The 57,498-nt window shown below is 72.5% G+C and carries 45 protein-coding genes and 1 tRNA gene (1 of these 46 only partly in view); 12 read left to right on the top strand and 34 right to left on the bottom strand.

The window, feature by feature from the left end:
- On the bottom strand, positions 1-614 hold the 5' portion of the coding sequence (locus ACFQ53_RS10505; protein WP_377859188.1) for a DivIVA domain-containing protein. 10 nt of this gene lie to the left of the window's left edge; only the first 614 of its 624 coding nucleotides appear in the window; it begins with the start codon at positions 612-614; its stop codon lies off the left edge, out of view.
- 87 nt (positions 615-701) lie between these two features.
- A complete protein-coding gene (locus ACFQ53_RS10500; RefSeq protein WP_377859185.1) occupies positions 702-1,898 on the bottom strand; it encodes an amidohydrolase family protein in 1,197 nt (398 codons plus the stop codon).
- Between the two features lie 113 nt (positions 1,899-2,011).
- Here ACFQ53_RS10500 and ACFQ53_RS10495 point away from each other — a divergent pair, with 113 nt between their 5' ends.
- Entirely contained in the window at positions 2,012-2,941 is a 930-nt protein-coding gene (locus tag ACFQ53_RS10495; protein WP_377859181.1) for an SRPBCC domain-containing protein, read from the top strand.
- A gap of 33 nt (positions 2,942-2,974) precedes the next feature.
- On the opposite strand, the gene ffh is transcribed toward ACFQ53_RS10495, so the two are convergent.
- The 9 genes from ffh to ACFQ53_RS10450 all read right to left on the bottom strand — a co-directional run bounded on the left by ffh (position 2,975) and on the right by ACFQ53_RS10450 (position 13,140).
- Positions 2,975-4,567, bottom strand: coding sequence for a signal recognition particle protein (ffh, locus tag ACFQ53_RS10490; RefSeq protein WP_249480762.1), 1,593 nt, complete (start codon positions 4,565-4,567; stop codon positions 2,975-2,977).
- A gap of 132 nt (positions 4,568-4,699) precedes the next feature.
- On the bottom strand, positions 4,700-7,048 hold the full coding sequence (locus ACFQ53_RS10485; RefSeq protein WP_377859167.1) for an HD domain-containing protein: 2,349 nt from the start codon (positions 7,046-7,048) through the stop codon (positions 4,700-4,702).
- Complete coding sequence (locus ACFQ53_RS10480) at positions 7,038-7,376, bottom strand: P-II family nitrogen regulator (protein ID WP_377859164.1); 339 nt, start codon at positions 7,374-7,376, stop codon at positions 7,038-7,040. Before ACFQ53_RS10480 ends, ACFQ53_RS10485 begins: the two co-directional genes overlap by 11 nt.
- Positions 7,373-8,809, bottom strand: coding sequence for an ammonium transporter (gene amt / locus ACFQ53_RS10475; RefSeq protein WP_377859161.1), 1,437 nt, complete (start codon positions 8,807-8,809; stop codon positions 7,373-7,375). The genes ACFQ53_RS10480 and amt overlap by 4 nt, the downstream gene beginning before the upstream one ends.
- Positions 8,810-8,987: 178 nt before the next feature.
- On the bottom strand, positions 8,988-10,460 hold the full coding sequence (gene ftsY / locus ACFQ53_RS10470; RefSeq protein ID WP_377859158.1) for a signal recognition particle-docking protein FtsY: 1,473 nt from the start codon (positions 10,458-10,460) through the stop codon (positions 8,988-8,990).
- An 83-nt stretch (positions 10,461-10,543) separates the two neighbouring features.
- The gene (locus ACFQ53_RS10465) at positions 10,544-10,693 is read right to left on the bottom strand and encodes a hypothetical protein (protein WP_193636296.1); all 150 of its coding nucleotides are present in this window, start codon (positions 10,691-10,693) and stop codon (positions 10,544-10,546) included.
- 153 nt (positions 10,694-10,846) lie between these two features.
- On the bottom strand, positions 10,847-11,269 hold the full coding sequence (gene ndk, locus ACFQ53_RS10460; protein WP_249480766.1) for a nucleoside-diphosphate kinase: 423 nt from the start codon (positions 11,267-11,269) through the stop codon (positions 10,847-10,849).
- 78 nt (positions 11,270-11,347) lie between these two features.
- A complete protein-coding gene (locus ACFQ53_RS10455) occupies positions 11,348-11,764 on the bottom strand; it encodes a DUF4233 domain-containing protein (protein WP_377859208.1) in 417 nt (138 codons plus the stop codon).
- Positions 11,765-11,766: 2 nt separating this feature from the next.
- Positions 11,767-13,140 carry a bifunctional folylpolyglutamate synthase/dihydrofolate synthase gene (locus ACFQ53_RS10450; protein WP_377859153.1) on the bottom strand — a complete coding sequence of 458 codons (1,374 nt, stop codon included), beginning with the start codon at positions 13,138-13,140 and terminating at the stop codon, positions 11,767-11,769.
- 342 nt (positions 13,141-13,482) lie between these two features.
- Between ACFQ53_RS10450 and ACFQ53_RS10445 the strand changes: the two genes are divergently transcribed.
- The gene (locus tag ACFQ53_RS10445; RefSeq protein ID WP_377859150.1) at positions 13,483-15,141 is read left to right on the top strand and encodes a WXG100 family type VII secretion target; all 1,659 of its coding nucleotides are present in this window, start codon (positions 13,483-13,485) and stop codon (positions 15,139-15,141) included.
- An 81-nt stretch (positions 15,142-15,222) separates the two neighbouring features.
- Here the strand turns inward: ACFQ53_RS10445 and ACFQ53_RS10440 are convergent, their stop codons facing one another.
- The 4 genes from ACFQ53_RS10440 to ileS form a co-directional block, all read right to left on the bottom strand.
- Positions 15,223-16,197 carry a DUF979 domain-containing protein gene (locus tag ACFQ53_RS10440; RefSeq protein WP_377859147.1) on the bottom strand — a complete coding sequence of 325 codons (975 nt, stop codon included), beginning with the start codon at positions 16,195-16,197 and terminating at the stop codon, positions 15,223-15,225.
- Entirely contained in the window at positions 16,194-16,895 is a 702-nt protein-coding gene (locus ACFQ53_RS10435; protein ID WP_249480771.1) for a DUF969 domain-containing protein, read from the bottom strand. Before ACFQ53_RS10435 ends, ACFQ53_RS10440 begins: the two co-directional genes overlap by 4 nt.
- Positions 16,896-16,906: 11 nt before the next feature.
- Positions 16,907-17,959, bottom strand: coding sequence for a DUF2891 family protein (locus ACFQ53_RS10430; RefSeq protein ID WP_377859144.1), 1,053 nt, complete (start codon positions 17,957-17,959; stop codon positions 16,907-16,909).
- A gap of 100 nt (positions 17,960-18,059) precedes the next feature.
- Positions 18,060-21,356 (bottom strand): isoleucine--tRNA ligase, encoded by a 3,297-nt coding sequence (gene ileS, locus ACFQ53_RS10425; RefSeq protein WP_377859141.1) that lies wholly within the window; start codon positions 21,354-21,356, stop codon positions 18,060-18,062.
- 751 nt (positions 21,357-22,107) lie between these two features.
- Between ileS and ACFQ53_RS10420 the strand changes: the two genes are divergently transcribed.
- Positions 22,108-23,994 carry a DUF222 domain-containing protein gene (locus ACFQ53_RS10420; RefSeq protein ID WP_377859138.1) on the top strand — a complete coding sequence of 629 codons (1,887 nt, stop codon included), beginning with the start codon at positions 22,108-22,110 and terminating at the stop codon, positions 23,992-23,994.
- Between the two features lie 182 nt (positions 23,995-24,176).
- On the opposite strand, the gene ACFQ53_RS10415 is transcribed toward ACFQ53_RS10420, so the two are convergent.
- Positions 24,177-25,865, bottom strand: a complete 1,689-nt coding sequence (locus tag ACFQ53_RS10415; protein ID WP_377859135.1) for an ATP-binding protein — start codon at positions 25,863-25,865, stop codon at positions 24,177-24,179.
- Positions 25,862-26,599 (bottom strand): response regulator transcription factor, encoded by a 738-nt coding sequence (locus ACFQ53_RS10410; protein ID WP_249480776.1) that lies wholly within the window; start codon positions 26,597-26,599, stop codon positions 25,862-25,864. Before ACFQ53_RS10410 ends, ACFQ53_RS10415 begins: the two co-directional genes overlap by 4 nt.
- 274 nt (positions 26,600-26,873) lie before the next feature.
- On the opposite strand from ACFQ53_RS10410, the gene ACFQ53_RS10405 reads away from it, so the two are divergent.
- Positions 26,874-27,146: a 2Fe-2S iron-sulfur cluster binding domain-containing protein gene (locus tag ACFQ53_RS10405; protein ID WP_249480777.1), complete on the top strand. Its 273-nt coding sequence runs from the start codon at positions 26,874-26,876 to the stop codon at positions 27,144-27,146.
- An 11-nt stretch (positions 27,147-27,157) separates the two neighbouring features.
- Here the strand turns inward: ACFQ53_RS10405 and ACFQ53_RS10400 are convergent, their stop codons facing one another.
- From ACFQ53_RS10400 to ACFQ53_RS10390, 3 genes are all read right to left on the bottom strand, one after another.
- A complete protein-coding gene (locus tag ACFQ53_RS10400) occupies positions 27,158-27,400 on the bottom strand; it encodes a hypothetical protein (protein ID WP_377859130.1) in 243 nt (80 codons plus the stop codon).
- Between the two features lie 181 nt (positions 27,401-27,581).
- Positions 27,582-29,447 (bottom strand): ABC transporter ATP-binding protein, encoded by a 1,866-nt coding sequence (locus ACFQ53_RS10395; RefSeq protein WP_377859127.1) that lies wholly within the window; start codon positions 29,445-29,447, stop codon positions 27,582-27,584.
- A 63-nt stretch (positions 29,448-29,510) separates the two neighbouring features.
- Positions 29,511-30,329: an SDR family oxidoreductase gene (locus ACFQ53_RS10390; protein WP_377859124.1), complete on the bottom strand. Its 819-nt coding sequence runs from the start codon at positions 30,327-30,329 to the stop codon at positions 29,511-29,513.
- Between the two features lie 62 nt (positions 30,330-30,391).
- Between ACFQ53_RS10390 and ACFQ53_RS10385 the strand changes: the two genes are divergently transcribed.
- A complete protein-coding gene (locus ACFQ53_RS10385) occupies positions 30,392-31,066 on the top strand; it encodes an HAD-IA family hydrolase (RefSeq protein ID WP_377859121.1) in 675 nt (224 codons plus the stop codon).
- 18 nt (positions 31,067-31,084) lie between these two features.
- Here ACFQ53_RS10385 and ACFQ53_RS10380 read toward each other — a convergent pair whose 3' ends face one another.
- The 3 genes from ACFQ53_RS10380 to ACFQ53_RS10370 form a co-directional block, all read right to left on the bottom strand.
- Entirely contained in the window at positions 31,085-32,044 is a 960-nt protein-coding gene (locus ACFQ53_RS10380) for a cation diffusion facilitator family transporter (protein ID WP_377859118.1), read from the bottom strand.
- The gene (locus tag ACFQ53_RS10375; protein ID WP_377859115.1) at positions 32,044-32,499 is read right to left on the bottom strand and encodes an ArsR/SmtB family transcription factor; all 456 of its coding nucleotides are present in this window, start codon (positions 32,497-32,499) and stop codon (positions 32,044-32,046) included. Before ACFQ53_RS10375 ends, ACFQ53_RS10380 begins: the two co-directional genes overlap by 1 nt.
- Before the next feature lie 66 nt (positions 32,500-32,565).
- Positions 32,566-33,846 (bottom strand): dicarboxylate/amino acid:cation symporter, encoded by a 1,281-nt coding sequence (locus ACFQ53_RS10370; RefSeq protein ID WP_377859112.1) that lies wholly within the window; start codon positions 33,844-33,846, stop codon positions 32,566-32,568.
- 106 nt (positions 33,847-33,952) lie between these two features.
- On the opposite strand from ACFQ53_RS10370, the gene ACFQ53_RS10365 reads away from it, so the two are divergent.
- The 5 genes from ACFQ53_RS10365 (at position 33,953) to ACFQ53_RS10345 (ending at position 39,137) form a co-directional block, all read left to right on the top strand.
- Entirely contained in the window at positions 33,953-34,747 is a 795-nt protein-coding gene (locus ACFQ53_RS10365; RefSeq protein WP_249480785.1) for an ABC-2 family transporter protein, read from the top strand.
- Positions 34,740-35,570, top strand: a complete 831-nt coding sequence (locus ACFQ53_RS10360; RefSeq protein WP_377859108.1) for an ABC transporter permease — start codon at positions 34,740-34,742, stop codon at positions 35,568-35,570. Before ACFQ53_RS10365 ends, ACFQ53_RS10360 begins: the two co-directional genes overlap by 8 nt.
- On the top strand, positions 35,567-36,550 hold the full coding sequence (locus ACFQ53_RS10355; RefSeq protein WP_377859105.1) for an ATP-binding cassette domain-containing protein: 984 nt from the start codon (positions 35,567-35,569) through the stop codon (positions 36,548-36,550). Before ACFQ53_RS10360 ends, ACFQ53_RS10355 begins: the two co-directional genes overlap by 4 nt.
- 117 nt (positions 36,551-36,667) lie before the next feature.
- Positions 36,668-37,936, top strand: coding sequence for a hypothetical protein (locus ACFQ53_RS10350; RefSeq protein WP_249480788.1), 1,269 nt, complete (start codon positions 36,668-36,670; stop codon positions 37,934-37,936).
- A 142-nt stretch (positions 37,937-38,078) separates the two neighbouring features.
- Entirely contained in the window at positions 38,079-39,137 is a 1,059-nt protein-coding gene (locus ACFQ53_RS10345) for a lipoate--protein ligase family protein (RefSeq protein ID WP_249480789.1), read from the top strand.
- An 84-nt stretch (positions 39,138-39,221) separates the two neighbouring features.
- Here the strand turns inward: ACFQ53_RS10345 and ACFQ53_RS10340 are convergent, their stop codons facing one another.
- Entirely contained in the window at positions 39,222-40,688 is a 1,467-nt protein-coding gene (locus tag ACFQ53_RS10340) for a fibronectin type III domain-containing protein (protein WP_377859101.1), read from the bottom strand.
- A 248-nt stretch (positions 40,689-40,936) separates the two neighbouring features.
- On the opposite strand from ACFQ53_RS10340, the gene valS reads away from it, so the two are divergent.
- Positions 40,937-43,609, top strand: a complete 2,673-nt coding sequence (valS, locus tag ACFQ53_RS10335) for a valine--tRNA ligase (RefSeq protein WP_377859098.1) — start codon at positions 40,937-40,939, stop codon at positions 43,607-43,609.
- A 40-nt stretch (positions 43,610-43,649) separates the two neighbouring features.
- Here the strand turns inward: valS and selB are convergent, their stop codons facing one another.
- The 3 genes from selB to ACFQ53_RS10320 form a co-directional block, all read right to left on the bottom strand.
- The gene (gene selB, locus ACFQ53_RS10330; RefSeq protein ID WP_377859095.1) at positions 43,650-45,518 is read right to left on the bottom strand and encodes a selenocysteine-specific translation elongation factor; all 1,869 of its coding nucleotides are present in this window, start codon (positions 45,516-45,518) and stop codon (positions 43,650-43,652) included.
- Positions 45,515-46,846 (bottom strand): L-seryl-tRNA(Sec) selenium transferase, encoded by a 1,332-nt coding sequence (selA, locus tag ACFQ53_RS10325; protein WP_377859092.1) that lies wholly within the window; start codon positions 46,844-46,846, stop codon positions 45,515-45,517. Before selA ends, selB begins: the two co-directional genes overlap by 4 nt.
- Positions 46,847-46,933: 87 nt before the next feature.
- Positions 46,934-47,028: transfer RNA gene (locus ACFQ53_RS10320), tRNA-Sec, on the bottom strand.
- A gap of 84 nt (positions 47,029-47,112) precedes the next feature.
- Here ACFQ53_RS10320 and selD point away from each other — a divergent pair.
- The gene (gene selD, locus ACFQ53_RS10315) at positions 47,113-48,168 is read left to right on the top strand and encodes a selenide, water dikinase SelD (protein ID WP_377859089.1); all 1,056 of its coding nucleotides are present in this window, start codon (positions 47,113-47,115) and stop codon (positions 48,166-48,168) included.
- A gap of 33 nt (positions 48,169-48,201) precedes the next feature.
- Here the strand turns inward: selD and nrfD are convergent, their stop codons facing one another.
- The 7 genes from nrfD to ACFQ53_RS10280 all read right to left on the bottom strand — a co-directional run bounded on the left by nrfD (position 48,202) and on the right by ACFQ53_RS10280 (position 57,281).
- Complete coding sequence (nrfD, locus tag ACFQ53_RS10310) at positions 48,202-49,323, bottom strand: NrfD/PsrC family molybdoenzyme membrane anchor subunit (protein ID WP_377859086.1); 1,122 nt, start codon at positions 49,321-49,323, stop codon at positions 48,202-48,204.
- Positions 49,320-50,336, bottom strand: coding sequence for a 4Fe-4S dicluster domain-containing protein (locus ACFQ53_RS10305; protein WP_377859083.1), 1,017 nt, complete (start codon positions 50,334-50,336; stop codon positions 49,320-49,322). Before ACFQ53_RS10305 ends, nrfD begins: the two co-directional genes overlap by 4 nt.
- The gene (gene fdh / locus ACFQ53_RS10300) at positions 50,336-53,755 is read right to left on the bottom strand and encodes a formate dehydrogenase (RefSeq protein WP_377859080.1); all 3,420 of its coding nucleotides are present in this window, start codon (positions 53,753-53,755) and stop codon (positions 50,336-50,338) included. Before fdh ends, ACFQ53_RS10305 begins: the two co-directional genes overlap by 1 nt.
- A gap of 125 nt (positions 53,756-53,880) precedes the next feature.
- Complete coding sequence (locus tag ACFQ53_RS10295; RefSeq protein ID WP_283257978.1) at positions 53,881-54,246, bottom strand: chorismate mutase; 366 nt, start codon at positions 54,244-54,246, stop codon at positions 53,881-53,883.
- Between the two features lie 72 nt (positions 54,247-54,318).
- Positions 54,319-55,716, bottom strand: coding sequence for an ATP-dependent Clp protease ATP-binding subunit ClpX (gene clpX / locus ACFQ53_RS10290; RefSeq protein WP_377859077.1), 1,398 nt, complete (start codon positions 55,714-55,716; stop codon positions 54,319-54,321).
- Positions 55,717-55,909: 193 nt separating this feature from the next.
- On the bottom strand, positions 55,910-56,560 hold the full coding sequence (locus ACFQ53_RS10285; RefSeq protein WP_152352586.1) for an ATP-dependent Clp protease proteolytic subunit: 651 nt from the start codon (positions 56,558-56,560) through the stop codon (positions 55,910-55,912).
- 106 nt (positions 56,561-56,666) lie between these two features.
- Positions 56,667-57,281, bottom strand: coding sequence for an ATP-dependent Clp protease proteolytic subunit (locus ACFQ53_RS10280; RefSeq protein WP_249480798.1), 615 nt, complete (start codon positions 57,279-57,281; stop codon positions 56,667-56,669).
- Between the last annotated feature and the right edge of the window lie 217 nt (positions 57,282-57,498).

The following is a 57,498-nucleotide window of genomic DNA, read 5'->3' as shown; positions in this document are numbered from 1 at the left end:
CGCAGCCGCTCGACGATGCCGCGGAGGAAGCCGTCGACGTCCGCGCTGCGATATCCCTCGCGCAGGCGGCCGACGGCGACGGGCTGTCCGGACAGGAGCACCTGCAGGGCGGCGTCCGCGCGGTCGTGCTCGTCGCCCTCCCCCGTGAGCGCCTCGAAGGCCCGGTCCAGGAGCTGGTCGATCCCGTCCATGTCGTAGCGGTCGCCGCGGCGCGCCGCGGCGAAGCGCGAGCCCTGCAGCTCGGCCACGATCTCGCCCGTCGCGGTGTCCTCGGCGATCCGGGCGCTCGCCCCCTGCGTCCGCGCCACCACGGCGGCGACAGCGGGAGCGGCCCGGGAGTGCAGGAAGTCGTCGACGTCGTCCATCGCGTAGCGGACGCCGGACATGCGCGGGGTGAAGCGCACGTCGGCGATCCCGCCGAGCAGCTCGAGGTCGCGACGGCGCCCGGACGACCCGACCTCCCGCGCGAGGCGGTCGAGGTACTGGTCGACCTCCTCGCAGTCGTAGCCGGAGCCGAAGGCCCTGACCCTCGCGAAGCGCGCCCCGGTGAGCAGCGCGACGACGTCGGCGTCGGAGGAGGCGGCGTCGGAGGAGGCGGAGGGGTCGACGGTCATGGGGTTCTCCCGGTGAGGTGCGAGACGGGGTGGAGGGCGGGAAGGAGGGAAGGACGGACGGAAGTACGGCGGAGGCTGCCTCCCCCGTCAGCGGATGATCGCGCCGCCGAGCACGATGCGCGCGGGATCCCGCAGCGCGCGGTGGTCGCGACGGGGATCCTCGGGCACCACGAGGAGGTCGGCGGGGGCGCCGTCCTCGAGGCCGGGCGCGCCGAGGAACGCGCGCGGCCCCCAGGAGGCGGCCTGGAGGATCGCGAGCGGATCGAGCCCGCACGCGGCGAGCTCGTCGAGCTCGTCGTGGATGATGCCGTGGCCCAGCACTCCCCCGGCGTCCGTGCCGGTGAGCAGCTGGACGCCGGCGTCGTGGGCGTCGCGGGTGCGCTCGAACCGGCGTGCGCGCAGGCGCCGCATGTGCGCCGCGTAGTCGGGGAACTTGCGCTCGCCCTGGCTCGCGTAGGTCTCGAACTCGTCGACGTTCACGAGCGTGGTCACCACGGGCACGCCCGCCTCGGCGGCACGGGCGATGGTGTCGCCGGTGAGACCGGTCGCGTGCTCGAGGCAGTCGAATCCGGCGTCGAGGACCAGCGGCAGGGTCTCCTCGTCGAAGGTATGCGTCGTGATGCGGGCGCCGTGGGCGTGCGCGGCCTCGGCCGCGGCCCGGAAGTCGTCGGCCGACCAGGTCGGCGTGAGGTCCCCGACCTGCCGGTCGATCCAGTCGCCGACGAGCTTCACCCACCCGTCGCCGCGCTCGGCCTCCGCCGCGACGGTCGCGGGAAGGTCCTCGGGGTCGACCTCGTGCGCGTACCCCTTGAGGTAGCGCCGGGTGCGGGCGACGTGCCGTCCGGCCCGGACGATGCGGGGCAGATCGGCCTCGCGCTGCAGGGGCGCGGTGTCGGTGATGGAGCCGGCGTCGCGGATGAGCAGCACGCCGGTGTCGCGGTCGACGCGGGCCTGGGCGCGCGCGCCCTCGAGTCCCGTCGCCGTGCCCTCGTCGCTGATGCCCACGTGGCAGTGGAGATCCGCGAGTCCGGGCAGCACGAAGCCGTCGATCCGCTCGATCCCGGTCCCGGCGGGGAGGTCCGGCTCTTCGTGGTGGATGCGGCCGTCCGCCACCCAGGCCTCGGCGAGCTCCTCCTCGGGCCCGAGCAGGATGGGGCCGGTCAGGTGCAGGACGGGTGAGCCCGTCGCCTCGGCGCGGTCGTAGGCGGGGCCGTCGGCGGCGGGCCGTCGCCCTGCGGCGAAGGACTCGCGGGCGGCGCGGACGGAAGAGGCATCGGTGCGCATGCCCCGAGGCTACCGAGCGGAGGGGTCCCGCGAGGACGAGGGCTGTCGTTCGGGACTCCCGAGTGCTTGACTGGATGTGCCCTGCATCACTCGCCATCGTCGAAGGAGCACCCATGGGCACCCATCCGACCTCCCGCTTCCTGCTGGGGACGGCGGAGTCCCCCGAGCTGGTGCTGCTCCGCCGCGTCACCGCCGCGCCGGCGGCCGTGCGCGAGGCCCTCACCGACGCCGAGCGGCGCGGACGCTGGCTGGGCGCGCTCGACGGCGGCCCGGCCGCGCCCGGCGACGCCTTCGAGCTGAGACTGGGCGACGAGGCCTCGGATGCCGCCGTCGGCCGGCTCCTGCTGCTGGACCCGGAGCACCTGGCGGCCACGTGGTCCTGGCAGGGCGAGCGCGAGAGCGTCCTGCACGCGCGGGTGCGCCCCGGGCCCGACGGCGCGGGCAGCGAGATCTGGATGCGCCATTCCCTCGCCGAGCCCGATCACGTCGAGGGATACGGCGGCGGCTGGGAGCAGGTCCTCCAGGCCCTCGCCCGGGAGCTCGGCTGCGAGGCGGCCGACGCGGAGGACGATGCGGCGATCGAGACCGCCGCCGCCGAGCGCTGGCACCTGATGACGCAGCGCCCCGTCGAGATCGAGCGCACGCTGCCCGCCTCCCCCGAGCGGGTATGGGAGGCGCTCACCACGCGCGAGGGGCTCGCGTCCTGGTGGTGGCGCCACTGGGACGACGTCGAGGTCGAGCTCGACGGCGAGCGCGGCGCGGTGCGGATCACCGCCCCGCGGATCGCCACGACCCTCGGCCTCGAGCGCCTGGTGGCCGAGCGCCCCGCCCGCCTCGCGGCGACGTGGGTGTGGTCCGAGGCGGGCGGCACCTCGGTCGACGAGGCGATCGACCTGCGCCTGGCGCCCGAGGGGACGCCCCCGGGGGCCACCCGTCTGCGCGTGCGCCACACGGGCCCGTGGGCCGAGGACTCCCTGCCGGAGAACTACCGGCAGGGATGGGAGTCCACGCTGGGCCAGCTCGCCGAGGTGCTCGGCGCCTGAGGGCCCCCGAGGATCGCTCGGCGGCTCAGCGGCTCAGCGGCCGCGGCCGAAGAGCTTCTGCATCTCCGCGGGCAGCTGCGAAGGGTCGATGTCCGAGAGGTCGGAGGATCCGCCGGCGCCTGCGCCCGGTCCGAAGGCGGAGCCGGACTCCGCGGGCTCCTCGGCGGCGCGTCGCGCGGCCTCGGCCTCCTCGCGCGCGGCCTTCGCCGGATTCTTCGACTTCGACTTCTTGCCCTTCTTCGCCGGGGCCTGCATTCGGCCGCGGGACTTCTTGCCGCCGCCCATGCCGGGCATCCCGGGCATGCCCGGCATGCCTCCGCCGCCGCCGCGGCCCATCGAGCGCATGGCCTGCTGGGCGTTCTTGAAGTTCTCGAGGAGCTGGTTGACCTGCTGCACGGTCGAGCCCGATCCCTTGGCGATGCGGGAGCGGCGCGAGCCGTTGATGAGCTTGGGGTCGGAGCGCTCGGCGGGGGTCATCGAGTGGATGATGGCCTCGATGCGGCCCAGCTGGCTGTCGTCGAAGCTGTCGAGCTGGTCGCGGAACTGCCCCATGTTCGGCATCATGCCGAGCATCTTCTTGAGGCTCCCCATCTTCTTGACCTGCTGCATGAGGCCCAGGAAGTCGTCGAGGGTGAGGTCCTGGCCGCTCTGGAGCTTCTTCGCGGTCTTCTCGGCCTCGGCCTGGTCGAAGGTGCGCTCGGCCTGCTCGATGAGGGTGAGCACGTCGCCCATGTCGAGGATCCGCCCGGCCATGCGGTCGGGGTGGAAGCGCTCGAAGTCGCCCAGCTGCTCGCCGGTGGAGGCGAAGAGGATGGGGCGCTGGGTGACGCCCGTGATCGACAGGGCCGCGCCGCCGCGGGCGTCGCCGTCGAGCTTGGACAGGACGACGCCGGTGAAGCCGACGCCGTCGCGGAAGGCCTCCGCGACGCGCGCGGCGTCCTGGCCGATCATCGCGTCGACCACGAAGAGGGTGTCGTCGGGGTGCACGGCGTCGCGGATGTCGCGCGCCTGCTGCATCATCTCCTCGTCGACGCCCAGGCGGCCGGCGGTGTCGACGATGACGACGTCGTGCTGCTGGAACTGCGCGGTGGAGACGCCGTTGAGGGCGACCTGCACCGGGTCGCCCACGCCGTTGCCCGGCTCAGGCGCGAACACCGGTACGCCCGCGCGCTCGCCGACGATCTGCAGCTGGTTGACGGCGTTGGGCCGCTGGAGGTCGGCCGCGACCAGCATCGGCGTGTGGCCCTGGTCCTTCATCCACTTCGCGAGCTTGCCCGCGAGGGTGGTCTTGCCGGCGCCCTGGAGGCCCGCGAGCATGATGACCGTGGGCGGGTTCTTCGCCCAGGTGAGCTCGCCGGTCGCGCCGCCGAGGACGTCCACCAGCTCGTCGTTGACGATCTTCACGACCTGCTGGGCGGGGTTGAGGGCCTTGGAGACCTCCTCGCCCAGGGCGCGCTCGCGCACGCGCCCTGTGAAGTCCCGGACGACGGGGACGGCGACGTCGGCGTCGAGCAGGGCGCGGCGGATCTCGCGGATCGTCTTGTCGACGTCCGCCTCGCTCAGACGGCCATGGCCTCGCAGCCCCTTGAGGGACGCGGTGATGCGGTCGGAGAGGTTGTTGAACACGAAAGCGGCTTCCCCTTGCTCGGACGGACCGCCCCAGTGTAGTCAGCCGCCCGGTGCGGGTCCTGGCCGGGAGGCCCCGGCGCGCCCCACCTCACCCTCGGACCCCTCGCGCGCGCAGCACACGCGCGTCGCTCAGGTCGCGGCGGCGTCCATGAGCGCGGCGATGACCCGGCCCACCATCGGCGCCTCGAGCGGACGCCCGCGCGCATCGGTGAGGTAGAGGACGTCGACGGCGCGCTGGCCGAGGGTCATCACGTGGGCGCTGCGCACGTGGAGGCGGTGCAGGGTGATCATCTCGGCGACGTCCGCGAGCAGGCTCGCGCGGTTGCGGGCGTTGACCTGCACCACGGTCGCCTCGCTCGAGGCGCCGGGCAGCAGGGTCACCACGGGGGCGTCCTCGGCGGTGCGCGGCGGGGCCCCGGGGTCGACGTCCAGGACGCGCGCCGCAGGGTCCTCCCGTCGCTGCAGCTCCCTCTCGAGAGCCGTGCGCAGCGCGGTCGGGTGCGGCTGGTCCGACGGCCGGCCCGTCACCCACCACGTGTTCACGGCGACGCCGTCGAGGGTGAGCACGACGGCGCTGCGCACGTCCATCCGGTGACGGGCGAGGACCCGGGCCTGGGCGGCGAAGACCCCGGGCCCGTCGGGTGCGCCCAGGCAGACCTGGGTGATGGGCTCCTCGTCGGTCGGGGCGGGATAGAGGACCTGGGCGGCACCGGTGCGCACGACGGCCTCGCGCACGGCCTCCTGGACGGCGCGCTGCGGCGCGAGCAGGTCGCGCGGGGCGCGGGGCGTGCCGGTGAGGGCGTCGCGGGCCTGCGCGGTGAGGTGGTCGACGAGCTGGGAGCGCCACGCGGACCAGGCGGCGGGGCCGGCCGCGCGGGCGTCGGCCTCGGTGAGGGCGCGCAGCAGGTCGAGGGTCGTGAGTTCGCGGCCGACGGCCTGGAGCAGGGCCTCGAGCGTGCTCGCGTCCGAGAGGTCGCGTCCGGTCGCGAGCTCGACCAGGGTGAGGTGCTCGCGCACGAGCAGCTCGACGAGGTCTGCATCCCTCGCGTCGAAGCCGAGGCGCAGGGCGGCGGCGCGGGCGAGCGGCGCCCCCTCGGCGGCGTGGTCCCGGCTGCCGGCCCGCTTGCCGAGGTCGTGCAGGAGGGCGGCGACCAGCAGGATGTCGGGCCGGTCGACGGCGCCCAGCATCGCCTGTGCCTCGCGGACGGTCTCGATCTGATGGCGGTCCACGGTGAAGCGGTGCACCGGGGAGCGCTGGGGGCGGTTGCGCACCCCGTCCCAGCCGGCGACCCAGCGGCCGAAGGCCCCGTGGACGTCGAGGGCCTCGTAGGCGGCGCCGATGTGCTCCCCGGCGAGCGCGTCCACGAGCACGTCGCGCTGCACGGAGCTCAGGGAGGCGCGCGCCGAGCCGGCGGCGAGACGGGTGAGGGTGGCATCGGAGAGCGGCATGCCGGTGGTGGCGGCGAGCCGCACCGCGGCCAGGTCGCGCAGGGGGTCGGTGACGCGCGGGTCGATCGAGATCTCGTCGGCCTGGACGATGACGCCGTGGGGGTGGCGGGTGAGGACGGGGCGGCGGTCGGCGCCCAGGCCCCGGGTGCCGCGCCCGCCGGGGGCCGCGGCGGCGCGCGCGGCGCGCACGGTGCGGTGCAGCTGCCAGGCGACCGCGCGGGAGGCGTCGGCGAGGGCGGCGAGGTGGTCGTCGGCGGTGTCGTGGCCGGTGAGGGCGGCGACGGCGTCCTGGTCCGCGCGGGCCAGGCGCGTGGTGCTGCGCCCGGTGACGGTCTGCAGGGCGTCGCGGGCGTCCAGCAGCACGCCGGAGGCCTCCTCGAGCACGCGGTGGTCGTGATCGGCGAGCCAGGACTCCGCGAAGGCGCGGATCACGACGGCGTCGCGCAGACCGCCGCGATCGGACTTGAGATTGGGCTCGGTGGAGTGGGCGAGCTGGCCGTAGCGGCCCTCCCGGTCCTCGGCGATGCGGATCATGTCCTCGGTGAAGCGCCGGGCGTCGCGGCGCCACTGCGCCCTCACCCGCGCCGCGGACTCGTCGACGAGCGCGACGTCGCCGACGACGGGGCGCAGGTCGAGCAGGGAGATCGCCGCGCGCAGGTCCTCGCGGGCCACCTCGGCGCACTCGGCGGGGCTGCGCACGGCGTGGTCGAGAGAGGTGCCCGAGTCCCAGATCGGGTACCACAGGCCCGCGGCCAGACGGGACGCCTCCTCCTCGTCGACCTGCTCGCGGTCCACGAGCAGGATCAGGTCGAGGTCGCTCATCGGCCCCAGGTCGAGGCGGCCCAGGGAGCCGATCGCGGCGAGGGCGGCGCCGGACGACGGCGGGCCGGCCGCCTCCCAGAGCTCGCCGAGCCACTCGTCCACCAGGACGGCGTGCTCGCGGCGCCGGGAGGGGCCGGCCTGCGGGTCCGCGAAGCCCGCGTGCAGGACGTGGGTGAGACGCCTGCCGGGCAGCGGCTCAGATGGCATCCGCGCCCCGCTCTCCCGTGCGCACGCGCACCACGTCGACCACGTCGGTGACCCAGACCTTGCCGTCCCCGATGCGTCCGCTGCGCGCGGCGCGCACGATGAGGTCCACGGCCTCGGCGACGCTCTCGTCGGGCAGGACGATCTCGATGCGGGACTTCGGGATCTGGTCGATGCGGTACTCGGCGCCGCGGTAGACCTCGGTGTGCCCGCCCTGGCGGCCGTAGCCCGCGACCCCGGTGACGGTCATCCCTGCGATCCCGTACTCGCGCAGGGCGTCGGCGACGTCGTTGAGCGCGTGCGGCTGGACGATGGCGGTGACGAGCTTCATCGGGGCTCTCCTGTGGTGGCGGGCTGGGCGGCGACGGGGCGGGGATCCGCGGAGGCGGGGTCCGCGGATGCGGGGTCGACGGGGCCGGGCTCGAGGGGCGCGGGCCGCCCGTGATCGTGCTGGACCGAGCCGGTCCCCGCGGCCGGGCCGACGTGACCCGGGGTCGCGTGGGGGCTGCGGCGGGAGGCAGGGCCGCCCACCAGGTCCCAGGCGGTCTCCGCGTGGCGGGTGACGTCGATGCCGGCGAGCTCCTCGTCCTCGGTGATCCTCCACCCCATGATGCCCCTCAGCACGAGGGCGATGATCGCCGTGACCACCGCGGAGAACACCATGGCGGCGATCGCGATGAGGATCTGGACGACGAGCTGGCGGATCCCGCCGCCGTAGAACAGGCCGGTGTCGGTGCCCAGCAGGCCGATGAGGACGGTGCCCACGAGGCCGCCGACGAGGTGGACGCCGACGACGTCGAGGGAGTCGTCGAAGCCCACGCGGTACTTGAGGCCGACGGCGAGGGCGCAGACGGCGCCCGCGACCGCGCCCAGTACGATCGCCCCGACGGGGCTCACGGCCGCGGCGGCCGGGGTGATCGCGACCAGTCCCGCGACGACGCCCGAGGCGGCGCCGAGGCTCGTGACCCTGCGGTCGCGGATCTTCTCGGTGATCATCCAGCCCAGCATGGCGGCGGCGGTCGCGACGGTCGTGTTGACCCAGGCCAGGCCCGCCGTGCCGTCGGCCGTCCCGGCGGAGCCGGCGTTGAAGCCGAACCAGCCGAACCACAGCAGCGCCGCGCCGAGCATCACCAGCGGCAGGCTGTGGGGCCTCATGGGGTCGCGGCCCCAGCCCAGGCGCTTGCCGACGATGAGGGCGAGGACGAGGCCCGCGGTGCCCGCGTTGATGTGGACCACGGTGCCGCCGGCGAAGTCGATGGGCTCGGCGATCGCGGCGAAGGGGCCGTTGGACGAGAGCAGCCCGCCGCCCCAGACCATGTGGGCCATGGGGGCGTAGCAGAGGATGATCCAGGCCGCGCTGAAGGCGATCCAGGTGCCGAAGCGGACGCGGTCGGCGATCGCCCCGGAGATGAGCGCGAGCGTGATGATCGCGAAGGTCATCTGGAAGCCGGCGGCGACCAGGAAGGGCACTCCGGAGCCCGCGAGCAGGGACTGGGCGTCCTCGCCGTGCAGGCCGAAGAACTGGAGGGGGTTGCCCAGGAGGCCGCCGATGTCGTCGCCGAAGGCGATCGAGTAGCCCAGGAGGGTCCACACGATGGCGCCGACCCCGAGGGCGGCGAAGGACATCAGCATCATGTTGAGCACGGTGCGCGCGCGCACCATGCCGCCGTAGAAGAACGCGAGGGCGGGCGTCATCAGAAGCACGAGCGACGCGCTCACCAGCAGCCACGCGGTGGCTCCGGTGTCGAGGGTGAAGGGCTCCATGTCCAGTCCTGGCTCGGAGGGGCCGGGGCGGGAGCCCGGCGCGACCCGGGAGGATCGTGGTCACATGGTGCGGTCGGTCGCCCTCCGGCCGCCTCCCCAGGGCCCGCCGTGATCTTTTCGTGACCTCGGGTCCGGGGCGTGGACGGCGATGGAGGCGCGGCGCGGGCGGGTGGCCGGCTCAGGCCTCCAGGAGGGCGTCGACGAAGCCGTGCGGGTCGAAGGGGGCGAGATCGTCCATGCCCTCCCCGAGACCGACCATCTTCACCGGGACGCCGAGCGCGCGCTGCACGTTGACGACGATGCCGCCCTTGGCGGTGCCGTCGAGCTTGGTCAGCACGATGCCGGTGACGTCGACGACCTCGGAGAAGACCTTCGCCTGCTGCATGCCGTTCTGGCCGGTGGTCGCGTCCAGCACGAGCAGCACCTCGGCGACGCTGTCGCCGTGCAGGGCCTTCTCGGCGACCCGGCGCACCTTGCCGAGCTCGTCCATGAGGCCCTTCTTGTTCTGCAGGCGTCCGGCGGTGTCGATGATGACGACGTCGGCCTCCTGCGCGATGCCCTGGGCGACGGCGTCGAAGGCGACGGAGGCGGGGTCGGCGCCGTCGCGGTCCGAGCGCACGGTGTCCACGCCCACGCGGGAGCCCCAGGTGGCGAGCTGGTCGGCTGCTGCGGCGCGGAAGGTGTCGGCCGCGCCGAGGACGACGCTGCGGTCCTCGGCGACGAGCACGCGGGCGAGCTTGCCGACGGTCGTGGTCTTGCCGGTGCCGTTGACGCCGACCATCAGGGCGACCGACGGGACCTCGGTGCCGTCGGGCGCCTCGCGGCGGGTCGCGGCGAGACGGCGGTCCAGGCTCGGGTCGACGAGGGCGAGGAGCTCGGCGCGCAGGGCCTCGCGGATCTGCGCGGGGTCGTCGGTGCTGATGACCTGGATCCGGCGGCGCAGGTTCTCCATGAGCTCGTCGGTCGCGTCGGGGCCGAGGTCGGCCAGCAGCAGCGTCTCCTCGATCTCCTCCCAGGTGCTCTCGTCGATGGTGCCGCTCGTGAGCAGTCCCAGCAGGCCGCGGCCGAGCGATCCGGAGCGTGCGAGCCGGTCGCGCAGGCGCTCCATGCGGCTGCCCGCGGGCTCGGGCGTCTCCAGCGGCGGCGCGGTCTCGGCGCTCTGGGCGTCCGCGGGCGCCTGGGCGTCGGTCTCCGGCAGCTCGGCGGGCGCCTCGGTGGTCCCGGTCGTCTCCGTGGTCCCGGGGGCATCGGTCGGGGCCGATGGCGAGGCGCTGGTCGACGCGGAGTCGGGCGTCGCGGTGCGGCCCGGCTCGGTGCCAGGGATGACGGGGTTCGAGGGGTGGGCGGCGCGCGCGGAGGCGCTGCCGGCCGTGGGCGTCGCGGGGGCGGACGGCGAGGAGGGCTTGGAGAGGGTGTCGCCCCAGGTCGGGGCCGCGGGCCGGTCCGCGCGGGGCTTCTGCGCGGTCGCGGTCGAGCCGCCGGAGCGATCGGCGCGGCCGGCGCCCTGGGAGTCCTGGCGGCCCTGGGCGTCCTGATCCCCGCCCTGGCCGCGGCGACGCCGGCTGCGCACCCATGCCCAGGCTCCGGCGCCGATGACGACGATGCCGCCGCCGGTGCCGGCGAGGGCGGCGAGGATGTCATTGGGGTCCACAGGTCACCTCCGGGTCGAACGGCGCCGGGCGGCGCAGGCCTCGCCCAGTGTAGGCGGGACGGAGGGAGGCGCGGACCGCGCGTTCAGGCGTCGCGGCGGGTGCGGGAGGAGCCGCGCAGCACGGTGCCGTCCTCGGCGCGCTCGACGGCGCGCGAGCTCAGCGCGGTCAGCACGAGGACGAGCGCCCCCACGAGGACGGCGAAGAGGAGGAAGACGATCATGACGATGCCCATGGGTTCATTCTCAGCGGGAGGGGCGTCCGCTTCCATCATCCGAGAGGACGACCGCGTGTCGCCTTGATCACAGAACAGACGTGCGACGGCCCCGCTCCCCGGCCCGGGAGGGCGGGAGCGGGGCCGTCGGCCGGTCGTCCGCGCGGAGCGGGCTCAGCCGAGCGCGGGGAACCAGATCCCGATCTCGCGGGTCGCGGACTCGACGGAGTCGGAGCCGTGCACGAGGTTCTGGATCACCGGGGCGTCCCACTCGCGGGCGAGGTCGCCGCGGATCGAGCCGGGTGCCGCCGCGGTCGGGTTGGTGGCGCCGGCGAGCGAGCGGAAGCCGGCGATGACGCCCTCGCCCTCGGCGACGACGGCGACGAGCGGGCCGGAGCCCATGTACTCCACCAGGGGGCCGTAGAAGGGCTTGCCCTCGTGCTCGGCGTAGTGGGCGGCGAGGGTGTCGGCATCGGCCACGCGCTGGTCGAGGGCGACGATGCCGTATCCCTTGGCCTCGAGGCGGCGGAGGATCTCGCCGCGCAGGCCGCGCTCGACGGCGTCGGGCTTGAGCAGGATCAGAGTGCGTTCGGTCATGCAGGGCACTGTATCTGTCGTGCCCGCACGGCGCCTCACCGCCCTCGACCCGCCCTCGGCACACCCTCGGCCGGGGGATCAGGTCCCCGAGGTGTCCGCCTGCTCGGGATGGGCGGCCCAGTAGCGGGCGTCGACCGCGTCCTTCTCCCGGTCCAGCGCATGCCCCTTGAGCACGCCGTACACGTAGAGCACGGCGAACAGGACGCCCACGATCCACATGGCGCTCACCCACAGCCCCAGCAGCAGGATCGGGATCTGCAGCACGGCGCCGAGCGCGTACGGCCAGGCGCGCTTCTTCAGCATGCCCGCGCAGGCGAGCAGGAGCACGGCGCTGATCAGGGAGATCGTCCACACGGGGACGCGGTCCTCGGGGTTCAGCTGGTGGGAGACGAGCGCCGCGAAGAAGACGATGAGCGCCTCGACGGTGAGCGTCGTGGAGCTGAACATGCGCTGCGCCCCGTGGGGGCGCTGGGACGGGGTGAGGCGCAGGGCCATGCTCACGCCTCCTCGGCGACGCCGAGGAGGTCGCGGACCTCGGCGGCGAGGGTCACGGAGCCCGCGGCGACCACGCCGCCGAACTGGTCGCCGGAGGCCTCCGCGAGGTCCACGGCCCGCTGGATCGCATCGGGCAGGGAGGCGGACTCGATGACGCGGTCCTCGTCCTCGAAGACGTCGCGGGCGACATCGGCGAGGCGGTCCGCGGGGATCGCGCGCGGCGAGGAGGACTGGGTGATGACCACGGAGTCCAGCAGCGGCTCGAGGGTCGCGAGCAGCTGCTCGGCATCCTTCTCCTGCAGGATCCCCACCAGGCCGATCGTGCGGGTGAAGCGGAAGTTCTCCCGGACGGTCGCGACCAGCGCCTCGGCGCCGGCGGGGTTGTGGGCGGCGTCCACGAGGACCGTCGGCGCCTGGCGCACCACCTCGGCGCGGCCCGGGGAGGTGACGGTCTGGAGGCCCTCGGCGAGCAGGTCGGCGCCGAGCACCTGCTCGCCACCGCCCAGCAGCGCCTCGCAGGCGGCGATCGCGAGCAGGGCGTTGTGGGCCTGGTGCTCTCCGAGCAGCGGCAGGAATACGTCCTCGTAGCGGCCGGCGATCCCCTGGAAGGTCACGAGCTGCCCGCCGACGCCGGGGGTGCGCGAGAGCACGCCGATCTGGTCGCCCTCGATCGCCGCCTCGGTGCCCAGCTCGAGCAGGCGCTCGCGGATCACGTCGAAGGCCCCGGGCTCGCTCTGCTCGGCGATCACGGCGAGCGCGCGGGAGGTGAGGATCCCGGCCTTCTCCCCCGCGATCTCCTCGATGGTCTCGCCCAGGTACTCCTGGTGGTCGAAGCCGATGGGCGCGATGACGGCGACGTCGGGATCGACGACGCCGGTCGCGTCCCAGGTGCCGCCCATGCCGGTCTCGACGACGGCGACGTCGACGGGCGCGGAGGCGAAGGCCTGGTAGGCCATCGCGGTGAGGCACTCGAAGTAGGTCAGGGGCGGGCCGCCGGCCGCACGTGACTCCTCGTCGACCATCAGCGCGAAGGGCTCGACGTCCCGGTACGCCTGGACGAAGGTCTCCTCGTCGACGCTCTCGCCGTCGATCGCGATCCGCTCGGCCGGGGAGTGCAGATGGGGGCTCGTGGTGCGGCCGGTGCGCAGACCGGCCGCGCGCAGGATCGCCTCGGCGATGCGTGCGGTCGTGGTCTTGCCGTTGGTGCCGGCGATGCGGATGGAGCGGTAGGAGTTCTGGGGGTCCCCCATCAGCTCCATGACCCGGCGGATGCGGCTCAGGTCCGGCTCGATGCGGTTCTCGGGCGCACGCTCGAGGAGCGCCGCGTAGACCTCGCGCAGCTGGGGGCCGAGCTCCGGACGGGACGGACGTGGCACTGCGGCTCCTCGGGACGGGGTGGGGCGGGGTGGGTCGACGGGGCGGCGGCTCGCGCCGGATCGGCCGACGGCCGCCCTCCAGTCTACGAGCGCGCCCCGGGGAACGCCCTCACGGGTCCTCCCCATCGTGCGCCCATCCACAACGGGCGACGGGCCGTGGTGGCGCCGGCGCCGTCTTCCTAGCGTGATCGACATGCGCCTCGAGGACCTACTCGCGGGGCGACCGGCGGGCGAGGAGGGGCACATGGCCGAGGAGCTGGCGGCACGACGGGCGATCCGGTGGGCAGCGGGCCCGGGGGTCGCAGGGGCCGCGGGGGTCGGACGATGACCGGCTTCTGCGGCATGGACACCGCACAGGTGCGCGTGCATGCCGAGCAGCTTCGCGGGGCCGCCGATCGGCTCGAGGCATGGCAGGTGCGTCTGGATGCAGCGGTCGCGCGCACCGCATGGAGCGGACCGGATGCGGAGGCCTTCCGCTCCCTGTGGGCACTGCTCTCCCTGGACGCCTTCCGGGCCGCCTCCGCGGCTCTCGCCTCACGTGGCGAGGAGGCCGCCGCACAGGCGGACGACCAGGACGCGGCCTCGAGCGCCCAGGGCGGCGGGGACGGCGCGGGCGGCGCGGAGCCGGGATCTGTGGGCGTCTGCGCGCCCGGCGCCTCGGGCCCCGTGTCGGGGATCCCGGACGCGCCGTCGTCCGACATGCGCCAGGGGTACCTGCGAGACGACAACCCGTTCATCGCCGACTGGCTGGAGCATCCCGGCGAGCAGCTCCTCTCCGGCACCGCCCACTCGGTCTCGGATGCGATCGGTCAGGGCTGGGGCTCGGGTCTCGAGTTCCTCGAGTGGGGGCTGGACCGCTCCGGGCGACGCAGCGACGCCATCGGCCAGCTGCGCCGGGACGGCGACCGGTTCGGGGGGATCCTCGAGGACTGGGCCGCAGGCGAGCGGGCCCCCACGTACGCGGAGCTCGGGGCCTCCGGGATCGTGACGCTGGGCTCCGCCGGTGCCGTGACCTTCGAGGCGAGCCCCGACCACGACCAGGACACCGCGTTCCTGGACGACCGTCCCGGCGGCATCGTCTCCGATGTGCGGGTCGACGACGCGCCGTCGGCCAGCCCACAGGATCTGGGCGACCTCCTCATCGACAACGACTCCCTGAGGATGAAGGGCCGCGGCGCGGACTCCTCCGGCGCGCTCGCGACCGGACGGATCGGGGTGCAGGAGGTGCGCGGCGCGTCCGGCGGCGATCCCGTGTACATCGTGCAGGTGCCGCCCACCGAGGGCCCCGACGTCCTGGACCTCTCCGGCGCCTACGGGCAGACGGGCAACTCCCGGGACTGGGGCTCGAACCTGCGGCTCGTCGCGGGCCAGGACCCCGCCGCGATGGACGACGTGCGCGCCGCGATGACGGCCGCCGACGTCCCCGCCGGGGCCGACGTCATGCTCGTCGGCCATTCGCAGGGCGGGATCATCACCTCGCACCTCGCGGCGGACCCGAGCTTCAACAGCGCGTGCGGCGAGGAAGGCACCTACAACGTGACCCACAGCTTCTCGGCAGGCTCCCCGGTGCAGACGGTGATCCCGTCCCAGGACTCGACCCAGGTCGTGAACGTGGCGCACGGCCCCGTCGGCCTGGACCCCCACCTCTCCCCCGGCACGTCCCACCGCCCGGACCTCGAGTACACCGGCGATCCGATCGCGGAGCTGGACCTGCAGGGCGCCCAGATGGGAGGCGGCACCCTGAGCGCGCCGAACGTGCACGAGGTGATGCTGCCCGGGAGCACGCAGCATGCGAGCGACGGTGTCCGCGGGATCGGGGTGAACCACGACTCCTTCGAGAGCGGTTCCCCGGATGCCTTCTACTACGGATCGATCCAGGAGCACACCGCCTCCGACCCCGTCCTGTCCGCGCTCCAGGGCGATCTCGACGGCCGGTACATCGGCGAGGGCACGTACGTCTCCCGTTCGACCGTGGTCGACGTCGGGCGCGGCGAGCCGTGACGGCGTCCGGTCGGGTCGTCCCGGATCAGGGCCGACCGTCGCGGCGCCGCCGCCCTCCCCGCGGGCCCCGCAGGCCGATGCTCAGTGCGAGAAGGCGAAGCCCCACATGAACACGGTGATGAGCACGAGCATGATCAGCGCCGTCGGGATCTGCACGGCGATCGCGCCGTACTTGTTCTTCATCTCCAGCAGGGCGGCCGGCACGATGTTGAAGTTCGCGGCCATCGGCGTGCACAGGGTTCCGCAGAAGCCGGCGAGCATCCCGAGGGCGAACACCGCGGGGGCGTTGCCGTGGAAGTTCTCCACGAGGATGGGCCAGCCCACGGCCGCGGTCATGATCGGGAAGGCCGCGAAGGCGTTGCCCATGATCACGGTGAACACGGCCATGCCGACGCAGTAGGCGATCACGCCCCAGACCAGGACGTCCTCGGGGACGATGAACCCGAAGATGTCGCCGACGGCGGTGCCGACGCCGGCCTCGGTGAACAGGGTTCCGAGGGTCGAGAGCATCTGCGGGAGCAGCGCCGCCCAGCCGATGGCCTCGAGCAGTCGCGTGCTCTCGGTGAAGGGGACCGACAGCCGCGGCGGCCGCAGGATGATGCACGCGACGACGAGGGCGACCAGCGCGCCCACGCCGAGGCCCGTGAGCGTGGCCGACCCCTCCGCGAGCAGCGGCTCGCCGCCCACGCTGAGTCGAGGGCCGAGCAGCGCCACGATCACGGTGACGACCGGCACGAGCAGCGCGGGGATGAACAGTCGTCCGCGCAGCCGGGCCGCGAACCCCTCCCTCTCCTCCTCGGAGGTGGTGTGCTCGGTGCCCCTGCCGAGACCGCCGAAGCCGGCGATCGCCACCATCGCGAGCACCGCGAGCCCCAGCACCCAGGCGGGCGCGGATCCCGCGGCGACGAACGTGGAGTAGAAGAACGAGAGACCCAGCAGCCCCCAGAACGCCGCGGAGCCGAGCCTGCGCGAGTGGTCCTCGTGCGTGGCGACGAGCACGGCGACGGTGAGGAAGAAGGCGCCGATCAGCCAGTAGAGCCATTCGTTGGAGATCACTTCGCGCCTCCCTGCGGGACGGGGACGGCGCCGGCGAGCCGGTCGAGCCTGCGGTCGAGCCGCAGCAGCCGCGTGCCGTGCACCAGGTAGGCCATCACGGCCACGGGCACGGCCCACAGCGCCAGCTGGATGGGCTCGAGCGTGAGCCCGTAGGTGGTGTCCACGAAGGAGGTGATGAGGAGGATCGACCCGATCGCCACGAAGGCGTCCTCCCCGAAGAAGACGCCGACGGTGTCGGCCGAGGCCGAGTACCCCTTGATGGTCTCGGTGGCCTTCTCGTTCGGCGCGGATCCTCGACGCCGCTCCTCGGCGGCCTCCGCCATCGGAAAGACCAGCGGCCGCACGGTCTGGGCGGGACCGGCGACGGACTGCAGGCCGATCGCGGCGGTCGCCTGGCGGATCAGCATGTACAGGGCGAGGAGCCGTCCGGCGGTGAGACCGCTCAGCCTGCGGATGAGGTTGCCGGCCGCGGCCTGCAGGCCGTAGCGCTCGATCAGGCCGATCACCGGCAGCACGAGCACGAAGGTGGTGATGGAGCGGGACCCGGCGAACCCGGTCCCGAAGGTGTTGAGGATCTCGAGCGGCGTGAGGCCGCCGATCAGGGCGGTGACGATGCCGGAGGCGGTCACCACCAGGAGGGGGTTGATGCGCAGGGCGAAGCCGATGATCACCAGCGCGACCCCGATGAGGACGAACATGGGCGCTTCCTTCAGTGGGTGCGGGATGCGAGGGAGAGGTGCGCCTCCCAGGCGAACGTGGCCAGCCAGTGGGAGGCCAAGTACTCCTCGGAGACGGCGGAGCGCAGACCGGGCTCCATCAGGGGCGGGGCCGCCTCGCGCAGGGCTGCGGCGAGTTCCCGGCAGTCCTCGGGTCCGATCCGCTCGAGCGCGTCGGCGATGCGCATCCCGCTCGCCGCGGCGGTGAGGCCGAGCCCGTCGAGGTGCGACTGGTACCCGTCGCTCGGATCGATCACGGGGACGGGGCGCAGCACGTCGGAACCCGGATGCAGGCGGGAGAGGAAGCGCGGAAGCCAGGCGGCGAGCTCGTCCTCGTCGAGCACCTCGATCATGAGGTCCGCCTCGCTGAGCCCGGCGGAGAGGAAGTCCTGTCCGCTGCGCTCCTGGTCGAAGGCCCAGCCCGCATCGTCGAGGAAGAAGCGTCGCGCGGCCTGCTCGATCTCGCCGCTCGCCTCGTCGGCGGAGGTCGCGCGGGCCGCGCGCAGCAGGCGGCGCAGGCCGAACGCGGTGTTGGTGTGCAGTCCGTGCCGCACCGGCAGCGGGGTCCGCGGGAGCCAGCTGCGCACGAGGGCGAGCACATCGTCCAGCAGCGGGGCGGCGGCGCCGGCGAGCGAGCGCAGCGCCGGTGTGCGGGCCTCCCCCAGCGCCACGACGAGCTGCGCCGCCCACGCCCATCCATAGGGTCTCTCCCAGGTGGGGTTCTCGCGCAGGTAGGCGGCTTCGACCGCGAGCTTCTGCGGGGCGAGGTGGTCCGCGAGGAGTTCCAGCGCTCGCTCTCGCCAGGAGGCGTCGGCCGTGGCCTCGACGAGCGATGCCAGCAGCCAGTGCATGTGGACGCTCGAGTGCCAGTCGAAGGAGGAGGCGAAGGCGGGGTGCATCAGGGCGGGCTGGTGCAGATCGTCGGCGGAGGTCTGCACGTGGTGGGCGGCGAACGGGAACTGTCGCGAGAGGTTCTCCAGGGCCACCCCGGCCAGGGCGTCGATCGGCGCGTCGGCGGGGACTCCGCTGTGCGCGATGGTGGTCATCCGGGGCTCCTTCCGCGGCGGCGCCCAGCGCGCGGACCGCCCCGACAGTCTGGGACCCGGCGCCGCCCGTATCGAGCCGACGCGCCGGGTCCCCGCCGCCTCACGCCTTGGCGACCGACACCTTCACCGTGCCGCCAGAGACCTTCTCGCTCGCCTCGTGCGCCCCGGGAGCGGGCTCGGCCGGCACCTCGAGCGCGGTCGCGAGGACCTCGCCGGCCACCAGATCGCGGTGGGCGGCGACGGCGTCGACGACGGCCTGGTCGCCCGAGACCGTGAGGGTGATGCGGTCGGAGACGTCGAGCCCCGCGTCGCGCCGGGCCGACTGGATCGCGCGCACCACGTCGCGGGCGGTGCCCTCGGCCTCGAGCTCGGGCGTCACCAGGGTGTCGAGCACCAGGAAGTCGCCGCCGCGCAGCACGCCGATCGCCCGGCCCTCGGCCGCCGACTCGGAGCCGGCGACGAGGTCCAGCGAGTACTCGCCGTCGGCCAGGGCGATCCCGCCGGAGGTGACCGTGCCGTCCTCGGCAACGGACCAGTCGCCCGCCTTCGAGCCCTTGATGACGGCCTGGACCTGCTTGCCCAGGCGCGGTCCGGCGGCACGCGCGTTCACGCTGAGGCGCTGCTCGACGCCCATCGACCGCGACTCCTCGCTCGCCACGTCCACGAGCCGCACGTCCTTGACGTTGAGCTCGTCGGCGATGATCTCCCCGAAGGGCGCGAGGGAGGCCGGGTCGTGGTGGACCACGGTGAGCTGGGCGAGCGGCAGGCGCGCCCGCAGCCCCTCCTTCTTGCGCAGCGAGTTGCCGACGCTCGCCACGTGCCGCACGTCGTCCATCTGCGCCACCAGGTCCGGATCGGCCGGGAACAGCTCCGGATCCGGCCAGTCGGTGAGGTGCACCGAGCGGCCGCCGGTGAGCTGCTTCCAGATCTCCTCGGAGACCATCGGCAGCAGCGGCGCGGCCACGCGGCACAGCGTCTCCAGGCACGTGGATAGCACGTCGATCGCCTGCTCGTCGCCCTCCCAGAAGCGGTCGCGGGAGCGGCGCACGTACCAGTTGGTGAGCATGTCCAGGTAGTCCTGGACCTTCTCGGCGGCATCGGCGATCGCGAGGGCCTCGAAGGACTCGCGCACGCCCCGTGCGAGCACGCTCGTGCGGGCCAGCAGGTACCGGTCCATGACGTCGGCGGACTCGTACCGCGTCCGCCCCTGGTAGCCCTGGGGCCGGCCGTCCGCGTCCTTCGGGCCGGCCGCGTTGGCGTACAGCCCCAGGAAGTACCAGACGTTCCACAGCGGCAGCACCACGTGGCGGGTGGCGTCGCGGATCTTCGCCTCGTCGACGATGAGGTTGCCCCCGCGCAGGATCGGCGAGCTCATGAGGAACCAGCGCATCGCGTCCGCGCCGTAGGTCGCGTACATGTCGCGCACGTCGGGGTAGTTGCGCAGGGACTTGCTCATCTTCTGCCCGTCCTCGCCCAGCACGATGCCGTGGCAGATGACGGAGGTGAACGCGGGCCGGTCGAAGAGCGCCGTGGCCAGCACGTGCATCATGTAGAACCAGCCGCGGGTCTGGCCGATGTACTCCACGATGAAGTCCGCGGGGTTGTGGCTCTCGAACCACTCGGCGTTCTCGAAGGGGTAGTGCACCTGCGCGAACGGCATCGAGCCGGAGTCGAACCAGACGTCGAAGACGTCGGTGATGCGGCGCATCGTCGACTTCCCGCTCGGATCGTCGGGGTTCGGCCGGGTGAGCTCGTCGATGTACGGCCGGTGCAGGTTGACCTCGCCGAACTCGTCGCGCGGGACGGTCCCGAAGGCCTCCTCGAGCTCCGCGAGCGAGCCGTACACCTCGATGCGCGGGTGGTTCGGGTCGTCGCTCTTCCACACCGGGATCGGCGAGCCGAAGTAGCGGTTGCGGGAGATCGCCCAGTCGCGCGCGCCCTCGAGCCACTTGCCGAACTGGCCGTGCTTGACGTTGCCGGGCACCCAGTCGATCTGCTCGTTGAGCTCGAGCATCCGCTCGCGCTGATCGGCGACCTTCACGTACCAGGAGCTCACGGCCTTGTAGATGAGCGGCTTCCGGCAGCGCCAGCAGTGCGGGTAGGAGTGCACGTGGCTCTTCTCCCTCATCAGCCGGTGCTCGCGCTGCAGGTTGCGGATGATCGGCCGGTTCGCGTCGAACACCTGCAGCCCGGCGATCTCGTCGAGCGCGGTGCCGCGGAAGTAGTCGAGGAACTGCGCGCCGTCGTCGACGGAGACGATCACGGGGATCCCGTACTCGGCGTTGACCTGCTGGTCGATCTCGCCGTAGGCGGTGGCCTGGTGGACCACGCCGGTGCCGTCGTCGGTCGAGACGTAGTCGGCGACCGTCACGATCCACGCGTTCTGCGTGCCCCAGCGCTCGCGGTCCTCCGAGTAGACGGTCCACAGCGGCTCGTAGGCCATGTGCTCGAGCTCGGCGCCGCGGTAGGTGCGCGCCTCGACCGCGGCGACGGCGTCCTCGGCGCTCGCGTACCCGAGCTCCTTCGCGTACTCGCCGACCAGGGCCGCGGCCAGCAGGTACCGGTCGGCGCCGGAGGCTCCGCCGTCGGCCGCACCCTCGGGCCCGGCGGGCACCACCGCGTACTCGACCTCCGGCCCGACGGCCAGCGAGAAGTTCGTGGGCAGCGTCCACGGGGTCGTCGTCCAGGCGAGAGCCTTGACGCCCGCGAGGCCCAGCTCGTCGGCCTTCTCCCCCTCGAAGGGGAAGGTGACGGTGACGGTCGGGTCCTGGCGGTCCTGGTAGACGTCGTCGTCCATGCGCAGCTCGTGGGAGCTCAGCGGCGTCTGATCGTTCCAGCAGTAGGGAAGCACGTAGTAGCCCTCGTAGGCGCGGCCCTTGTCCCACAGGGTCTTGAAGGCCCATAGCACGGACTCCATGAAGGAGACGTCGAGGGTCTTGTAGCCGTTCTCGAAGTCGACCCAGCGCGCCTGCCGGGTCACGTACTCCTCCCACTCCTTGGTGTACTTCAGCACCGAGGAGCGAGCGGCGGAGTTGAACGCCTGGACGCCCATCTCCTCGATCTCGGACTTCTCCGTCATGCCCAGCTCGCGCATGGCCTCGAGCTCGGCGGGCAGGCCGTGGGTGTCCCAGCCGAATCGCCGGTCCACCTTGTACCCGTCCATCGTGCGGAAGCGCGGGACCACGTCCTTGACGAAGCCCGTGAGCAGGTGCCCGTAGTGCGGGAGCCCGTTGGCGAAGGGCGGGCCGTCGTAGAACACGTACTCGGGGGCGCCCTCGCGCTGCGCGATCGAGGCGCGGAAGGTGTCGTCCCTGTCCCAGAACCGCAGGATGCGGCTCTCGAGATCGGGAAGGTTCGGCGAGGGGACGAGCGGGTCTCCGGAGACCGGATAGACCATGAGGACCTCCGAGCGGGGCGTAGGCGGACGGCGACTGTGCTGTCCGAGGACGCCGCTCCCCTCCCCTGCCGGCCTGCGGCGGGGCGGTGCGCGTGCGCGGTACCACCTCGGTTGACGCCCCGGAAGGCGTCCCCTCGTTCCTCAGCTGTGACGGGCTGGTCCCGGCGGGTTCTACTGGGCCGACGGCCCGCTCGCGCTGCGCGCTCGGGCCCTGACCGTTCTTCCCGCGGCTCACCGGTGATGGCCGGGTCGATGCCGATGGGCGTCAGTCTACGTCGGGGCCGACGGACGGGTCACCGGGGTTCGCGGTGGAATCGGTCTCGTCGTGGAGTGGGGGGGCGGGTGGGTGGTGGGAGGTATGGGGCCGACGGGTGGGCGTGCCGGTGCGGCGCGATGCATCGGAGTGAGGGGTCGACTCGTGTCGCTCTCGACGTGCGCCGTGTTCTGGTGTCGCGTGCGCGTCGACTCGGTATCCGTGGTTCCTTCACACGGGGGTGTTTTCCACGGGGTTATCCACTGCGGACTTGGCAGATGCGGAAGTCAGGAAAAGTTCGCGGGCTTATCCACATTCTTGTCCGGGGACTGGTTTTCTGGTGTGCGCCGGCATAGAATTGGACATATCGATCGTGGACGAGAGATCGCGGCTTCATCGGTGAGGCCGACGAATCTTGCGATGGCGCCAGTCGAATCACTGTCCCGATCCAGATATCTCGCGTGGGTCCGTGGAATGCCAGGGAAGGGGGTGGGTGACATGAGTGCGGTGGAGCAGCCGGAGTCGCAGGGGCGTCTGGACCTGCCCGGGGAGCCGGCGATCGAGTCGACCTTCTCGGTCCTGGACGACTTGGAGAAGATGACCGAGCGGCAGCGTGAGGACATGCATGTCCACACGCCCCGGTTCGTGGCCACACCCCCGGAGGGCGTCCGACCCTTGTTCATCGTGAAGGAACCCAAGAAAGCGGTGTGCCGCGAGGTCGTGGCGCGCAGGGTGAAGGCCCGCCCTGATACGGAGCTCACCGCGCAGGTCCGCGCTCTCTGGGACGAGGGCGTCGACGAGTCCTACGAGCTCTCTCGCCGCTTCGTGGCGCTGGCGCCGTTCTGGGCGGGGCGGGAGGACATGGACGCCGACCCGTTCGAGGTGGAGCAGCAGGACCTGATGGTCGCGGTGGCGATGCGTTGCACCCGTGGGCAGGCCGCCAAGGCCATCACCGACGCCCACCGGGCCGTGGACCTCCTCCCGCGCTGCACCCAAGCCCTGGAAGCAGGCGAATTCCCTGCGGAATGGTTCCGCACCCTGCTGCGGCGCACCGCGGATTTCACCCCGGCGGAAATGGTCCTCGTGGATGTCACGGTCGCCTCGTGGTGTTTGGCGATCATGCCGAGAGCATTCACGAAATGCCTCGACCTGCTTGTCACGAAGATTCAACAGCGGCATCCCAAAGAACCCGAAGAAATCTCCGCGACCCGCCGCCGCATGGTCCTGGACCCCGGAACCCTCGACGGAGTCGCCTCCCTGCGGATCATCGGACCCGCCCCGGAGATCAAAGCCCTCGCGGGGAAGTTCGACCAGGCCGCTCGGGCGATTCAGAACGCCCAGCGCCACGCGCTGATCGAGGGCACGGAGATCCCGCTGGATCCGGATCGTCGGGTGGAGAACGAGGGCATGCCCCTGTCGTTGAACCTGATCCGCTACCACCTCGCCCACGCCGCGCAGCTCGACACCGGTGGCATCACGGTTCCGGAGGCAAGGTTTCGTCTGAACGTCCTCGTCCCCTTCCTCACCCTGGTCGGTGGCGACGACGCCCCGGGCGTCCTCGAGGATGGGACCCCGATCCCGGCGCAGATGGCCCGTGAGATCGCGGGGAAGAGCGAGGAATGGTTCCGGGTCCTCACCGACCCGTCCTCGGGTGAGTTTCTGCCGCGTCCTGCGGAGAAGTACCGGCCGACCGGGGCGATGCTCGAACACCTGCGCTTGCGTGGCCAGTCCTGCGGCGTCCCCGGATGCGAACGCACCGCGTCTGTCGCCTCCGAAGCGGATCACATCGTCGAGTACAACCATGCGGACCCGGTGTGTGGTGGTCGGGCGGCGGTGGAGAACCTGCACTTCCTGTGCTGGTTCCACCACGCGATGAAAACCGCCGGCCGCCTCGATCCTGTGCGTGTGGAAGCGGACGAGTCACCGGCCGGGACCGCGGGCACGGTGTGGGAGATGCACGAACGCTTCCGCGTGTTCCGCGAGGACGACACCGACCTCCTCACCCCACAGGCCGTCGCCCAACTCGACGCGGTCTGGGACTCGATGCAGCGCAGGCAGGACGACTACGAGCAGCGGGGTGGCGCTGGCGAGCACGACAGCGAAGCTCCCAGTGGCGGGCCGCCTGGCTCCTCTGACCCGTCGGTTCTGGACTCGCCCTGGCCGGTCCGTGCTGGTGTCCCGGACCCGTGGCCCCGCGTGGACATGGACCAAGCCGGCGCCCCCGACCTGGAAGAAATCCCCGTCGAGAAACCCGTCCGGCGCCGATATCAACCGCTCCCGACGTTCCACTACGACGGCGACCTCCCCATCAGCGCCACCATGCGCCGACCACGCAAGCAGCAGGCTCCGCCTCCGAAGTTCGATCCCGGACCGCCACCGTTCTGACCCGCAGGGCCAGCCCGACCGGTCTCGACAGAACACCGAGGTCAGAACCACACCAGAAGCGCCACCCCCACTTGCAGAGGGGCACACCACAGTGCCCCTCTACAGGCACGCCCGAAATCAATCAGCGCCTCCGGGGTCGGGTCCGCTCGTCGCCAGTCCGCGATCTACGACGAGGACTCCGCTCACCGGGCGACGATCGGCAGGCGCAGGATGAAGGCGGTCCGACCCGGCTCCGATTCCAGAGTGATCGAGCCGCCGTGCGCCTCGGCGATCGCCTTGACGATCGGCAGCCCCAGCCCCGTCGTCCCGTCGCCGCCCGAGCGGGCGGCATCCGCGCGGGTGAAGCGCTCGAAGACCCGTCCCGCGATCTCCGGCTCGATGCCGGGACCGTCGTCGATCACCTCGAGGATGCCGACTCGTCCCACCGAGCCCGAGGCGGCCGCCGAGTCGGAGCCGTCCGATCTCGACCCTGACCCCGGCTCCGACCCCGACCCCGACCGCAGCCGCACGGTCACGGTCGTGTCCGCGGGAGTGTGCTTGCGGGCGTTCGACAGCAGGTTCACGATCACCTGCGACAGCTGACGCGCATTGCCGAGCACCGTCACCGGCTCCTCCGGGACCTCGAGCACCCAGCGGTGCTCCGACGCCGTGACCCGCGCGTCCATCGCCGCATCCAACACGAGCTCCCCCAGGTCGGTCTCGGTGCGCTCGTCCCGTGCGCCCTCGTCGAGACGGGCCAGCAGCAGCAGGTCCTCCACGAGCGACGTCATGCGCCGGGACTGCGCGTCCATGCGATCCACCGACTGCTCGCCGCGATCGCTGAGGTCCTCCGTCATCCGCAGCATCTCGCTGTAGCCGCGGATCGCCGTGAGCGGTGTGCGCAGCTCGTGGGACGCGTCGGCGATGAAGCGGCGCATCGACTCCTCGCTGTGCTGGCGCGTCTCGAGCGCCCCCTCCACGTTGTCCAGCAGCAGGTTGAGGGCCCGCCCCACCTCGCCGGCCTCGGTCCCCGAATGGGAGATCCGCTCGTCGACCCGGTCCCCCAGGGCCACGTCGCCGTGGGACAGGGGCATGTCGGCCACCCGTCCGGCGACGGCGGAGACCTCCTCGAGGGGACGCAGCGTGCGCCGCACGATCAGCGATCCCGCCACCCCGCAGAGCGCGGTCGCGAGCACTCCCGCCGTGACCAGCGTGATGTCCAGCCGTGTCAGAGTGCTGTGGACCTGGGTGAGCGGGAGGCCGGTGACGATCACGGCGCCCGAGGCGTCGGTCGCGGTCATCACCCGGTACTGGCCGATGGAGAGCTTCACGTCCGCGTGCTCGTCGCTGTCCAGTCCCTTCGCGACGTCGGCGACCTCGGTGCGGTCCGAGGCGCCCAGCTGCTCGACCTGGCCGTCGGTGTCCCGCCACGCGGCGCTCACGACCTGGTCGTCCACGAGGATCGCGGCGAGCTCGAACTCGCCGCCGCCGGGGCCCGTGGCCTCGGCGTCCCCGCCATCGGCCTCGTCGGCCCCGGTCCCGCTCGTGCCGCTGGTGCCGCTGCTGCTCCCCGTGCCGTTGGACCCGTCCTCGCCGTTCGTCGGCCCGTTGGGCGCGCCCGGACCGCCCGTGTCGCCGGCACGGTGGGCGGCACGGGTGAGCTGCGCGTCCAGCTGGCCCTCGAGCTGCCCGCGCACCGACACGTGCGTGACCGCCCCGACCAGCAGGCACAGCACCGCCACGGTGCTCACCAGCAGGATCACGAGCGTCGCGCGCAGCGACAGACGATGCCGCCGCGGCGTCGCCGTGGGAGTCGGGGCGCCGGGCGCCAGGGGCGCGCGCGCCGGAGCGTGCGAGCGGGCGACGCTCGAGTTGCGGGAGGCGCGGGTCATGCGGGCTTGAGCATATAGCCGGCGCCGCGGACCGTGCGGATCATCGGCTCGCGGCCCACGTCGATCTTCTTGCGCAGGTAGGAGACGTAGAGCTCGACGATGTTCGCCTGCCCGCCGAAGTCGTAGTTCCAGACCGCGTCGAGGATCTGTGCCTTGGAGAGCACGCGCTGCGGGTTCTCCATCAGGTACTGCAGCAGCTGGTACTGGGTCGCGGTCAACGCGATCTCCTCGCCGCCGCGCGTGACCTCGTGGGTGTCCAGGTTCATCACCAGATCGCCGACGACGAGCTCGCTGCTCTGCGGGGACGTCGCTCCCGCACGCTGCACCAGACGGTGCAGCCGCAGCAGCACCTCCTCCATCGTGAAGGGCTTGGTCACGTAGTCGTCGGCCCCGGAGGCGAGGCCCTGGACGCGGTCGGCCGGGGCGTCCATCGCGGTGAGCATGAGCGAGGGGACGTCGGGCTGCAGCGCGCGGATGCGGCGCAGCACCTCGAGGCCCTCGATGCCGGGGAGCATGCGGTCCAGCACCAGCACGTCGGGCCGCATCTCACGGGCCACACGCACGGCCTCGAGGCCGTCGCCCACGACCGTCGCCTCCCAGCCGATCATCTGCAGCGGGAAGCGCAGGAGGTCGGCGATGGTGGGCTCGTCCTCGACGACGAGCGCGCGGATCGGGGACCCGTCCGGGTGCGCCAGCGGCGGCAGCGCGGACAGCGCGGCGGGGGTGTTGGACATGTTCAGCTCCCGTTCGAGGTGGTGACACCGAGATTAGTCGCCCGCGATCCGTCCGCACAGGCTCCGCGCCCCCGCCACAGCACACCGATCCGTCCCGCACAGCCCGCGCACAGCCCCGCGCGCAGCACTGCCCAGTCAGGACGCGCCCGGTGAGAGCACGCTCACCACGCCCCGTGCGCGCGGGCGTGGGATGCTGGAGGGCGGGCCGGGCGCAGGCGCCGGCCGCGCGCACCGACCACCCGATCCACCCCACTCGATCCTTGGAGGAGCACCCATGGGCACGCTGGGCGAACCGTTCACCGCGAAGTGCCGGAAGTCCGGCACGACCGTGGAGGTCGACGGCGAGCACACGCTGCTGCAGGCGCTCCTGGACGCGGGCATCGACGTCGACTACTCGTGCGAGGGCGGAGTGTGCGGCACGTGCGTGCTGCCGCTGCTGGCCGGGGACGTCATCCACGAGGACGAGTTCCTCATGGAGGACGAGCGCGAGGAGCGGATGACCGTGTGCGTCTCCCGCGGGGTCGGCGAGATCGAGCTCGACGTCTGAGGGCCGACGGGTCAGGGCCGCCGCGGGCCCGCCACCACCCAGCCGATCGCGACGAGCAGCACGGACACCCCCGCCATCGCGATCGAGGTCGCGAGAGGCATCGTCGGGCCGCCGAGCAGGACCGTCATCAGCACCGCGAGCGCGACCATCACGATCGCCGTGAACACCGCCGGACGCCCGGCTCCGCGCGAGGCCGGCGCATCGCTCGAGGACAGCGTGTGCGAAGGGATCGTGCGCATCCTGCCCTGGTCCATGACCGTCTCCTGACGAGTGCTCTGCCGACGTGCGGGGATCGCGCCGGTGCTGCGCGAACACTCCCACTCTCCCCCGTCGTCCGCCGCTCCCGCATCCTTCGGACGGATGAATCCGGGCCATACCCGGGTCGTATCCGGGATGCCCCCGAGATGCCGACGGGGCAGACCCGGGACGGCAGGATCAGAACGGCAGGCTCGCGTCGCGGCGGGCGAGCTCGGCGAAGGGACCGTCCTGCGCGAGGAGCTCCTCGAAGGTGCCGCGCTCGACGATGCGCCCCTTCTCGAGGACCACGATCTGGTCGGCGTCGCGGATCGTGGAGAGGCGGTGCGCGATCGAGATCGTGGTGCGGCCGCGGCTGAGCGCGGCGAGCGCTCCGCTCATCGCCTGCTCGGTGCGCACGTCCAGGGCGCTCGTGGCCTCGTCGAGGAGGAGCACGGGCGGGTCGCGCAGGATCGTGCGGGCGAGCGCGAGCCGCTGCTTCTCCCCGCCGGAGAACCGGTAGCCGCGCTCCCCCACCGTGGTGCCGTAGCCCTCGGGGAGGCTCGCGATGTGGTCGTGGATCTGCGCGATCCGGCATGCCCGCTCGAGCTCCTCGTCGCTCGCGTCGGGCGCGGCGAAGCGCAGGTTGTCGGCGATGGACGCGTGCAGCAGGTAGGTCTCCTGGGTGACCACGCCGATGCAGTCGGAGACCGAGCGCAGAGTGAGGTCGCGCAGGTCGTGGCCGTCCAGGGTGACCGCACCGAGCGTCGGGTCGTACAGGCGCGCCATGAGGTAGCCGGTGGTGGTCTTGCCCGAGCCGGTCGCGCCGACGAGCGCCGTGTGCGTGCCGGCGGGGACCGTGAGGTCGATGCCGTGGAGGGTGAACGAGGGATCCTCGGGGTCGAGGTCGGTGCGGCTCGGGCCGTCGGCCGCCGCGGTGTCGGGTGCCCCGTCCGCCTCCTCGCCCGGGTAGCGGAAGGCCACGTGCTCGAGGCGGACCTCGCCGCGCACCTCGGCGGGGTCCAGCGCGGTCGCGTCCTCCCGCTGGGTGATGGTCACGGGAGCATCGAGATACTCGAAGACGCGGGTGAACAGCGCGAAGGACGAGTTCACCTGCGTGGCCACGCGCAGCAGCGAGTTGATCTGCGGGAACAGCCCGGACTGCAGGGCGATGAAGGCGACCAGGGTGCCGATGGTGACGCCGGGGACGTGCCCGAACAGCAGGTAGCCGCCCAGCAGGTAGGTGAGCGAGGGGATCACCGACATGAGCGTCGAGTAGAGGGCCATCTGCCAGCGGCCGGCCGTCGTCGAGGAGAGCCCCAGCTCGGCGAGACGCCCCGAGAGTCCCGTGAAATGGCCGGTGAGGGCGTCGGTGCGGCCCATCGTGGTGCCCAGCAGGATCCCCGAGACCGAGAGCGACTCCTGGATCGAGGCGGAGAGGTCGGCGGCGGTCTCCTGCTGGATGCGGGTGATCGTGCGGCGCCGCAGCCCCACCCGCCGGTTCATCCACACGGCGAGCGGGACGGTGATCACCGAGAACAGGGTGAGGCGCCAGTCCATCGCGAGCATCGCGACCACGGCCATCACGATCCCGGCGCTCGCGGAGACGATCTGGGTGACCACGCTCGTGACCACGGCCTGCATCGAGCCGATGTCGTTGAAGATGCGCGACTGCACCTCGCCGGTGCGCGTGCGGGTGAAGAAGCCCAGCCCCATCCGCTGCAGGTGCGAGAAGACGGCGACGCGCAGATCGTGCATGATCGCCTGGCCCACGCGCGTGGACAGCAGCGACTGCAGCACTCCCAGCACCGAGGAGATCGCGGTGACCGCGATCATCCCGGCCACGCACCAGGCGAGCAGGTCCAGCCGCTGGTCCGGCAGGGCGACGTCCACGACCTCGCGCACCAGGAAAGGCGAGACCACCCCGGTGGCGGCGGCGAGCGCGATGAGCACGAGCACGACCAGCAGGGTGCCGCGGTACGGGGTGAACAGGCGCAGGATCCGGCCGACGTCGGCGCGCTGCCCCGGCGCGAGGCGCCGCTCGTCGGCCCCGGGCATGGAGGCCATGCCGCGGACCCCGCCGCCGGGGCCGCCGGGGCCGCCCGCCATGCTCATCGGGCGCCCGCGCCCTCAGAGACCCGCATGGCGCGCCACCTTGTGCTGCGCCGCCTGGGCGAGCGGGCGGACGGTGACGAGATCGAGGTTCACGTGGTGCGGGGCGTTCAGGGCGTAGGAGATGACGTCGGCGCAGTCCTCGGCGGTGAGCGGCTGCTCGACGCCGTCGTAGACCTTCTCGGCCCGCTCCGTGTCGCCCAGGCGGACCAGGGAGAACTCCTCGGTGCGGACCATGCCGGGTGCGATCTCGATGACGCGGATCGGTGCGCCGTTGAGCTCGAGGCGCAGGGCGGAGGCGAGCATGTGCTCCCCCGCCTTGGCGGCGTTGTACCCGGCGCCTCCCTCGTAGGCGCCCTGGGCGGCCGTCGAGGAGAGCACGAGCACGTCGCCGCGACCGCTCGCGTGCAGGGCGGGCAGCAGCTCGCGGGTGACCCGAGCGGCGCCGAGCACGTTGACCTCGTACATCCGCTGCCAGGCGTCGAAGTCGGCCTCGGCGACCGGCTCCTGGCCGAAGGCCCCGCCCGCGACGTTCACGACCGCGTTCAGACGCCCGTCGAACAGCTCGTCGACGCGGGCCACGAGAGCGGCGACCGACTCCTCGTCCGTGACGTCGACGGCGAGGGTCTCGCAGCCGGACTCCTCGGCGAGGGATGCCAGCCGGTCCTCGCGGCGGGCGACGGCGAGCACGCGCCAGCCGTCGGCGGCGAGGCGCACGGCGCTCGCGCGGCCGATGCCCGAGGAGGCGCCCGTGACCACGGCGGCGAGAGGGGCGGCGGAGGAGGACGCGGCGGAGGATGCAGAGGAGGATGCAGAGGAGGAAGCGGTGGAGGTCATGGCCCCGAGGATACGGGCCGGACGGATGCGCGCAGGGCCGTGTTCCGCGAGAGGATGGGGCCTTGACCTCGCCCGTCCGCACCGACTCCCCCGCGCTGCTGCGCCCCGTGGTCCTCTTCGACCTGGACGGGACGCTCGTGGACACCGTGGGCCTCATCGTCGACTCCTACGCGCACGTGTTCGAGCGCTTCGGGATCGCGGGCATCGAGGAGGCGGAGGTGCGCAGCTGGATCGGGCTCGCCCTCGAGGAGACCTTCGAGGCGCTGGATCCGCTGCGCGCGCCGGCGATGGCCGAGGCCTACCGCGAGTTCAACGTGGGCCACCACGACGAGCGGATCGCCCCGTACCCCGGGGCCGACGCCCATGTGGGCGCGCTCCTCGACGCCGGGGCGGACGTGGGCGTGGTGACCTCGAAGGGCTCCGAGCTCGCCCGGCGCGGACTCACGGCGACCGCGATGCCCGCGATCGACGTGGTGATCGGCAAGGAGCACACGCTCGCCCACAAGCCCGACCCCGCCCCGCTGCGGCATGCGCTCGAGGTGCTCGGCGCGCGCGCCGAGGACGCCGTCTACGTGGGCGACGCGGCGACCGATCTGCAGGCGGCGCATGCGGCGGGGATGTCAGCCGTGGGAGTCACCTGGGGCGCGGGCACTCGGCCGGCGCTCGAGGCGCAGGGCCCGCTCGCCGTCGTCGATTCCTTCGCGGAGCTCACCCGGCTGCTCGCTCCCGGGCGCTGACCTCGGAGACCTCCGAGGTCACCAGGTGGTCTCCTGGTCGGTGCGGTGGTCCTCGGGCTCGATCTGCAGCGTGCAGTGGTCCAGGCCGTGGCGCTCGCGGAGCATCGACTCGGCCGCGTCGAGCACGGCGTGGCCGTCGGTCCCCTCGCGCACCCGCAGGTGCACGGTGAGCACGTCCATCCCGGAGGTGACCGTCCACAGGTGCAGGTCGTGCACGTCGGTGACGCCCGGCACGGCGCGCAGGTCCTCCCCCACGGAACCGGGGTCCAGATGCCGCGGGGTCTCCTGGCCCAGCACCGAGAGGACCTCGCGGCCCAGGATCAGCGCGCGCAGCGCGACGAACACGCCGATCGCGAGGGCGATGGCGGTGTCCCAGAGCGTGCTCCCGGTCACGCCCACGAGGATCGCGGCCGCGACCACGCCGACCGAGCCGATGGTGTCGGCGAGGACCTCGAGATAGGCGCCCTTGACGTTGAGGCTCTCCTGCGCGCCCGCCCGGAGCAGCCGCATCACCGCGAGGTTCACGACCAGGCCCAGCGCGCCCACCACGAGCATGGGCACCGAGTCGACGTGCGCGCCGTCCGCTCCCGCGCCGATCCGGCCGATCGCCTCGAGGACCACGAACACCGAGACGCCCAGCATCACGAGGACGGCGAGCAGGGAGGCGAACACCTCGAGGCGGTAGCTGCCGAAGCTACGCCTGCCCGTGCGATCGGGCCGGGCGGCGAGCACGGTCGCCCCGAGCGCGGCGGCGAGGGTGAGGACGTCGGCAGCCATGTGCCCCGCATCCGAGAGCAGCGCGAGGGAGCCCGTGAGCAGGGCGGTGACCAGTTCGACGACGAAGAAGCCGCCGATCAGCACGAGCGCCCACGCCAGGCGGCGCCGGTGCTTCCCGCCCGCGCTCAGCGCCTGCGCAGCCGAGGCGTGGGAATGGGAGTGGGCGGACCCGTGCGACCCGCCGTGCTCGTCGGCCCCCATCAGGCGCCTCCCCCTCCGGCCGCGGTGATCTCGGGATGCGTCTGCTCGGTGTGCGCGGTGTGGGCGACCGCGAGGTCCAGGAGCATCCGCACGTGCGGGTCGTCCAGCCGGTAGAACATCCGCCGCCCGTCGCGGCGGGTGGCGACCACGCGATGGGCGCGCAGCAGCTTGAGCGCGTGGGAGGTCGAGGAGTCCGACTGCCCCGTGAGCGCGGCGAGGTCGTGCACGCACAGCTCCCCCTCGAGCAGGGCGAGCAGGAGGGTGAGGCGGTTGGGGTCCCCGAGCAGGGAGAACACATCGGCCGTGTCGGCCACGTCGCGGGGGCGCGGCAGGTGCTCGGCGGCGAGCGCGACGCGCCCGGCGTCCACGACGTCGCTCGCGCAGCCCTCCGCGCCGTCCGCGGGCTCCGCGCTCTCCGCGAGCTCCGCGGTCGGCACATATGACGATGTGTTCATACGTTCAGGGTAGGTCCACGGCGAAGAAGCGGTCAAGGGATGCCAGCGGGGCGGCGCCGGCCCCTCTCAGACCCCTGCGAGCTCGACCCCGTCGTCGGCCTCCAGGTCCCCGGAGACGCGTCCGCGGGCGAGGCGGGAGACGAGCGCGGCGATCGCGCCGTCGCCGGTGACGTTCGTGGCGGTGCCGAAGGAGTCGATCGCGATGTAGGAGGCGATCATGAGGCCGACGGCGGCCTCGCCGAAGCCGAGCATCGAGGAGAGGATCCCGGCGGCGGCCATGATCGCTCCCCCGGGCACGCCCGGCGCGGCGATCATGACGATCCCGAGCATGAGCACGAAGCCCACGAGCTTCGCAGGATCCAGCGGCATCCCGGTGACCACCATGATCGCGACGGCGAAGGAGGTGATCTTGAGCGTCGAGCCGGCGAGGTGGATCGTCGCGCACAGCGGGACCACGAAGTCGGCGATCGGAGCCGCCACCCCGTTGCGCTTGGTGCACTGGAGGGTCACGGGGATCGTCGCGGCCGACGAGCTGGTGCCGAGCGCCGTCGCGTAGGCGGGCAACATCCTCCACAGCATCTTCAGGGGATTGCGGCGCATCGCCCAGCCGGCCACGCAGTACTGGGCGAGCAGCACGATCACCGTGAGGACGAAGACCATGAGCACGACCGCGAGGAACGTGCCGATGACGGTCCAGATCTGCCCGTTCATCGTCAGGCCCAGGAACATCCCGAAGATATAGATCGGCAGCAGCGGGATGATGATCGCCTCGATCGTGCGCACCACGATCGTGCGCAGCTGCTCGAAGGACTCCTGCAGCGCCCCGCGGCGCACCAGGGTCAGCCCGATCCCGAGGCAGAAGGCGAGGATGAGCGCGGTCATCACCTCGAAGACGGGCGGCATCTCGATCGTGAAGTACGGGGCGATCGCCGAGTCCTCGGGGTTCTCCAGGGTCCCCACGCTCGCGCCCGCGAGCATGCGCGGGAGCAGCAGGGCGGAGACGGCGAGCGCGAGCAGCCCGCACAGGATCGTCGAGACGTAGGCGATGCCCGCGGTGAGGGCGAGCATCTTCCCCGCCCCGCGGCCCAGCTCGCCGATCGCCGGGGTCACGAGCCCCACGATGATCAGCGGGATGAGGAACTCCAGGAAGGCGGAGAACAGCCCGTTGAAGGTGGTGAACACGCGCGCGAGCGCCTCGGGCATCACCAGGCCCAGGAGGATGCCCAGCACGATCGCGACCACGATCCGCGGCAGCAGGCCGAAGCAGGGCCGACGGCGGGAGGGAGCGGCGGGCTCGCCGTCGACGGGCGCGGGAGCGGCGGGCGGGGTGTCGGCAGGAGGAGTCATCGATCATCCGGTTCGTCGGGGAAGAGGGATCGGCACAGGGTACCGATCCGCACCGCTTTCCCCGAACCCCTCCCGCCCGCGCCGGCCGCACCCTAGACTCGCGCGGGTGCTCGCCTTCTGGAGGATCCTCGCCGCCTCCTTCCGGCAGTACTCCACCTACCGCGTCGCCACCGTCGCCGGCGTGTTCACGAACTCCGTGTTCGGCCTGATCCGCGCCTCGATCCTGCTGGCCGCGGTCTCCACCGCCGGGGGCGAGCTGCGCGGCTACGACGCCCTGCAGGCCGCGACCTACGTGTGGCTGGGCCAGGCGCTGCTGGCCCCCGTCGAGGCGTTCGGCACCCGGGAGGTCGCCGAGCGCGTCCACCAGGGCGACGTCGCCATCGACCTGCTGCGGCCCCTCGGGTTCCTCCGGCTCCAGTACGCGCAGAAGCTGGGCCGCTCCGCCTTCCTGCTGCTGGCCCGTGGGATCCCGCCGATGCTCGTGGGAGCGGCTCTCACCGGCATCTCCCTGCCGACCGACCCCGTGGCCTGGCTGCTCGGACTGCTCGCGATCCTGCTCGCGATCACCGTCGCCTTCCTCGCGGACATGCTGGTGAACCTCGCGGCGTTCTGGATCCTGCAGACCCGCGGGCTCACCGTCGTCTACACGGCCGTGATGAACCTGCTCTCAGGATTCCTCATCCCCATCGCCTGGTTCCCCGACTGGCTGATCGCCCTCACCCGCGCGACCCCGTTCCCCGCCATGGTGCAGACCCCGATCGACGTGCTCTCGGCGCGCGTGAGCACCGCCGAGGCCCTCCCCGAGATCGGCGTGCAGGCGCTGTGGGCGGGCGTCCTCGCCCTGGCGGCCTGGGCGATGCTGCAGCGCGGGATCCGCTCGCTGGAGGTGCAGGGTGGCTGAGAGGACCCCGTCGGCCCGTCCCGGCTCGACCCTGCGGATGGTGGCGACGCTCTACGGCTCGCGGATCCGCTCCCAGGCCTCGTTCCGCACGAGCTTCCTCATGGACCTGCTGGGCCAGGTCCTCATCGTGGGCACTGAGTTCCTCGAGCTGTGGGTGATCCTCTCCCAGGTCGACGTGCTGGGCGGGATGACGCTGCCGCAGGTCGCCGTGGTCTACGGGCTCGGAGCTCTCGCCTTCGGGATCGCCGACATGCTGTTCGGCGAGATCGACGGGCTCTCCACGGCGATCCGCTCCGGGACGCTCGAGACCCTCATGATCCGCCCCGTGCCGATGCTGCTGCAGATCTCGAGCCTCGACCTCTCCCTGCGCCGGCTGGGCCGGATCGTCGTCGGCATCGCGATGACCGTGACGGCGCTCGCGATAGCGGGCTTCTCCCCCACCCCGCAGACGCTCGCGCTGCTGGTGATCGCGCCGCTCGCGGGCGCCGCGATCATGGGCGCCCTGTTCACGATGGCCGGAGCCATGCAGTTCTGGCTCGTGGACGGCCGCGAGTTCGCGAACGCGTTCACCTACGGCGGCAACTACGTGGCCACGAACCCCGGGGCGGTGTTCCCGCTGCCCCTGCGGGCGTTCTTCACCTTCGTGATCCCGACGACCCTCGTCGCCTACACCCCGACCCTCGCCCTGCTGGACCTGCCCGGCCCGCCGCTGCTGCCGCAGTGGACGGGCTGGCTGGGCCTGCCGGTCGCGGTCCTCACCTGGATCCTCGCCGCGCTGCTCTGGCGCGCGGGGGTCCGTCGCTACACAGGAGCCGGCGGATGACGAACCATGACACGACCCAGCCCGCGATCGACCTGCGCTCCCTGCGCCGGGACTACGTGGTGCGCTCGGGCCCGCTGGGCCGACGCGCCCGCAGGGTCGTGCGCGCCGTCGACGACGTGACCCTGCAGGTGCAGCCCGGGGAGGCGGTCGGCTTCGTGGGCGCGAACGGCGCCGGGAAGTCCACGACCATCAAGATGATGACCGGCATCCTCCAGCCCACCTCCGGCGACGTGCGGGTGCTGGGTCGGCGCCCCGTCGCCGAGCGGCGACGCCTCGCCCGGGAGATCGGCGTGGTCTTCGGCCAGCGCTCCCAGCTCTGGTGGGACCTCCCCCTGCGCGACTCCTTCCGGATCCTGGGGGCGATGCACCGCATGAGCGAATCGGCGCGCGCGCAGCGTCTGGGGCGCCTGGTGGAGGGGCTCGACCTCCACGGATTCCTCGACCGGCCGGTGCGGCAGCTCTCGCTCGGCCAGCGGATGCGCGGCGAGGTCGCGGCCTCGTTGCTGCACTCCCCGCGCCTCGTCATCCTCGACGAGCCGACCATCGGCCTGGACATGATCTCCAAGGAGGGGCTGCGCCGCTTCCTGCGCGAGGACCGCGACGAGCGCGGCACCACCCTGTTCCTCACCACGCACGACATGGGCGACGTGGAGCGGCTGTGCGAGCGGATCGTCGTGGTCAACTCCGGCACGGTCGCCTTCGACGGTCCCCTCGCCGGCTTCCGCGAGTCCCTCGGCGCGCCCCGCGAGCTCGTCGTCGACCTCGCCGCGCCGCGGGAGGCGCTCGCCCTCCCTCCCGAGGCCGAGGTGCTCGCGGTCGAGGCCGACGGGATCCGCCATCGCATCGCCTTCCGCGGCAGCGAGATGACGGTGCCCGCCCTGCTCTCGGCGATCGGCGCGCAGGCCGAGATCGCCGATCTCTCCCTCGCCGAGCCCGCGATCGAGGACCTCGTGCGGGAGATCTACGCCAGGGGCCGGTGAGAGCGGCGGGCGACGGGCCGCGCTGCCACGTATCCTCGCTGCGGGCCCGCCCGTCGGCCCGGTCGCACCCCGAAGCATCCATCCGCAGCACCCACCCGCAGCGAGCGAGGAGAGCAGATGAGCCCCGCCACCCCGTCCGTCGGCCGGATGATCTCGAGCGGTCTGGACGCCGTGCCGAAGATGCTCCGCCACGACTCCCCGCGCACGCGCCACGAGGCGATGGCCCGAGGGATGCTCGACCACGTGCTGCGCGACCGCCGTGCGCGCCGGCAGTTCGCCCGCCGCATCGCCGACGTCTCCGGCTCCGTCCCCGCCTTCCGCACCACCACCCGCAGCGCGGCCGACGCCTTCGACCTGGTGGGCCAGTCGCCCTCGACCGGCTCCTCCGAGATCCTCGCGGTCAAGCTCGTGATCGACGGGGACCTCTCAGAGGAGCGCCTGCGGTCGCTGCTGGACTCCCTCGAGAGGACCCCGGGCAGCCGCCTGCTGCTCATCGTGCCGCGCTCGCGCCGGTCCGCCGTGCGCGAGGTCGACGACCCCACGGGCCGCATCCGCATGGTGACCTGGGCGCAGGTCGCCAAGCGGCTCGTGCCGCACGACCCCGAGAGCGCCGAGCTGTGGACCTCTCTCGCCGAGTTCGGCGAGAACCAGGCCGTCGAGGACGCCCAGCAGCCCGTCGCGCCGAAGGTCCTGCTCGACGAGGAGGTCACCACTGAGCTGCGCGACCACCTGCGCTCGATGCTTCTCATCAGCGACGAGCTCATCCACCGCGCGCCGCGCTTCTCCTCCTCGCGCAGCCACCCGCGGGCGTGGCTGCACGCGGGCGGGAGCGGCAACGACCTCGGCGTCGAGTTCGACGCCGTCGAGGACGGCTCGGCGATCTGGCTCGTCGGCTCCCGCCCCCAGCGGTCCTTCCCGCTGGAGATCGGGGCGCTCGGCAACGACGAGGAGCGCGAGGCCGCGATCGCCCGCCTGCGCGCGATCGCCTCCCGCCCCGACTGGCGCTACGACGCGGACCTCACCTTCGAGCCCGACTCCTACATCGGCACCCCGGCCTCCCGGAAGCTCGAGGACGCCCGCGCCCTGCTCTGGGAGGTCCTCGACCCGGGCCGTCTCGAGGCGAGCGGCTTCCCGCTGGTCCCCCGCCAGCAGCCGGACATGACCGCGGACCGCCTCTCGGTGCGCGTGCACGCCCCGTCGATCCCGCGCTCGGGCACCTTCCTCGTCTCGATCGGCGGCTCGAGCACCTGGCGCACGCTGCTGCCGCGCGTCACCCGCGAGTACGACCACCGCACCTACGTCGTGCAGGCCAAGAAGTCCGACTCCGTCCAGGACCTCGTCACCAGCGTCCACGAGGCCCTGCACTCGCTCGCGACCAAGCCCTGAGCGCGGCTCCGGGCGCGCGGCGAAAGGGCCTCCCCGGGAACGATGCGCGGCTCACATCCCGCCGGCGCGCGGCGGCTGGGACAATGACAGCTGAGGGCGTCCTCACCGGGGCGCCGCAACCAGGTCGCAGGAGGCACCGAGGGTGAACGGCTCGTTCAAGGTCCGCGGAGGGAAGCTCGTCTCGGTCGAGGTCGAGGCCTCGGACGGGGTGATCACCTCCGCCCACGTGTTCGGCGACTTCTTCCTCGAGCCCGACGAGGCCCTCGAGGACATCGACGCCGCGATCGTCGGCCTGCCCGTGAAGGCGAGCGCCGCCACGATCACCGAGGCGATCTCCGCGCGTCTCGCCGCCCGGCACGGCGACGTCCAGATGATCGGCTTCGACGCGGACGCCGTCGCGATCGCCGTGCGCCGTGCGCTGGGCAACGCGACCAGCTGGGACGACCACGAGTTCGACGTCATCGGGCCGGTCACCATGGCGCCGATCATGCACGTGGCGCTCGACGAGGTCATCCCCCACGAGGTCGCCGCGGGTCGGCGTCGGCCGCTGCTGCGGATCTGGGACTGGGACTCCCCGCTCGTGGTGATCGGCTCCTACCAGAGCGTGAAGAACGAGATCGACCCCGCGGGCGCCGCGAAGCACGGCATCGGCGTGGTGCGGCGCATCACCGGCGGCGGCGCCATGTTCATGGAGGCCGGCAACTGCCTCACCTACTCGCTCGTGGTGCCGTCCTCCCTCGTCGAGGGCCTGAGCTTCGAGCAGTCCTACGCCTACCTCGACGACTGGGTGATGGGCGCCCTCGCGGAGATCGGCGTGCGGGCGCGGTACGTGCCGCTGAACGACATCGCCTCGGACAAGGGCAAGATCGGCGGCGCCGCCCAGCGCCGCTTCGCCGACGGCGTGGTGCTCCACCACGTCACCATGAGCTACGACATCGACGCCGACAAGATGGGCGAGGTGCTGCGCGTGGGGCGCGAGAAGCTCTCCGACAAGGGCACCCGCAGCGCGAACAAGCGCGTGGACCCGATGCGCTCGCAGACCGGCATGAGCCGCGAGGCGATCATCGACAGCTTCCTGGACTACTTCCGCGGGAAGTACGCCACCCACGAGTCGGCGTACACCGAGGGCGAGCTCGCCGCGGCGCGGGACCTCGTGGACACCAAGTTCGCCACCGAGGAGTGGACCCAGCGCGTGCCGTGAGCGGCGGGGCGGCGGCTGCCGCACCCGCCGCTCGCGCCGTTCGCGCCGTTCGCGCCGTTCGCGCCGTTCGCAGGAGCGTCGTCCTCAGCCGCGGCCCTTCCCCCGGCCGTGATGCCCGTGCCCGTGTCCGCCGTGGCCGCGCGATCCCCGGACCAGCTCGACCTCGTCGACGACGCGGCCGTCGGTGACGTCGTGGGTCACCAGTGTCAGGGCGTCGCGCTCGACGCGCACCCGCGTCACGTTGGGGTGATGGCGCTGCTCGTCCTCGGCGATCCAGTAGAACGAGTCGACGTTCTCCTCGTCGGTCTCGTAGTACTTGCTGCCGCTGCACGAGTTGCAGGTCAGGTAGAGGACGTCGCCGTCCTCGGCGACCACGCGCCCCCGCACGGTCCCGGCCGTCTCGAAGGAGCTGAGCGCGTTGTCGGGGACGCCGTCGCCGTCCTCGTCGTCGGTGACGTTCATGAGGTACGAGCGGGTGAAGTGGTGGTCGTGCCCCATCAGGACGAGGTCCACGCCGAGCTCGGAGAACCCGGGAGGGAGCACCCGGCGGCGCTCGATGATGTCGCTGTCCATCGCGTGGTCGGCGGTGCTGAACACCGAGTGGTGGAAGGTGACGAGAACCCAGCGCGCATCGTCGTGCTCACGCATGGTCTGCGCGACGTAGTCCAGATGCGCGTCGTTGTCGGTGCTGTTCGAGTTCAGCGCCACCACGAGCACGTCCTGGAAGCGGAACCAGCTGTTGCCGCCGGCATTGCCCGAGGAGGCGACCACTCCCACGCTCGTCGACTGGTTCGCCACGTGGAAGTGCTGCCTGTACAGGTCCGACCCCTCGTCATGGTTGCCGATGACCGGGGCCACGGGCAGGGAGGCGAGCTGTCCCGGGGCCAGGAGCTCGGTGTACTCCTCCGCCATCGCCGCGAGGTCCCCGGTCGTGTTGATCTGGTCGCCCGCGGAGAGGATGAAGGCGGCGCGCGGGTACTTCTTCTCGGCAAAGCGCAGCGTGGTGGCCCAGCCCTCGCCGTCGGCCTCGTTGTCCCCGCTCGCTCCGATCTGCGGATCCGCGACCACCAGGAACTCGAAGGAGCCACTGCGGGCGAGCGTGCGGAACTCGAAGACGTCCGACCAGCCGGCGCGCGCGGACCCGACGCGGTAGAGGTAGCGCGTGTCGGCCCGGAGGTCCTCGAGCGTCGCGTGATGGAAGTGGTAGCCGTCGGTGAGGGCCTCGCCGCTCGTGGCCCGCACGCGCCGGGTGCCCGCACGCGGGAATCCGTGTCCGCGGGAGTATTCGCTCCGACGCACCAGCTCCACCTCCTGTCGGCCGCCGTCGGTGCTGAACCAGGCGAGGTTGCGCTGCGTCTCGTCCGACCCGACCAGGAGCACCAGGTCCTCGATCGAGGAGCCGTGCGACGACCCGTCGGCGCTCGCGGCCTCGACCTGCACGAGAGGGAGCGCGGCGAACGCGCCGAGACCGGCGATGACGGCTCGACGGGAGGTGGTCCTCGGCGTCGTCTGCGTGGTCTGCGTGGGCTGGGACTGCGGGGCCTGCGACATGGGTGGGATCTCCTGGGTCTCGGGCGGATGGGTCGGGAGGGATGACGCCGACGGGCACGAGCCCGGGCGGGCGCCGTCCGAACGCACCCGATCGATGCAACAGGTGCGGCGTGAACCCCCTCGATGGCCCGGGCGACATCCCGGTGTCCATCGCGCGAACGGCCGCCCGGAGCCCGGCACGCTCCGTGCGCCCGTGATCACGTCGCAGGATTGCGCTCTCAGGCACGATGCCTGGAACAATGGGCGCCATGACCGACACCGCCCCGCGCCCGAACGCCGCGTCCGCTCTCCCCGACAAGCCCAGCCTCGAGGGCCTCGAGGACAAGTGGGACCGCGTATGGGACGCCGCGCAGGTCTACGCCTTCGACGCGGACACCACCCGTGACCAGGTGTTCAGCGTCGACACCCCGCCGCCCACGGCCTCGGGCTCCCTGCACATCGGCCACGTGTTCGGCTACTCCCAGGCCGACATGATCGTGCGCTACCAGCGCATGCGCGGCAAGAACGTGTTCTACCCGCTGGGCTGGGACGACAACGGCCTGCCCACCGAGCGCCGCGTGCAGAACTACTTCGGCGTGCGCTGCGACCCCTCGCTCCCCTACGAGGAGGACTTCACCCCGCCGCAGGAGGGCGGGGACAACAAGTCCGCGAAGGCCGCGAACCAGAAGCCGATCTCGCGCCGGAATTTCATCGAGCTGTGCGAGCGGCTCACGAAGATCGACGAGGCCTCCTTCGAGGAGGTCTTCCGCACGCTCGGCCTCTCCGTCGACTGGAACCACAGCTACCAGACCATCGATGCGCGCTCCCGCGCGACCAGCCAGCGCGCCTTCCTCGAGAACCTGGCCAAGGGCCAGGCCTACCAGTCCGAGGCCCCCACGATGTGGGACGTCACCTACCGCACCGCGGTCGCCCAGGCCGAGCAGGAGGACCGCGAGCGCGACGGCGCTTACCACCGCATCGGCTTCACGAAGGCCGATGGGAGCGGCGAGAAGGTCTTCATCGAGACCACGCGCCCCGAGCTGCTGCCCGCGTGCGTGGCCCTCGTCGCCCACCCGGACGACGAGCGCTACCAGGAGCTGTTCGGCACCACGGTGACCTCCCCCCTGTTCGGCGTCGAGGTGCCGGTGCTGGCCCACCCCCTCGCCCAGGCCGACAAGGGCGCGGGCATCGCGATGATCTGCACCTTCGGCGACGCCAACGACGTCACCTGGTGGCGCGAGCTCGAGCTGCCCACCCGCAGCGTCATCGGCCGCGACGGCCGTTTCCTGCCCGAGGCCCCGTGGATCACCTCCTCCGAGGGCCGCGAGCGCTATGCCGAGCTCGCCGGGCTCACCGTGTTCAGCGCGCAGAAGCGCGTGGTCGAGATGGTCACCGAGACCGGCGACCTGGTGGGCGAGCCGAAGCGGATCACCCATCCGGTGAAGTTCTACGAGAACGGCGACAAGGCCCTCGAGTACGTGACCAGCCGCCAGTGGTACCTCACCAACGGCGGCCGCGACGCCTCCGAGGGCGGGCTGCGCGACGCGCTGATCGCCCGCGGCGCCGAGATCACCTGGCACCCCGCCTACATGGAGTCCCGGTACCGCAACTGGGTCGAGGGCCTCGCCGGTGACTGGCTGGTCTCCCGCCAGCGCTTCTACGGCGTCCCGATCCCCGTCTGGTACGCGCTGGACGCTGCCGGGGAGGTCGACTACGACACCGTGCTCACCCCCGAGCTCGAGCGTCTGCCGATCGATCCGACGACCGACGCGCCCTCCGGCTACGAGGAGTCCCAGCGCGACCGGCCGGGCGGCTTCACCGCCGATCCCGACATCCTCGACACCTGGGCGACGAGCTCCCTGACCCCGCAGCTCGCGGGAGGCTGGGACGCCGATCCGGAGCTGTTCGGCAAGGTGTACCCGATGGACCTGCGCCCGCAGGGCCACGACATCATCCGCACCTGGCTGTTCTCCACGATCGTGCGCTCGCACCTGCAGCAGGACTCCCTGCCCTGGCACAACACGTCGATCAACGGCTGGATCCTGGATCCGGACCGCAAGAAGATGAGCAAGTCCAAGGGGAACGTCGTCACCCCGATCGGCCTGCTGCACGACCACGGCTCGGACGGCGTGCGCTACTGGGCCGGCCGCGCTCGCCAGGGCGTGGACACCGCGTTCGACGAGGGCCAGATGAAGATCGGTCGACGCCTGGCGATCAAGATCCTCAACGCCTCGAAGTTCGCGCTCGGCTTCGGCGAGGCCCCGGCGGACCCGTCGGGCCGCCTGGCCGCGGACCCGTCGGCCGTGACGCATTCGCTGGACCGGGCGATGCTGGCCGCGCTCGCCGAGGTCGTGGACTCCGCGACGGCCGCCTTCGAGGAGATGGACTACGCGCGCGCTCTCGAGGTCGTCGAGCCCTTCTTCTGGACGTTCTGCGACGACTTCATCGAGCTCATCAAGGATCGCGCCCACGGCGCCTCCGCGAGCGGCGAGGAGGGTGCGGCCTCGGCGCGCGCCGCGCTCGCGATCGCCCTCGAGGTGCTGCTGCGCCTGTTCGCCCCGGTGATCGTGTTCGCGACCGAGGAGGTCTGGTCGTGGTGGCGGGGCGGCAGCGTGCACACGCAGTCCTGGCCGACGTCCGACGCGCTGCGCGAGGCCGCGGTCGGGCAGGACGCCTCGCTGCTGGGCACCGTCGAGCAGACCGCGATCGTGCTGCGGCGCATCAAGTCCGATGCGAAGGTCTCGCAGAAGACCCCGATCCTGCAGGTCACCGTCACCGCCCCCGAGTCCGCGATCGCGCACCTCGAGGCGGCCCGCGGGGACCTTACGGCCCTGGGCCGGATCGAGGCGCTGACGATCATCGGCGGCGAGGTCGAGGGCATCGCGACCAGCGACGTCGAGCTCGGCGAGCCCCCGGTCAAGAAGCCGCGGAACCAGGGCTGACACAGACCTGACACCGGGCTGTCGCGGAGCGCTCCCGCGCTCAGCGCACCACCTCACGGCTGGATCCGTCGACACGGCGGGTCCAGCCGCGCGCGTCCAGGTGCTCGAGCAGCGGGATCGCGACGCGGCGCGTGGTGCCCAGCGCCCGACGGGCCGCGCTCGCGGTGAAGGGCTGCTCGAGCCGGGCGAGCTCGCGCATCGCCAGGGCCGGGGCCGACGGCAGGAGCACCACACCGTCAGGCAGGCGCAGCAGGCGCCCCTGCTTCTCGGCGGCGGCGAGCTCGCGGGCGCCCAGGCGCAGGGCGGCGAGGTCGTCGGCCTCCGGAGCCCGGAACGGATGCGCGCGCAGTCGCTCCTCGAGCGCGGCGACCTGCGTCTCCGCCGCGCCGAGGCCCGCAGCGCGCTCGGGGTCGACGATGCGGCCGTCCTCCGCGGCGAGACCGGCGGCGGGCAGCACCAGGGAGAGCAGCGAGGCGTCGGGCATCGGCAGGGTCGACGCCGGTGCGGACGCCTGAGCCGACGTCGGGGCCGCGCCGCCCTGTGCCAGCAGGTCGAGCGCCGCGCCGCGCGTGATCCCGGCCGAGAGCGCATCCCTCGCGTGCTCGGCGCGGACGGCCTCGCGCAGCGTGCCGGCCCAGGCGGTGATCGCCTGCTCGGCCACGAGCCACTCCCCTGCGCGGAGGATCCCTCGCGGCAGCGGATCGGGCACCGCGATCCCCCTTCGCACGAGGAGGTCCGCACGGATCGCGGCGCGGCGCACGGTCTCGTGGGCGGCGTCCCCGTGCGGGTCCATGGATCCGAGCTCAGCGGTGCGGCGCTTCCCGGCGCCGCGCCGCGTGAGCACGGGCGGGTCGACGTCGAGGATCTGCACGCCGCCGAGCACGGCGTGCTCGCCGCTGCCGCGCAGCAGCATCCGGTCGCCCACGCGCAGCGGCAGCGGCCGCTCGAGGGCGAGGCGGGCGTGCTGCGCGCCGAGGTCGCGCACGCGCGCGGGGACGGCGGCGGTGCCGGCGTGGACCATGACCTCGCGGGGCACCTCGTCGAGCGCCTCGCCCGTCGTGCGGCGCACGTCCACGTGGTCCACGGCCTCGAAGGCGCCGGGGGTGACGAGGGCGTCTCCGCGGCCGATCTCCTCGAGGTCGGTGCCGCGCAGGTTCACGGCGGCCCGGCAGACGGGGCCGAGCTCGCGCGCCGATTCCTCACGGCTCTGCAGGCCGCGGACGGTGACGCGGGTGCCGCGCTCGCCCGCGGCCTCACCGTGGGCGCCGAGCAGGGTGAGCTGATCGCCCGAGTGCAGCGTCCCCGTCGCAAGGGTCCCGGTGACTACGGTCCCGGCCCCGGAGATGCTGAAGGCTCGGTCGATCCACAGCCGCACGGGAGCGGCCGCGCTCGATGCGGGGGCGTGCTCGAGGACGTCGTCGAGCACGCTCCGCAGCTCGTCGATGCCCTGGCCGGTGCGCGCGGAGACGGTGACCGCGGGGGCGCCGGCGAGGCCGGTGCCGGCGAGCTCCGTGCGGGCCCGGGCGAGGGCGGCACGGCCGCCGTCCTCGGCGAGGTCTGCGCGGGTGATGACGAGGACGCCGGTCTCGATGCCGAGGGCGGCGAGCGCGTCGCGGTGGTCGTCGGACTGCGCCTGCCAGCCCTCGTCGGCCGCGACGACGAAGCAGACGACGGGGGCGGGGCCGAGCCCGGCGAGCATGTTGCCCAGGAACCGCTCGTGGCCGGGAACGTCGACGAAGGAGACCTCGCGGCCGCTGGGCAGGCGGGTCCAGGCGAAGCCGAGGTCGATGGTCAGGCCGCGGCGCCTCTCCTCCTCCCAGCGGTCGGTCTCGATGCCGGTCAGCGCCCGCACCAGGGTGGACTTGCCGTGGTCGACGTGCCCGGCGGTGGCGACGACGCGCTCGATCATGGGCGCTCCGAGGCGGCGCTCGCGGCCCGGGCGGCCTGCGCGGCCTGCACCGCGCGGGTCAGGTCCTCGTCGCGGTCCGTCGGGACGCAGCGCAAGTCCAGAAGACACGCGCCGTCGCGCACGGTGGCGACGACGGCCGGGTCGCCGCGGCGCAGGGGCTCGGCGAGGTCCTCGGGGAGGGCGATCGCGACGCCGGGCAGCGGCACCTCGGCGCCGCCCCCGCCGCCCACGCGGCCGTCGTGGTCGACGACCCGGCCACCCACCTGCGCGGACAGGGCCTCGGTGCGTGCGCGCAGCTGCGCGGGATCGATGTGGAGGGCCGACGGGACGGGCGGTTCGGGGCCTCGCAGGGTGGCCTCCAGCGCGGCGAGGGCGAGCTTGTCGGCGCGCATCGCGCGGGCCATGGGGTGGCGGGCGAGGCGGGCGATGACGTCGGCCCGTCCCAGCAGGATCCCGGCCTGGGGCCCGCCGAGCAGCTTGTCGCCCGAGGCGATGACGACGTCGGCCCCGTCGCGCAGCGCCGTGGAGAGTGCGGGCTCCTCGGGCAGGGCGGGGTCCGGGTCGACGAGGCCGCTGCCGAGGTCGACGACGAGCGGCAGGCGGGCGTCATGGCAGAGCCCGGCGAGCTCGGCGACGGGGACGGCGGAGGTGAAGCCGCTGATGCGGTAGTTGCTCGCGTGGATGCGCAGCACGCAGCCGGTCGCGGGGCCGAGCGCGGCCGCGTAGTCCTCGGCGTGGGTGCGGTTGGTGGTGCCCACCTCGCGGATCCGGGTGCCGGTCGAGGCGATGAGCTCGGGCAGGCGGAAGCCGGCGCCGATCTCGATCATCTCCCCGCGCGAGAGGACGATCTCGCCTCTCCCCGCGAGCGCCGTGGTCGCGAGCAGCAGCGCGGCGGCGCCGTTGTTGACGACCAGCGCGCCCTCGGCCACGGGGCACGCGGCGAGGAGGGCGGCCCGAGCGCCGGCCCCGCGGCGGGAGCGCCGGCCGGACGCGAGGTCGAACTCGACGTCCGTGTACCCGGCGGCGTCCTGCAGGGCGGCCCGCGCGGCATCGGAGAGCGGCGCGCGGCCGAGGTTCGTGTGGACGATGACGCCGGTCGCGTTGAGCACGGGGCGCAGGGAGTGGGCGCCGGCGGTGCCGAGCCCGGAGAGCAGCTCGGCCTCGACCTGCTCGGGGGCGATCCGGCCGCTGCGGGCGCGGTCCTGGACCGCGCGGATCAGCTCGCGCACCACGCGCTCACCCATCTGCGCGCTCGCCCGCTCGACCTCCGGCAGGGCCAGCAGGCGGTCGGTGCGCGGGATGCGGCGGCGGGGATCGGACTCTGCCACGGTCTCGGCTCCTCCTCGGCGCGGTGCCCCCGGTGCGTGCCCGGCGCGTCAAGCACGCGGCCGCGTCGCCGGGGCGGATGGGCGGTTTGGCGGAGGCGGACGGGAATCGAACCCGCCAGACCGAGATGCTCGGTCTCACCAGTTTTGAAGACTGGGGCGCCCACCAGGACACGTACGCCTCCGTCGTCGATCCTATCGCCCACCTGGGTCTCCTCGGTCCCGGTCGCGCTGCCCCGCACGCGAGCGCACTGCCTAGACTCGCCCCCATGAGCCTCGACGACGCCCAGGCCCCCACCGGACCGATCCCCTCCGCGCTGCCCTCCGTCTCGGTGCGGCTGACGACCATGGCGCACGGCGGAGGCTGCGCGAGCAAGATCCCGCCGGGCGAACTCGAGGAGGCGGTCTCGGCGCTGGCCGGCCAGAGCGCGGGCGACGTGATCGTGGGGCTCGACGACGGCGACGACGCCGCGGCCGTGCGCGTGCGCGAGGACCTCGCGGTGCTCTCGACCGCGGACTTCTTCACCCCGGTGGTCGACGACGCCTTCGACTGGGGCCGCATCGCCGCCGCGAACGCGCTCTCGGACATCTACGCGATGGGCGGCGACCCCGTGGTCGCGATCAACCTCGTGGGCTGGCCGCGCGAGACGCTGCCCTACGACCTGCTGCGCGAGGTGCTGCGGGGCGGCCTCGAGATCGCGGCGGCGGCCGGCGTCCCGGTGATCGGCGGGCACAGCGTGGACGATCCGGAGCCCAAGTACGGGATGGCCGTCACCGGCACGGCCCATCCGGAGCGCCTGCTGCGCAATGACGCGGCCCGGGCCGGTCTTCCGCTCACCCTCACCAAGCCGCTCGGCGTGGGTCTGCTGAACAATCGCCACAAGGCGACGGCCGAGGTGTTCCCCGCGGCGATCGAGACGATGACGACGCTCAACCGCGATGCCTCGCAGGCTGCACTCGCGGCGGGGGCGCGCGCGGCGACCGACGTCACCGGGTTCGGCCTGCTCGGTCACCTGTTCAAGATGATGCGCGCCTCGGGTGTGGCCGCGGAGATCGACCGCGGCGCCGTGCCACTCGTCGACGGCGCGGCCGAGGCGCTGCGCGACGGCTTCGTCTCCGGCGGCACCCGCAGGAACCTGGATTGGGTGCGCGAGCACGTGCAGGCCGGCCCCGACATCACCGAGGACGATCTGCTGCTGCTCGCCGACGCGCAGACCTCCGGCGGTCTGCTCGTGGTCGGCGAGGTGCCCGGGTATCCGATCATCGGCCGGACGCTGCCCTCCTCGGCCGAGGCTCCGGCGGGGACGCTCAGCATCCGCTCCTGACCTGCGGGCCGACGGCCGATGCCGGGCGCCGGCTCACCACCCGGTGGTGATCGAGTCGTCCGTGATGCCGGCGGCGCGGCGCTTCTCGAGGCGGTCCTTCTGCGGGATCATCACGCGCCGCGGGTCCTTCACCGACTCGTGGCCCGCGTGCAGGACGCCGAAGCGGGTGAGGGCGGAGGCCCCCGCGAGGGCCAGGCCGCTCGCGACGGCCACCGTCCGGCTCCGGCGCGCCAGCAGCGTCCCGATGCCGCCCGCGACCGCGAGGCGCTCGGCCCATCTGAGCAGGGTGCCGGGCCTGCCCTCCTCGAGCGGCTCGGACTCCAGCGGGTGCATCGTCGACTTCGTGAAGTGCATGCCGACGAGGTCGCCGACGACGCCTGCCGCGGCGAGCAGCCGCGCCGGGCCCGCGTTCTTCCGCGAGGTCAGCGCCATCGCCATGCCGCCCGCGGCGAGGCTCGCCGAGGAGACGAACACGAAGGGCAGGCCGTGGCGGGCCGCGTTCCAGGTCGGCACGGCGGTGTCGCCCAGGAGCACGGCGGTGTACGCGGCGAGCGGCGCGCCCATGACGCCCTGGAGGGCGGCCGACGGCCCTTCGGCCAGGCGCAGCAGCGGGCGCAGCGGCCCGAAGGGCAGACGCTCGCCCGTCATCCGGTCCACCTCGTTGGCCGCGGTCATCGCGGCACCGCTCGCGTACGAGCTGAGGATCCAGGTGCCCAGGCTCATCGGGGAGCTGACCTTGAACACGCGCATCATGTGCAGGAAGCGCTCGGGCCGGCCCAGGTCGATGACGAGCGCGGGCGTGCCGACGCCCACGGCGGCGATCGCGACCAGGCGGGCGCTGCGGCGCAGCTCGGCGTTCCCCGTGAGCGCGGCCCCGGCCTGGAGCAGCCCGGAGGCGCCCGCGAGACCGCCCACGAACAGGTAGATCCCGATGGGGGTCTCCCACGGCGGAGCCTTCACGACGGGACGGCCGTAGTAGGACTCGAACTCGACGTCCTCGACCATCGCCATCTCGCGCGATCCGTCGCCGCCCCCGCTCTCGGTCAGGTCGCGACGGCGCTTGCCCCTGCCGCCGGGGCCCGCGCCCCGGCCGCCGCGCCGACGCCGGCGCGGGGGCTCGGGCGGGCGGTACTCGTCGTACTCGGAATGGGTCACCGACGTCCTCCCAGGAACGCGAGAGCGGTCGCGACCAGCATGCCGCCCATGGCGACGGCCGCGGTGCGGTACATGTGCGGCAGGTCGGCCGTGGGCACCTGCGGGTCCGGCGGCAGTCCGTAGACCTCGGGCTCGTCCAGCAGCAGGAACACCGAACCGGTGCCGCCCACGCCGTCCTCCGGGTTCGCGCCGTACAGGCGCGCCTCGGTCATGCCCTGCGCGTGCAGCTGGGCGACGCGCTCATGCGCCTGCTCGACCATGTCGGAGCGGTCCCCGAACTTGATGGACGTGGTGGGGCAGGTCTTCGCGCACGCGGGCTCCTCGCCCTCGACCAGCCGGTCGTAGCACAGGGTGCACTTGTTCGCGGTGCCCTTGTTCGGCACCTCCTGCTGCACGCGGCCTCGGCCCTCCTTCGGGGAGACCGTGCCGTCGTCGCGCCGCTCGATGACGCCGAAGGGGCAGCCGCCGACGCAGGTGCCGCAGCCGTTGCAGATGTCGGACTGCACCACCACGGTGCCGAACTCGGTGCGGAACAGGGCCCCGGTGGGGCACACGTCCAGGCAACCGGCGTGCGTGCAGTGCTTGCACACGTCCGAGGACATCAGCCACCGGAACTCCGGCGTGTCCGGGGGCGTGGTGTCCACCCCTGTGAGGTCCTCCCCCGCGCGCCCGCCGGGCGCGGCGGCACCGCTGCGGGGCCCGATCGTGGGCATGCCCAGGGAGACGAGCTTGCGCCCCGACTCGCGCGCCTCCTCGATGCGGTCCTTCTTCTGCTCGACGAAGGCCACGTGGCGCCAGGTGTTCGCGCCCAGCGAGCCGGTGTTGTCGTAGGAGGAGCCCAGGATCTTCAGGTCGCCGTCCTGCGGATTGCGGTTCCACTCCTTGCACGCGACCTCGCAGGCCTTGCAGCCGATGCAGATCGAGGTGTCGGTGAAGAATCCCTTGCGCGCGTGGTCGTGGCCCCACCCGGAGTCGGCGGCGGGGTCCTCCTCGGGTCCGGACAGCAGTCCCATCAGTCCTCCTCCGTTCCGGCGGTGCGGTGGTCCTCGTCGGCGCGCTCGTGGGGCGGCAGGTCGAAGGTCTCCTCGATCGACTCCCCGCTCTGCAGGTCGATGTCCTGCCTCTCGGTGCCCTCGGGGAAGTCGGGCGCCGTGAGCAGCTGGTCGCCGGTGTCGAGCTGGAGCCCGGCGCGGCGCTGGAGCTCCTCGACGAGCTCCTGGCGCGCCGTCCCTCGGGGCCGACGGCCGGGCCGGATCGCGCAGGCCGTGACCTTCGAGTTCTGGATCTGCGTGTTCGCGTCCAGGTTCATCGCGATGAGGTCGTTGACGCTGTCGCCCTCGACGACCGCGTGCGTCCCCTGCGCCCAGTGGTAGGGCAGGCCGATCTGGTGCACCGTGCGTCCGGAGATCGTCAGCGGCGTCATCCTCTCGGTGACCAGGGCGATCGCCTCGATCGCGGCGCGCGGCGAGATGATCGTCGCCCATCCGTACGGCTCGATGCCGACCTCCGCGGCGAGCTCCGGGGAGATCTCGCAGAACAGCTGCGGCTGGAGCTCGGCGAGATAGGGCAGCCAGCGGCTCATGCCGCCCGCCGTGTGGTGCTCGGTGACGCGGTACGTCGAGAAGTAGTACGGGTACACGTCCTCGCGGGCGTCCCCCGTCATCCCCGGGGCGTTGAGGTTGTCCCGGTCCTGGATGAACTCGCGCGTCGGGTTCGCCTGCTGCGGATACAGCGGGTTCGGGATCGAGGAGTCCACGGGCTCGTAGTGGGTCGGGAGCGGACCGTCGACCAGTCCCGTCGGCGCGAACAGCCAGCCGCGCCCGTCGGACTGCATGACGAACGCGTCGTTCCCGGCCAGGCCCTTCGCCCCGCCCGCCTCGACGTCACCCGGATCGTGCGGGGCCTTGTCCGAGGGGAAGTCCGGGACGTCGGAGCCGGCCCACTTCTCCGCCTTCTCGTCCCACCACAGCAGCTTCTTGCGCTCGCTCCAGGGCTTGCCGTCGGGGTCGGCCGAGGCGCGGTTGTAGAGGATGCGCCGGTTCATCGGCCAGGCCCATCCCCACTCGTGGGCGAACTCGTCCTGCTCGTACCCGGGCTTCTTGCGGGCGGCCTGGTTGATGCCGTCGGCGTAGACGCCGGTGTAGATCCAGCAGCCGCCGGAGGTCGAGCCGTCGTCGGCCATCTCCGTGTAGCCGCTCAGCGGCTGCCCGGCCTTCGGGCCGGTCTCGTAGCGGCCGTTGATCTCGGCGATCACGGCCTCCGGGTCGACCTCGCCCTCCTCGTCCACGGGGTAGCCCCAGGTGAGGTCGAGCAGCGGCCGGTCCCGGGGATCGGTCGAGCCCCGGAGCTTCTCGCGGATGCGATGGCCCAGCTCATAGAGGAACTCGAGCTCGCTCTGCGCGTCGCCCGGCGGATCCACGGCCTTCTCGCGCCACTGCACGAGGCGCTGGGTCTGGGTGAAGGAGCCGGCCTTCTCGGTGTGGTTCGCCGCCGGCAGGAAGAACATCTCGGTGCCGATGTCCTCCGTGCGCAGCTCGCCCGAGTCGATCTCCGGACCCTCCTTCCACCAGGTCGCGGACTCGATCATGTAGAAGTCCCGCACGACCATCCACTTCAGGTGGGACATGCCCATGCGCTGCATGCGGCCGTTCGCCGATCCCACCGCCGGGTTCTGCCCCAGCAGGAAGTACCCGTCCACGCCGTCGTCGAGCATCCGCATCAGCGTCTGGTAGGTGCCGGCCGGTCCGTCGAGCCGCGGCAGGTAGTCGAAGGCGAAGTCGTTCTCCGCGGTGGCGTGCTCGCCCCACCACGCCTTGAGCAGGTTCACGGCGTACGTGCGCGACTCGGCCCAGAAGCCCTTCTGCTCCTTGCGGCCGATGGAGTCCGCGTAGGTCTGGAAATCGTCGTGCGACCCCGCCTTGGGCATGGGCAGGTATCCCGGCAGCAGGTTGAACAGCGTCGGGATGTCCGTCGACCCCTGGATGGTGGCGTGGCCGCGCAGCGCCATGATCCCGCTGCCCGGACGGCCCACGTTCCCCATCAGCAGCTGCAGCATCGCCGCGGTGCGGATGAACTGGGCGCCGCCCACGTGCTGGGTCCAGCCCACCGCGTAGGCGAAGCACGTGGTGCGCTCGCGGCCGGAGTTCTCCACGAGGGTGCGGGCGAGGTAGTCGAAGTCCGCGCGGGAGATGCCGCACGCCTCGGTGACCATCTCCGGGGTGTACCGGGAGTAGTGGCGCTTGAGGATCTGGAGGACCGTGTGCGGGTCCTGCAGGGTCTCGTCGCGTGCGGGGACCCCGTGCTCGAGCGGCGGGCCGCCCGATCCGAACGCCTCGCCGGCGCCGGCGCGGCCGGCGGTCCAGTGGGAGCCCTCCCGGCCCTCGAAGGCGCTCGCGTCGGAGACCTTCCCGTCCTCACCCGGGGCGGAGTACGCCCAGGACGCGGGATCGTAGGTCCCGGTCTCCGGGTCGTAGCCGGAGAACAGCCCCTCGAGGTCCTCGGTGTCCAGGTACTCCTCGGAGATGATCGTGGAGGCGTTCGTGTACGCCAGCACGTAGTCCTTGAAGTACAGGTCGTTGCTCAGCACATGGTTGATGAGCGCGCCCAGCAGCACGACGTCACTTCCGGCGCGCGTGGGGATGTGCTTGTGCGCGTTGGCCGAGGTGCGCGTGAAGCGCGGGTCCACGTGGATGATCGTGGCTCCGCGGGACTTCGCCTCCATCACCCACTGGAAGCCCACGGGATGGGCCTCGGCCATGTTCGAGCCCTGGATGATGATGCAATCCGCGTTGGCCATGTCCTGGAGGGACTGGGTGGCGCCTCCGCGTCCGAACGAGGCTCCCAGACTGGGAACCGTGGCGGAGTGTCATATGCGCGCCTGGTTCTCCATCTGGATCGCGCCCGCCGCGGTGAACAGCTTCTTGGCGAGGTAGTTCTCCTCGTTGTCGATGGTCGCGCCGCCGAGGCTCGCGATGCCCATCGTGCGGCGCAGGGCGTGGCCCTTGTCGTCGACGTCCTCCCAGTGGTTGCGGCGCGCCTCGAGGAAGCGGTCGGCGATCATGTCGATCGCGGTGTCGCGGTCGAGGTCCTCCCACTCGGTCCCGTAGGGGCGGCGGTAGCGCACCTTCGTGATGCGGCGCGGGGAGTTCACGAGCTGCTCGCTCGCCGAGCCCTTCGGGCACAGGCGGCCGCGCGAGATCGGCGAGGCGGGGTCGCCCTCGATCTGCGTGACCTTCCCGTCCTTCGAGTAGACGAGCTGACCGCAGCCGACCGCGCAGTACGGGCACACGCTGTGCGCGACGTGGTCGGCCTCGGCCGTGCGGGGCGTGATGCTGCGGGTGCGCTGCGAGGTCACGGAGGTTCCGCGGCCGAGCACATCGCCGTCGCGCAGCTGGCGCACCACCGGCCACTCGAGGAAGCTGAAGCGGGGCATGCCCCGATGCTACTCCGGCGAAACCCCTCTTCGCGGCCGCATCGGCCGAGATTCTGACGTCGTGTCAGGCCGGATGGCAGGGGCCTTCGGCCGACGGCGGGGTCACGGGCCGATCAGCCACCGGATCAGGGTGCGTCCTCGCCCCGGATCTGCTCGTGGTGGCGGATGACCTCGGTGACGATGAACTTCAGGAAGGACTCGGCGAACACAGGGTCCAGCCCGGATTCCTGGGCGAGCGCGCGCAGGCGGGCGACCTGCTGCTCCTCACGACGGGGGTCGGCGGGCGGCAGGCCGTGCTCGGCCTTCAGCCGGCCCACGCGCTGGGTGTGGCGGAAGCGCTCGGCGAGCAGGTTCACGAGAGCCGCATCGATGTTGTCGATGCTGGAGCGCTCCTCGGCGAGCAGGGCCCGGGCGCGCTCGACGGCCTCGGGCGAGCCCGCCGCGCGGGCGGCGCCCTCCGCGTCTGCGTCCCCGGTGCCGTCGGCCCGGATCTCGCTCGCACGCACGTCGGGCGGGGTGGTGTCCTCGTGGCGCGTCATGGTCGCGTCTCCCTCGTGCGCCGCTCAGGCGCTCTGCTCGTGGCGGTCCTCGGACTCGCGCTCGACCTCGGCAGTGGTGACCATGAGCGGGGCGCGGCCGTCCGTCACCACGCCCTCGGTGATGACCACGCGGGCGATGTCGCGCCGCGAGGGCACCTCGAACATGACCGCCTGCAGGGTCTCCTCGAGGATCGCGCGCAGGCCGCGCGCGCCGGTGCCCCGGTCGATCGCGCGCTCGGCGATGGCCTCGAGGGCGCTGCGCTCGAAGTCGAGCTCGACGCCGTCGAGCTCGAACATCTTCTGGTACTGCTTGACCAGGGCGTTCTTGGGCTCCGTGAGGATCTGGATGAGAGCCTCGCGATCCAGGTTCGCCACGCTCGTGAGCACGGGCAGACGGCCGATGAACTCGGGGATCAGCCCGAACTTCAGCAGGTCCTCGGGCAGCAGCTTGGAGTAGATCTCCGTCTGCTCCATGGGCGCATGCAGCTCCGCGCCGAAGCCGATGCCTCGCTTGCCGATGCGCGAGCCGATGATGTCCTCCATGCCGGCGAAGGCGCCCGCCACGATGAACAGGACGTTCGTCGTGTCGATCTGGATGAACTCCTGGTGGGGGTGCTTGCGGCCGCCCTGCGGCGGCACCGCGGCGACCGTCCCCTCGAGGATCTTCAGCAGCGCCTGCTGCACACCCTCGCCGGAGACGTCCCGCGTGATCGACGGGTTCTCGGCCTTACGGCCGATCTTGTCGACCTCGTCGATGTAGATGATGCCCCGCTCGGCCTTGGCGACGTCGTAGTCGGCGGCCTGGAGCAGCTTGAGCAGGATGTTCTCGACGTCCTCGCCCACATAGCCGGCCTCGGTGAGCGCCGTGGCGTCGGCCATCGCGAAGGGAACGTCGAGCAGGCGCGCGAGGGTCTGGGCGAGGTAGGTCTTGCCGCATCCGGTGGGGCCGACGATCAGCACGTTGGACTTGGCGACCTCGACCTCCTCCTCGGCGCTCTCCTCGGCGTCGTCGGCACCCGGGGCGCCTGCACGGGCGGGCCCCTTCGTCCCCTTGGCGGGTGCCGCGTCCTTCGCCTTGCCGGCGACGGCCGGGCCCTGGTTCGCCTCGGCGGCGGCCTCCTGGGCGCGCACGCGCTTGTAATGGTTGTAGACGGCGACCGAGAGGGCCTTCTTGGCGGGGTCCTGGCCGACGACGTACTGCTGCAGGAAGTCGAAGATCTCCCGCGGGCTGGGCAGGGGTGCGGGCTCCTCGGCGGCGGGCTTGGAGGCCTGGACCTCCTCGGCGATGATCTCGTTGCACAGCTCGATGCACTCCTCGCAGATGTACACCTGCGGGCCCGAGATCAGGCGCTCCACCTGCTTCTGCGACTTGCCGCAGAAGGAGCACTTGAACACGTCGGCTCCGTCGCTCATGCGCGCCATGTCCGTCCTCTTCCCTTTCCGGTCGGGCCGTGTGCGGCTCGTGCCGCTGCGGCCGCTGCCGCCCGCGGACGGCGTCCGCGTGCATCAACGGTAGCCCAGCGCGCTCCCGCGTCGTGGGAGACGCGCGGCCCCGGGGTCAGGAACTCCGGGGCCGCGCGCCATGCCCTGTGGGGTGCTGCAGGGCGCTGCCGGCTCAGCGCGAGAGCTGGCCGGGGGCGTCCTTCCGCGAGGCGAGGACCTGGTCGACCAGGCCGTACTCGAGGGCGCCCTGCGCGGTGAGGATCTTGTCGCGCTCGATGTCGCGGTTCACGTCCTCGGGCGCGCGGCCCGTGTGGTGGGCGAGCGTCGTCTCGAGCCACTCGCGCATGCGCAGGATCTCGTTGGCCTGGATCTCGATGTCCGAGGCCTGGCCGCCGCCCTGTCCGCCCATCGCGGGCTGGTGGATGAGGATGCGGGCGTTGGGCAGCGCGAGGCGCTTGCCGGGAGCGCCCGCCGCCAGCAGCACCGCCGCCGCGGAGGCCGCCTGCCCGAGGCACACCGTGGTGATGTCGGGCTTGATGTACTGCATGGTGTCGTAGATCGCGGTGAGCGCGGTGAACGAGCCGCCGGGGCTGTTGATGTACAGCGTGATGTCGCGGTCCGGGTCCTGCGACTCGAGCACGAGCAGCTGGGCCATGACGTCGTCGGCCGAGGCATCGTCGACCTGGACGCCCAGGAAGATGATGCGGTCCTCGAACAGCTTGGTGTAGGGGTCCTGGCGCTTGAAGCCGTACGCCGTGCGCTCCTCGTACTGCGGCAGGACATAGCGGGAGGACGGCATCGGCCCGGCCTGCGCGATGGGCATGCCGGCGCCTGCCTGAGGGGCGAAGCGGGGATCGAAGGTCACGTGGTGCTCCTTGGGTGGTTCGTGAAGACGGTTCGGGTTCGACGCGTGCGGGCCGACGGGCGGCTCAGTCGTCGGTCCCGCCCCCGCCGCTGACATCGTCCGCACGGGTGACGATCCCGTCGATGAACCCGTACTCGAGCGCCTCGGGAGCGGTGAACCAGTGGTCGCGGTCGCCGTCGGCGATGATCTGCTCGACGCTCTTGCCTGTCTGCTCGGCCGTCAGCTCCGCCATCTGCTTCTTCATGGACAGGATCAGGTCCGCCTGGATCTTGATCTCGCTCGCGGTGCCGCCGAGGCCGCCGAGCGGCTGGTGCATGAGCACGCGGGTGTTCGGGGTCGCGTAGCGCTTGCCGGCCGTGCCCGAGGACAGCAGGAACTGGCCCATCGACGCCGCCATGCCCATGGCGATGGTGACGACGTCGGGCTGGATGTACTGCATGGTGTCGTAGATGGCCATGCCGGCGGTGATGGAGCCGCCAGGGCTGTTGATGTAGAGGTAGATGTCCTTCTCGGGATCCTCCGCCGCGAGCAGCAGGAGCTTGGCGCAGATGGCGTTGGAATTGTCGTCGCGCACGTCCTCCCCGAGCCAGACGATGCGCTCGCGCAGCAGGCGCTGATAGACGTTGTCGTCCAGTCCCATGGGGGTGTCGCCCGAGGCGTTGCGGGGCTGCGAGGTCATGGATAACTCCTTAGAGGGGCCGACTTCTCGATGGGGTCGACTCTATGTCGAGCGTCCGCTCCCCCGGCATGCTGTTCGCCGCAGGCGCACACCCGGGCCCCGGCTCGAGGGGCCCGTCGGCGGACCGCGCGGGCGTGTCAGATGGTCTGTGTAAGTCCTGACTGAAGGGACCGAGACAATCATGACCATGACCGATGAGAACGAGCGGGAGACGCGC

Origin of the sequence: Brachybacterium sp. NPDC056505, assembly GCF_042794925.1 — a bacterium.
GTDB lineage: Bacteria > Actinomycetota > Actinomycetes > Actinomycetales > Dermabacteraceae > Brachybacterium > Brachybacterium kimchii.
The sequence above is the reverse complement of the archived record's forward strand: the minus strand, read 5'-3'. Positions and strand labels throughout refer to the sequence as shown.

Coding starts and splice junctions, on each gene's coding strand:
- ACFQ53_RS10430 (WP_377859144.1), bottom strand. CDS start 17,959: ATGACCACCATCGCGCACAGCGGAGTCCCCGCCGACGCGCCGATCGAC.
- selB (WP_377859095.1), bottom strand. CDS start 45,518: ATGATCGAGCGCGTCGTCGCCACCGCCGGGCACGTCGACCACGGCAAG.
- ACFQ53_RS10305 (WP_377859083.1), bottom strand. CDS start 50,336: ATGGGACTGCTGTCCGGACCCGAGGAGGACCCCGCCGCCGACTCCGGG.
- ACFQ53_RS10485 (WP_377859167.1), bottom strand. CDS start 7,048: ATGCCATCTGAGCCGCTGCCCGGCAGGCGTCTCACCCACGTCCTGCAC.
- ACFQ53_RS10285 (WP_152352586.1), bottom strand. CDS start 56,560: ATGCCCATCGCGCAGGCCGGGCCGATGCCGTCCTCCCGCTATGTCCTG.
- ACFQ53_RS10340 (WP_377859101.1), bottom strand. CDS start 40,688: ATGTCGCAGGCCCCGCAGTCCCAGCCCACGCAGACCACGCAGACGACG.
- ACFQ53_RS10400 (WP_377859130.1), bottom strand. CDS start 27,400: ATGGACCAGGGCAGGATGCGCACGATCCCTTCGCACACGCTGTCCTCG.
- ACFQ53_RS10390 (WP_377859124.1), bottom strand. CDS start 30,329: ATGACCTCCACCGCTTCCTCCTCTGCATCCTCCTCTGCATCCTCCGCC.
- ACFQ53_RS10500 (WP_377859185.1), bottom strand. CDS start 1,898: ATGCGCACCGATGCCTCTTCCGTCCGCGCCGCCCGCGAGTCCTTCGCC.
- ACFQ53_RS10465 (WP_193636296.1), bottom strand. CDS start 10,693: ATGGGCATCGTCATGATCGTCTTCCTCCTCTTCGCCGTCCTCGTGGGG.
- ACFQ53_RS10435 (WP_249480771.1), bottom strand. CDS start 16,895: ATGTTCGTCCTCATCGGGGTCGCGCTGGTGATCATCGGCTTCGCCCTG.
- ACFQ53_RS10280 (WP_249480798.1), bottom strand. CDS start 57,281: ATGACCTCGCAGCCCCGCAACGCCTCGGGCGACACCCCCATGGGACTG.
- clpX (WP_377859077.1), bottom strand. CDS start 55,716: ATGGCGCGCATGAGCGACGGAGCCGACGTGTTCAAGTGCTCCTTCTGC.
- ACFQ53_RS10415 (WP_377859135.1), bottom strand. CDS start 25,865: ATGACCCGCGCCTCCCGCAACTCGAGCGTCGCCCGCTCGCACGCTCCG.
- ACFQ53_RS10495 (WP_377859181.1), top strand. CDS start 2,012: ATGGGCACCCATCCGACCTCCCGCTTCCTGCTGGGGACGGCGGAGTCC.
- ACFQ53_RS10455 (WP_377859208.1), bottom strand. CDS start 11,764: ATGGCCCTGCGCCTCACCCCGTCCCAGCGCCCCCACGGGGCGCAGCGC.
- ileS (WP_377859141.1), bottom strand. CDS start 21,356: ATGGTCTATCCGGTCTCCGGAGACCCGCTCGTCCCCTCGCCGAACCTT.
- ACFQ53_RS10420 (WP_377859138.1), top strand. CDS start 22,108: ATGAGTGCGGTGGAGCAGCCGGAGTCGCAGGGGCGTCTGGACCTGCCC.
- ACFQ53_RS10350 (WP_249480788.1), top strand. CDS start 36,668: ATGAGCCCCGCCACCCCGTCCGTCGGCCGGATGATCTCGAGCGGTCTG.
- selD (WP_377859089.1), top strand. CDS start 47,113: ATGAGCCTCGACGACGCCCAGGCCCCCACCGGACCGATCCCCTCCGCG.
- ACFQ53_RS10405 (WP_249480777.1), top strand. CDS start 26,874: ATGGGCACGCTGGGCGAACCGTTCACCGCGAAGTGCCGGAAGTCCGGC.
- ACFQ53_RS10445 (WP_377859150.1), top strand. CDS start 13,483: ATGGACACCGCACAGGTGCGCGTGCATGCCGAGCAGCTTCGCGGGGCC.
- ACFQ53_RS10395 (WP_377859127.1), bottom strand. CDS start 29,447: ATGGCCTCCATGCCCGGGGCCGACGAGCGGCGCCTCGCGCCGGGGCAG.
- ACFQ53_RS10410 (WP_249480776.1), bottom strand. CDS start 26,599: ATGTCCAACACCCCCGCCGCGCTGTCCGCGCTGCCGCCGCTGGCGCAC.
- ACFQ53_RS10380 (WP_377859118.1), bottom strand. CDS start 32,044: ATGGGGGCCGACGAGCACGGCGGGTCGCACGGGTCCGCCCACTCCCAT.
- amt (WP_377859161.1), bottom strand. CDS start 8,809: ATGGAGCCCTTCACCCTCGACACCGGAGCCACCGCGTGGCTGCTGGTG.
- ACFQ53_RS10355 (WP_377859105.1), top strand. CDS start 35,567: ATGACGAACCATGACACGACCCAGCCCGCGATCGACCTGCGCTCCCTG.
- ACFQ53_RS10480 (WP_377859164.1), bottom strand. CDS start 7,376: ATGAAGCTCGTCACCGCCATCGTCCAGCCGCACGCGCTCAACGACGTC.
- ACFQ53_RS10370 (WP_377859112.1), bottom strand. CDS start 33,846: ATGACTCCTCCTGCCGACACCCCGCCCGCCGCTCCCGCGCCCGTCGAC.
- ACFQ53_RS10375 (WP_377859115.1), bottom strand. CDS start 32,499: ATGAACACATCGTCATATGTGCCGACCGCGGAGCTCGCGGAGAGCGCG.
- ndk (WP_249480766.1), bottom strand. CDS start 11,269: ATGACCGAACGCACTCTGATCCTGCTCAAGCCCGACGCCGTCGAGCGC.
- valS (WP_377859098.1), top strand. CDS start 40,937: ATGACCGACACCGCCCCGCGCCCGAACGCCGCGTCCGCTCTCCCCGAC.